Below are 57671 nucleotides of genomic sequence, written 5' to 3' on the forward strand. Positions count from 1 at the left end.
ATTTAAAACGGAATATGCTAGTATAGTCCAAATAGCACCATGAGTATACTGCCCACCATTTTCTCTAACGCCTGGAATATAACCTTTTATATAGCCTGGTTCTAAGTTTGATTTATCAAAAGATGGAGTTAAAAGCATTATTATGCCTTCTTGTTTGTTTATTAAGTACCTGTATAAGTTACTCATAGCTTCCTTTGCTCTTGATGTATCTGCACATTTAGATATTACACTCCAAGATTGACTTATTGAATCAATTCTACATTCATCATTTTCACTAGAACCTAATGGAGTCCCGTCATCAAAATATGCTCTCTTATACCAATTTCCATCCCATCCATTTTTTTCTACAGCCACTTTAAGTTTTTCCATAACACCAGCATATTTTTCATATAGATTTAAATCACCTTTTTCTTTGCATAAATATTTAAAGTTATCTAGTACCGAATATATGAACCATGCAAGCCAAACACTTTCTCCATTACCTTTATTGCCAATGGTGCTCATTCCATCATTCCAATCACCACTTCCCATTAAAGGCAAATCATGTATTCCAAATTTCAATGATTTTTCTATGGCTTTTATACAATGCTCGTATATAGTTCCTTTTCTATGAGATTTTTTTACTTTCCCATAAAATTCATCTATATCATCTTTTAAAGGTTCGCCTTTTATATATCTTACTTCATCATCTAAAATAGAAATATCTCCAGTTCTTTCTATATAATCACAAACTACATATGGTAGCCACAACAAATCATCACTAAACTTAGTTCTTATACCACATTCACTGTATGGGTGCCACCAGTGCATAACATCTCCTTCTTCAAACTGATATGAAGCTGAATAAAGTATTTGATTTTTAGTAATAGACTTATCGAAATATATAATTGACATAACATCTTGTAGCTGATCTCTAAACCCAAAAGCACCTCCACATTGATAAAATGCAGTTCTAGCCCAAATTCTACAACCTAGGCTTTGATATAAAAGCCACCCATTTACCATTATGTCTAAACTTCTATCTTCTGTTTTCACTTGTGTTAGTTCTAATTTATCACTCCAATATTTTTTGGACCTTTCTAATTCAATATCTACATTTTCTAACTTTCTAAAATATTTTATTCGCTTTTCTATATCTAATATAGTTTCTTCTGCCCCTAACATTATTGTTATAAATTTTTCTTCAAATTCATTTAATTCAATAGAAGTAACTCCTGCTAAACATGGATTTAACCCTTTTCCACAAGAACTTTCTAATGTAATATTTCTAAGTCCATCAGGTTCTTTAATGTCACCATTATATCCCAAAAAGTTATCCCTATGACCTGTTAATATAGTGTTTTTTTCACTAAACGCAAGATAACATTTGGTCTCCTTAAAATTCTCATTGTAAAAATTATCTGCTGTAATGTATCCATCTATATTATTTATATTTGTTACTATAGTTCTATATGTTTTATCCCTTACATCACCTAAAACTAATTCACCATAATATCCTAACTTAAAACTTCTTTTCTTATTAGTTGTATTACACAATTTAATTTTTATTATTTTTATATTTTTATCCTGAGGCACAAAAAATGTAGATTCAGTATATATACCTCTATTTTCTTTTACAAATTTTGAAAATCCCATTCCGTGTTTAACAATAACTTCATCATCTTTATCTTCATAAGTTGGTCTAGTAATATTCCAAATCTCATCATTATCACATAAATAAATATTTTCTGCTGATTTGTCTATTACAGAATCATTATTCCATGATGTTAATTTATTTTCTCTACTGTTTTTATACCATGTATAACTAGAACCAACTTCTGATATTATGAACCCAAAATCTTTATTAGCTATAACATTTATCCATGGCATTGGAGTAGGATTACTATTTTTAATGACAATTGTATAGCTTTTTCCATTATCAGAAAAGCCGCCATATCCATTAAAAAATTCTAGGTCTTTTACCATTTTATTTCTAACTAAATTGAATCGTTTAGATTTTTCATATTTTTTTTCGCTTATAATTTTTAATAATATTTGAGGTGTAAGGTCTTTTTTAAATTTACTATGCTTAATTTGTTCAAAAACATCACCATTACCTCCATCAAAATACAATGCAGAAATAAATTTTATTAGATTAAAGTCTTCATCTGATATATTGGATATTATATGAATTCCTCCATCTTTATCTTTTAAATATTCAATTTCATTTTTTACTATTATATTATTTATAGTTTCCATTATAGGCATCTCATAGGAGCTACACTCTCTATTGACTATAACCAAATCTATTTTTAATTTATTTGTAGTAAGATACTTATGACAATCAATTATCTGTCTTAACAAATATAAATGTGATTCTTTATATATCTCTACAACCATTATAGGAATATCACCTGAAATTCCATATTTCCATAAATCTGCTTTTTTGCCTTGTGGTTTTACTATATTTTCAAATTTGTCTTTATTATCTTCTTGCGTTAATACTATATTAGTTAAAAAATCTTGATATAAATTTGCTTGTAAAGTTGTGATATTTAAATTAAAAAGTTGTTGTTGAATATGTTCTTTGCATAGAATTGGTGAACTTTTAATCTTATTAATATCTTTATATTTTTTTATTAAATCCACACATTTAGTTTTATCAAAACTTATAGCACTTATAAAATAGAATTCTATAGTGTCCTTACTACCTATTTCAAATCTTCTTCTTAATGAAATTATAGGATCTAAAACTGCCCCAACCGAACTACTTAACTTTTCATTATCTATTAACGCTATTGGTTCTTTTTTATTTCTACATCTTCCTATAAACTTCTCCCTTGAAGTTTCAAATTCTAAAGCGCCTATATTTTCACTATCTCCAATTAAACATTGAGCTACATAAGGGCTTTTTTCTTTTTTGTTTCTAACTCTTCTATTTGCCACAACAATTTCATCATCTTCATAATAACTTGTTTTTATAAATAAGTTACCAAAAGCAGGATGTGACAAATCCCCTTCATAATTTTGAAGTACAATTTCACAATAACTTGTTAATTCCAATACTTTCTTTTCATTACCCTTATTGTAAATTTTCACAGCTCTTACTTCCATATTTTCATCTTTATGAATAAAAACAGTTGTCTTTACTAGCATATCTTCATCATTTCTAAAAAATTCTGCTCTATCTAAATAAAAACAAGCACTATATCTTTCATAGTCTTCTCTAATTGGTTCATAAGTTGTTGAAACATATCTATCTCTTTTTATTTCTTTTAAATAAAAGAAAACTCCACTACTATTTTCTGGCATAGTGTTTCTATATCTATTTACTAAAATTTCGTCAAACTTAGAGTATCCAAAGCCAGTGCTTGACATAACTAAAGAATAATTTTTATTTGACATAATAGTAAATTTCATTGGATCTTCTAATATATTTTTTACCGTTCTTGGTGGTATTTTATCTATATGACTACTACTATTTAAAATATCAATATTACCTACATTATACTTATTATCATAGATGATTTTTTTACTTCTTTTTTCTTGAAGCAATAATTCATTAGCTTTAATAATAGGATTTTCATGAAAATATTTCTGTAATATATTTTCATTTAATACATTGTCTATAGCCATAATAGACATACCTAAATGATGTATCATATAACTTTTAACTATTTTTCCATTACTATTCTCTGTTTCAGCCCTATTTTTTGTGTAGTCTACAGCTTCATATAAACCATATTTTCCATATACATCATTTTCTATAAGAATATTTAAATTTTCTATTGCACATTTTTTATTTTCCATTAATGATAATATAGTTGCATAAGGTGCTATTACAACTTCTTTATCGTTATAATTTTTTAATGCTATTTTAGGTACACCAAAAGCTTTATACTGATAGTTTAAATCTTTGTCAAATTCATAATATGCACTTTCTGATATTCCAAAGGGTAGTTTTAGTTTTTTACCATAATCAATTTGATTTTTAAGAGCATATTTATAACTTTCGTCTATAAGCGTATTTTCATAATTTTTCATTATTAATCTTGGCATAAAATACTCAAACATTGTTCCTGACCAAGACATCAATCCTTTATTATTACTTTTTCCACCTAATAATCTTCCAAGACTAAACCAGCTTTCCACTGGTATATCTCTTTTACAAATAGCTATAAAATATGCACTTCTCGCTTCTGAAGCTAAAAGATCATAATAATTGTTAGTTAAACTTTCTTTTTCTAAATCAAATCCAATAGATAATAACCCTCTTTTACTATCATATAAAAATGAGAAATCCATATCTTCACACATTGTTATTATTTTTTCATTTAAACAATTGATTCTAGATATTATTTTATCAACACTAAAATTGGTTTTTAATAATATATCTATGCCTTCTTTACTTGATACTTCTTTTAAAGCTTCCTTAACTATATCTTTATAAGCAGTTATAGGAGAATTCACAAATCTCGTCGTAAGATTTGCTATGGTCATATTGTCATATAATTCTAATTCTTTTATAAATGGAAATACTTCATTTATATATTTAAGTTGCATTTTACAATGATTTATTAATTTATTGCACCAGTAGAACTTTCCTTCTTCATTCCTACCTTCATGTTCACTTAAAAGTTCTTCTGTATTGCAAATTATATTAGAAATCATAGTTTTAAATGTCAATAAATCTTTACACCTATTATTTAAATTATCTTTAACCATAAAATAAAAGTAATGATTACATTCTATATCTTTTATTTCCCCTATAGTTAAATTTAAAATATCTCTTAACCCTAAAATTATTTTTTCCATGATAGGTGTATTTAAATTTTCATTCAAACCTTCATAAGTAGTATACAAATAAGTTATTAAATTTCCACTATCAACTGTAGATACATATTTAGGATTTAAAGCTTTTTTATTTGAGCTATCATACCAATTAAATAAATGTCCTTTATATTTTTCTAATGTGTTTATATTTTCTATTGTTTTTTCTATTCTTTCAGTTGCTTGAATTATATTTATATATCCTAAATCTAAGGCTACTATATTGGAAATTATGCACATTCCTATATTAGTAGGTGATGTCCTATAAGCTAACTTTTTACCTGGGTCCTCCTGATAATTATCTACACCTATATAGTTACATCTTTCATCTATAAAATCCTCAAAATAAGCCCATGTTCTTCTTGAAATTGTTCTTATCAAAATTTCATCTTCATTATTTAAAATATATTTTTTTGTTTTCTTAGGAATACTTATTAAATACGCAATTAATGGAGCCATTATCCAAAGAGCTGTTACTAGTATTAATAAAATATTACTCTGATTTAGCAATACATTTATGAGCAAAATTCCTATTCCTATTAAAATTGATTGAAACATTGTATTTAAATATGTAGTAAAATTTCTTTTTGAAGTTCTCTCTACATAGTCAGAGGTTTGCCATTGTAATAAATTTTTATGAGAAAAATTCTTTCTATATATAGTTCTAATTATGGCATCTAAATTTAAATATGCTTCATAAGGTAAAAAAATCAATATTAATAAAGACCTAAAGAAACTTTCTCTCACTAAAATAAACTCTTCTTTTAAAATAGAGCCTTTACTAACGTTTTTTACAAAATTAAATAAATTACTAGGGAATGAAGTAAATGGCCATAAAATAATTAACATTAGCCAATAACCTACATTTCCTGGAAATATTTTAAAAGTTATAAGTATTAAACTTAAAATTAAAAATATTGGAACTAAACTTCTTCTTAAGTTATCTATTATTTTCCATTTAGAAAGTAAGTTTATATCATCACTATATAACCAAGGTGTTAGTTGCCAATCTCCTCTAACCCATCTATGTTTTCTTTTAGAATTTGCGTTATAAAAACTTGGATAATCATCTATAAGTTCTGTATCACTTACAAGCCCACATCTTAAATAACTTCCTTCTAAAAGGTCATGGCTTAAGACGGTATTTTCAGGAATTTTATTGTCTAAAGTTTTGCAAAATATATCTAAATCATATATGCCCTTTCCTGTAAATATACCCTCTTTAAATAAGTCTTGATATACATCTGAAACTGCTGTAGTGTAAATATCAATTCCACATTCTCCTGAAAATAATTTTGAAAAAATAGTTTTATTGCTACTAGCTAAACTGATACTTATTCTTGGTTGAAGTAATCCATATCCTCTTATAACTTTACCATTAGAACCAATGTATCCTTTATTTAAAGGGTGTGCCAATGTACCTATTAATTTTTTAGCTCCATTCATAGGTAATTTAGTATCACTATCTAGTGTTATTACATATTTAACCTTGCTTAGATTTTTTAAATCTCCACTTATTATTCTAAAAGTTGTTTCTTCATTTCCCATTAAAAGTTGATTAAATTCAACTATTTTACCTCTTTTTCTTTCGTACCCTATATATAAATTTTCACCCTCATTAAATACTCTATGTCTACATAAAAAAAAGAACTGTTCTTTTTTATTTTTACAGTATTTTAAATTTAATTTTTTTACTTCCTCTAATGTAAAATTTATTATGTCATCATCATCTTCTAAATTTAATTTTTTACTATCTTTCAAATCTGCTAAAAGAACAAAAAATATGTTTTCATCTTTATTTCCTAAATAATACTGTTCAATATTTTCTAAAAGTTCTTTTGCTCTTTTTTTATTATTTATTATTGTTGGTATTATGACTGATGTTGAATATTCATAGGGTATATTCTCTAAATTCAATTTAGGTAATGTATACGGCTTATTTATTCTCATAATAGTAAAATTCAACCCTCTTATAGCTACATCACTCATAGGTATAATTAAAAATATAGTTGCTAAAATAATTTTATAATTATACTCATTCTTACCTGGTATTGCATAAAGGAAAGTTATTATATTTATTGCTGTAAAAATAAATATAAGTAATAAATAACTTATAACTGCTTTACCTTTTATGATTCTTTTTATTTTTTCAAATCCACTATATTTTATTTGTAATATATTATTTAATTTATCTCTACCCTCATCTATTAAATAATAACCAATATGATTTTTAAATTTTTTCCCTTCGCTTACTTCCTTACATTTCATAGCCTTTTCAGCAATATAACTTTCTCTTATATCATTTTTTAAGGATATTTCAGAAATAACTCTTCTATACTGATCTTTCGATTGAAAATCCATTTGATTATAGAAGTAATCTTTACTCAGTATTTTCTCTACAATAGAAACTCTTTCAAATATATATCTATAGTTTATCTTTGAGATTTCTATTAATGAATTTACTGAATTTGATAATAACATATTTCTTAAATTTTCTTTTTTATAAATATTTATTTCACTAAAAACTGAATTTACTTCTATAGATTTAACTAATTCTTTTAATTCTAATGTTATTTTTTCATCATCTTTACCTGTATCTTTTAAAATTGTTAATAACTTTAGTATAGTTTCTTTATCAACATCTTTATCTTTAATCAATGTATTTATATTCTTTTTTTCTAAGCTTTTATTATATATATCTAAAGCTTTTTCTAAACTGTTAATCTGAGAATAAATTTCTTCTGATAACTTATCTATATATTGTATTATTACTACTTTTATCATAATTGGAAAATACCAAATTTCATCCATTGTTAATTGATTTTCTTTTTCATACTCTTCAATAAACTCTGTGATTGTATTTTCATCAATATACGCTAATCTATCATTTATAAAATTTAAGGCTAAAACATACACTCTTGGAAATCCACTAAATATGCCATCTTTTATTCTTGGTAATTTTTTTAGGTTTTTTCTTTTTAAGCTTTGTTTTAAATTTTTATATTCTTTATGTATTATATATATATTATCAATAATCCATTGGCTTCCACTAATAACAGACGCTCTAGGATTATTTTTTATTTTTTCATATACTTTTTTAATATTTTTATAGTTTCTGTCCACAGTGACAGTTTTTATTTTTGAATTTAAAGAATAATCCACTACTGAAGTCTCCAATGCTATCTCTTGAGCAATAATTGTAGCACTCTTACTACTTTTATTTATTTTTATACAATCTTTTAAAAATTTGTATTTATATACTAATTTATTATTAAAATATAAAATTATAAAGGTCAACACTACCAATAATGAAAAAAATATATATATCATAAACTCACTCCTTTATAAACACTATCTTTAAAAAATTATTGACATGTTACAAAGTAATTAATCATTTTCATACTATTCTCATTCAAACCAACTTCTTAATTCACATATTTATAATAAATTCAACTTGAAATCCTATATTAAAATTAAAATTTGATTGTAATATGAATTAAGTTTATAATTATAATAAAATTTAATATGAAATAGGAGGTAAATAATGTCAAACGTACTTGTTATAATTTTACTCTTATTAGCAGGACTACAATTTTTCTTTGCATTTTTCATGCCTTGGAAAAAACTAGCTGATACATTTGAATCTAGTGGAGCTAAAATAAAAAATAAAAATAAATTTATTATGACTCAAAAAATACTTCATTTTTTAGTAGGGGCTTGCGTTTTATTAATAACATATGTTTCCTATAAAAATGATTTTCAACTTAATAAAGTAACAATAACACTTATTATTTCTCTTATGATTTTAGCAATTCTTCCAACTTTAAATAAAAAAATCAATATAAAATTTTAAAAACAAAAAAACTATCCAATAAGTTATATTTTACCTATTGGATAGTTTTCTATTTTACTAATTATAAATTATAAAACTCTAAAAATGATTTCATAACATAAGTGTGATCATCCACTCCAGCTAACTCTCTTATAGAGTGCATTGCTAAAGTAGGGTTTCCAATATCAACTGAACGTATATTTATATGAGTTGAATTTATTGGTCCTATTGTTGATCCACCTCTCAAGTCTGAGCGATTAACAAATTTTTGAACTGGAACTCCGGCTTTTTTACAAACCATTTCATATACTGCATCTGAATCTGCATCAGTTGTATATGCTTGATTTGCATTTACTTTTATAACTGGTCCTTTATTTATAAGTGGTCTACTTGTTGGGTCATGCTTTCCTGGATCAGCTGGATGAATAGCATGAGCATTATCTGCTGATATTATAAATGATTTCGCTAATGCTCTAAAAAATTCTTCTCTTTCTTTTCCTAATGATAAAACTATTCTCTCTAAGATATTTGAAAGCATATCAGAGTCTGCACCTTGTTTTGTTGAACTACCTATTTCTTCATTATCATAACAAACCATCACATTTGTTCCATTAGTTGTTTTAGCATTTATTAATGCTTCTATTCCTGCATGAACCATTTGTAAGTCGTCTAATCTTCCCATAGATATAAACTCGTCATTCAATCCAATTATACTTCCTTTTTCATACTCATATAAATATAAGTCAAAATCTATAATTTCTTCTTTATTAACGTTTAACTCATTAGCTAATACATTTAATAAATAATTTCCTTTTTCAAGTTCTTCATTTACTAATGAAAGTATTGGTAATGTATGCTGTTGAGCATTAATATCAAAACCTTTGTTTACATCCCTGTTCATATGTATTGCCATATTAGGAATTATTAATATAGGTTTTTTCACATTAACTAATTCTGATTTAGGAAAAAGTATATTATCGCTTTTTAAAATTACCCTTCCTGCTATAGATAACGGTCTATCAAACCAAGTACTTAATATTGGTCCACCATAAACCTCAGTATTTAATCTAATATAAGAATCTTCAACTGTCATTTCACAGTTTGGTTTTATTCTAAATGTTGGAGAGTCAGTATGTGCTGGTTCTAAAAACATGTACAAATGTACTTAAATTAGATAATTCGCACTTATTCTATCTTATGATAGTTTTAAGCCTTGGATGTACCAGTTCAAAAGCTTGTTATAACTAATTTCTAGTTACAACTTACTAAATTATCCTACAACCGTATTTTAAAATTTTATAATTTAAAGATTTATTTAACCCCTAGCTTTTCTAGTAAAATATATGCTTCATTTCTGAGGTACATATATTTGTGATTAAATCATCTTTTTTATATTTTATTAGCTTACTTTTATTCTTTTTTCTAAAATATCTTTAACTTTTTTATAGTTAGTATATAAAGTAATATCATTATCATATTTTCTATTTAATATATTTTTACTTGCATTAATATCAGCGTGAAATTTATTACATTTAGGACAAATAAATATATCACCATCTCTTTTACCAAAACTTCCACAAACACTACATACTTTACTTGTATAGGCTGGATTTATATAAGTATATTTAATACTATAAAAATCACATTTATACTCTACCCGTTCTCTTATATAACCTTTAATCCATCTTGATAACTTACATTTTACAATTTTAGGATACTTGTCATTCCAATTAACAAAATCTAAATTTTCCATAACTATTTCTTTTGGTTTTTCTTCTTTTATTAATTGATTTAACGAATAGTTTATATAAGATTTTACTGTTTGGTCATGTTTTAATTTATTATGATTATATTTTACTTTTCCTAAATTGTTTTCTTTTATTTTATTAGCTTTCTTAATATAGCCTTTATCTAAATATTGATTGTATAAAGCCCAAAATCTATTTCTTTGAGCATTAACTTTATTTAGCCTTTCAGTTTCTTTACTAAGATAATTATTAAGGTTTTCTCCATAAAATTTATCACTTGATACTGCAAATAAATATCTATATCCCTTATCTATTCCTATGATATTAGTATTTTTATTCTTTCTAGTTTTTATTTTCAAAGGACAATTAACTACTATTTTATTATCTATAATTTTAACAATCATTGTTCTATTGTATTTATTACTATCGGTTAATTTTATAGATAATCTTTTGCCTTTTTTTGTAGAAGTTATATTAATACAGTTATTTTTGTAAGAATATAATCCAGTATCTATAGAAAATGTTTTTCCTATTTTAGAATATGGTATATGTCCTTTATATTTTCTTGTATATCTTCTAATAAGATTATTTAGATATTTAAAATTTAAGTTTTTCTTCTTAAATATCTTAGGAATATCAAAGCCTATATAATTTAATACTTTATGATAGTAACTATTAAATTTAACAATGTAATTTATATAATGTTTATCTTCATCTGACAAATTCTCATTAACTTTAACTTGCTCTTTAATTTTACTTTTAATATTAAACCATTTAGATTTAATATTTCCCATAGCTTCAGTTAATGCTAACTTCCAATAACGAGCAGGTAACTTCCATTGCTTTGCAAATTCTGATTTTACCCATTCATTTCTTATTTGTCTTTCTTTACTTAATAATGGGATACTATTAATTCCACTATATCTTGAATAAATATAATTCTTTACATTCTTATATTGGTTAGCTATAAATTTTAATTCATTTAACATTTCTGTATCTAATATATAAGAATATTGTTTAACGTTTTTAATAATAGTTCCCATTATCTTTCACCTCACTTTTTTCTAGTATCTTATATAGCTTATTTATAAGTATTCCCACATTATTAACACTTATTATTTATAACGCTATATTGATAAGGTGAATAAAATGACTATTAGTAATTACGTTTAATTTAATAGTTAAAGATTTAGAAAAATAATTTTAGATTTACTATAAAGTAGACCTATTTTTATAAAATTTTAAAATACGGTTGCTTAATTATCTAATTCACATTTGTATATATTTTTAGATTGTTCAATACGGTTCGTTACTCCATACCAGTTCTCTTATGAACTTCTCATACTTTCATATGAGCACAGACTATATCACTATCCTAATATAAAATATTATAATTTTAATATTAGGACACTCCCCATTTCCCCACACTTGCAGGTACGAGATTTCTCTCTAGTCGTTGAGCCTTCCCCTATTCGGGGCTTGGTTGCTGATTACCCATTATTACGGTGTTTAGGATTTAACCATGCACTATCTAACTAATTTTTTCTACTTTCGTAACCTTCACGTTTAGGCTTATTTCATCCTTACGTTGTAGTTTAGTTAGCTTTAGGGACTTCCAGCAGTTAAAGGAGTTTTGGATGATTTTAAATCACCACTCTACACTCTTTACGAATGTAGGGAGCTTTTGTTTTTAAAATATACTTTTGTCTATATTTATCTATATTTGAGTATATTTTTAACAACTAATTAGTTGCTCCAACTAATTTAAATCCATGTTCTTCAATTTCACCATTACCTACAGTAAAAGCTACTAATGCGGAATCATTTTTAGTTGTATAATACTTTCCACCTTTTTTTAAATCCCATTTAGAACTTTCTGACAATTCAATAAAACCTGATTTTTCTAATTTCCCTTTTACTGATTTAACTGCATGAAAAGCTGTTGGGCTTTCATATAAGAAATCTATAAGTTCTTTTGCAAATTTTATCGCCATAACACGAACACCTCCAAATTCAAATTCCAATTCTAGTATAACATATTAAAAATACCTAAGCATATGAAAAAAGTAATAGTTTAAAATTTAACTATATACGATTCTTATACAGTTATTAAATGAGAAAATTTAAGGCTTAGTTTAGTTAATAGTTAAGAGATAATAGTTATTCCTTTAATATATCTAATATGTTATAATTTAGTATTGAAATTTTATGGGTATACTAATTTGGGAGGTGTTTTTTTTGTTTTCAAATTTTTTAATTAAAAAATTCGTAAAAAATTATGATGATGTAAAAAATAAAGAAGTAAGAGAAAGTTTTGGTTATCTAGGTGGTTTTATAGGTATCTTAGTAAATTTATTTCTATTTGTAATTAAACTATCTGTTGGACTTATAAGTAATAGTATAGCTGTTATCGCAGATGCCTTTAATAATTTATCTGATGTAGGCTCTTCTGTAATAACTATTTTTGGATTTAAACTTTCTAGTAAACCAGCAGATAAAGAGCATCCATTTGGACATGGACGTATAGAATATATTTCTGCTTTAATTGTAGCTTTTTTAGTTATGTTAGTAGGATTTCAATTTATTTTATCCTCTATAGATAGAATAAAAAACCCAACTACTATAACTTTTGCTTGGATGCCTTTTATATTAATACTAGTTTCTATTTTATTTAAATTATGGCTTAGCATATTTTATAAAAACCTTGGAAATAAAATTAATTCTTCTGCTTTAAAAGCAAGTTCCGTTGATGCTATAAGTGATGCAATTTCGTCTAGTACAGTTGCCTTATCTTTATTTTTATCTAAATTTATTTCTTTTCCTATAGATGGTTATATGGGAATTATAGTTTCTTTAATAATTCTTTATGCAGGATTTAATTTAGTAAAAGATACCTTAGATCCACTCCTTGGCTCTGCCCCTGATGCTGAGTTGGTTGAGAATATACAAAAAGAAGTTTTAAAATATAATGAAATTCATGGTGTTCATGATCTACTAGTGCATAACTACGGGCCAGGAAGGATAATGGCTTCAATCCATGCTGAAGTTCCTTGTGATATCTCTATTATCAAAATACATGAAATAATTGACGCAGCTGAAAAAGAAATTTCAGATAAATTGAATATATTTTTAGTTATACATATGGATCCAATTAACACCAATGATGAGGAAGTTTTAAAGGATAAACTTTTAGTTGAAAACTTATTATTAAAATTTCCTATAATTAAATCCATTCATGATTTTAGAGTGGTAGGTGAAGGCAATATTAAAAATATTATATTTGATGCTGTAATAAACTCTCATGAAAATTTTTCTAAAGATGATGAAAATAATTTAATTGAAAATCTTAATTATGAAATAAAAAAAACTCACTCACATTATAATCTATTAATAACAATTGATAGAGACTATTTGGGAATTTGATTTATTTCTTCATTACAGTCAAATTTATAAGTTTAAATGATAATATATTATAAAGTCATATAACAGTTACTATAACTATTTACTTTCATAATTTTTTTATATGAAAACTTCTCACTTAATAAAGATATAAGGTATATGAAAAGAAATCAGAAGTTTAAATATTAATTTTAAAAATCTGTAGATTTATAGAAATAACAGAAATTATATTTTAGTTTCTGTTATTTTTTTACCTAAAATTAATAATAGTTGTATTTATTTTACAATTAATGCATAAATTAATATAAGAAGAACAATTTAACTATTTTGGGTTAACTTATATATATTTAGTGAATATTATATATATAGATAACAAATTTGGAGTGTGGTTTTATGTCAAAGAAACAAAAACATTACTTTTTAGGGGGAAATACCTCAGTAGGCTTTTACTCTCATTATGATTATATTCTTCCTCAAAATGAAGCTAGAAGAATAATATGTATAAAAGGTGGCCCTGGAACTGGTAAATCATCTTTAATGAAAAAAGTAGGAAACTTATTTATAGATAAAGGTTATACTGTAGAGTTTCACCACTGCTCCTCTGATAGCAATTCTTTAGACGGTGTTGTTATTAAAGGCTTAAATATAGCTTTACTAGATGGAACTTCTCCTCATGTTGTTGATCCGAAAAATCCTGGAGCAATTGATGAAATATTAAACATGGGACAGTGTTGGAATGAAGATGGTTTTAAAGAATATCGTGAGAATATATTGGATGTTCAAGATAAAATAAGTAAAAAATTTAAAAGAGCATATAGATTTTTAGCTGCAGCTAGAAATGTATATGAAGATTGGTATACTTTTAATAGAGAAACACTAGATTTTAATAAAGTTAATCATTTAAAGGAGAGCCTTAAAAATGAAATATTTTCAGATGAAATTTCTTCAGTAGGCTTTGATAGACACTTATTTTCAACTGCTTTTACTCCTGGTGGTGTTATAAGCTTTATTCCTAATCTAATAGAAGATGTGGAAAATGTTTATATATTAAAAGGTGCTCCTGGCGTTGGTAAAACTGAAGTATTAGCTTATTTAGCTGATGAAGCGGTAAAACGTGGTCACTATGTAGAAGTACTTCACACCCCATTAATGCCTGAAAAAATTGAGCACATCTTAATTCCTGATCTTAATATAGCTGTAGTTACATCTAATGAAATTAACAAATTAGCTACTCAAGGTATTGTATATGATATGAATAAATTTTTAGATGAAGCATTAATAAAAGCTAATAAAGATGAGATAGAATATGTAAAAAACACTTTCTATATTCTTCTTAACAAAGCATTATCTTGTATCCAACAAGCTAAACACCTTCATGATGATTTAGAAAGCTATTATATTCCTAATATGAATTTTGATAAGATAGATGCTGTATCTAATGAAATAATACAACGTCTACTTCAATATGAAAAAGAATATTTAACTGAAAAAGAATAAAAAAGTTGGTATACATATGGATTTTAAAACTTGAATTTTAATCCATATATTTACCAACGAAGATTTTTATAATAATTTAATATTATTAAGTTAGTGAACAGTGGTTTATAACTTAGGAAATTGACTTTCTGTTTCCTATAAAGCTCTCCACTGTTCACTTTTATTTTTCATGTTAAAATAATATTACCCACTTTAATTTAAAGCTTTTTCTGATTCCATAGTTGCATTATCGGTTATAACTTTAGGATACCCTAAGTATTTTAAAAGTTTTATAGCATTACCTGATTTACATACTCCATTTTTAAGCTTATAATCAAACACTAACCCTTCTTGCTCATCTACATCTTCACAGAAATAGTAACACTCATATTTTTCTTTAGATACTTCTGTTAGTTCAATATCATGGGTTGCTACTAATGGTATTGCATTTTTATCAATAATATATTTTATTATCTCTCTTGCTGATGCAATTCTTTCTATTGGGTTAGTTCCTCTAAATATTTCATCTACCATGCATAATCCAGTTATATCCTCATTTATACTATTTAAGATTCTAAGCAATGCTTCACATTCACCTAGATAATAACTTGTTCCAGTATTAACATCGTCAGATACGCTTAAAGATGTTATAACCCTTAATAAACTAGCACTATATTCTTTTGCAACAACTGTATATATAGTTTGTGCAAAAAGCGCATTTATACCTAGCATTCTTAAGAATGTAGATTTACCTGCCATATTAGAACCAGTCAATATAACACCTTTTTTATCTAAAGAAAGCCCATTTGAAACAGCATCTTCTATTAAAGGATGTACACCCTCTACTATCGAAAGTTTCTTCTTTTCATCTACAAAATTAGGTTTGCAATAATACTCTAATCTTTCTCTATAACTGGCTATAGAAATAAGAGCATCTATTTCTCCAACTGTTTTATAAACTTCTATCAATTTGTCTCTATTTTGTTGTATTGTATCTATTATATCGTAATATCCTCTTATTTTTGTTAAAAATAAGACATTTATATACTCTATAAATACATCTGCCCCTTCACTAGCCATTAAATATGTTGCCTTACGTTCTATAACATTAAAATACTTTATATTTTCTTTTAATATATTTTGATGTTCTAATAATGCGCCATTACTCTTAACCTTATTTAACCCCTTTGCACAAGTTATAAGACTTGCAGCATAAGCTATTGAGCTTACTTCATCTTCTATTTGTTTTTCAGATTTATAGTTTATAGAAGAGTTTAATGCAAAGCTTCCAAATAAAAACAGCAATGCTTTAGCTCCTATAAAAAAGAACATAATTAATGCTACTATTGGAAGTAATGCTGCCAATTTATAAATATATTTCTTTGCTTGAACAATATTAGTTTTACTATTAAATAAACTTATAATGTTTCCTTTTCTTTGTTTTCCAAGTGATAATAATGCTACCTGACTTTCCTCTCTCAACGTATCATTTTCTCTAAATTCTTCAATAATTTTATCACGCTTTAAAAGTTCTTGTACTTTTGTTTTAGGTGTTCTTAATATGTAATACAGAATTTGTTGCCCTGCTGTTGTAATTGCAACATCAATTTTTGAAAATACATCTTTTAAGTCTAAATCACTAGCACTCTGATCATCTAATATGTAGTAATCTTTTTCTTTTAATTCTTCTGGGTGAAATTTTTCAAAGAAATTCTCAATTCTCTTAAAATCCCTTTTTTCATTCTCTCCATAAGGCCATTCTTCTTTTAGTTTTATCATTTTTTCTATTTTTTTATGTTTTCTATAAAAATACATAGTAATCGCTATAAATATAAGAATAACTATAAATCCTATACCATAATACATAGGAGACTTTTCTCTGCCTAAATAAAACGTTCCTACAACGGATCCAAAAGTTATTCCTAAAAAAAACATAAAAATGGTTTTAGCCATCATTAACTTACTATCCATTAACTCTCTCCCCTTCATTTTTTTATTTCCATGTTCAAGTAAACTTCTATCTTAAACTGCATATAAATTTAAAAGCTCTTTAAACATCCTATATATCAAAATTAGTTTATACTCTAATTCTAAATTTTTCAAGAAAAAATTATATAAAGCTATTAGTAACTAATACTTTTTACAACAATCAAATTTTCAAATCATATATTTTAAATTATTCAAACTGATTTCTTTGCTTTTTTGTAAAAATATAGATATATAAACTAAATTTTAAACTTGTGTCCCTATGGGTTGCAAATTAAATTTTGAACTTATTCATTTATAAAATGAGAAAACTCAAATTAATATTTTATTAATAACTAACAGATTATTTTATTTAAAAGTTAAGAGTGAATAGTGAACAGTTGTAGTTATTACTACTCACTTCGTTCCTAGTAATTCTCAACGTATCTTTTTATAAATTTGCAAAGCAAATTGTATTGATAGATTTTTTAAAATCATTTTCAGAAAGTGGTCGCCACTTTCATCCTAAATTCTTAATTCATAATTCTTAACTAACTATATTTGTATTTATTTTTCTCAACTGATAACAAAAATTTGATGAATAAATTTAAATGGGAGCTTGTTTCCCTATATATCATAGTGTATAATAATTTTTTTAATTAAGAAAACTATATATTCACAACCATATTTATAGTGAAATAATATTAACTTAGGCATATGAAAATAAATAAGAGACCAAATGTTCTAAGCATATTAGTCTATCATTTATTTGATTATGACTTATATTAAAGGAGATTTTTTATGTTTGAAATAATTGAAAGAGATTTAGAGGATATTTTAAAAGAAAAAATTAAAAGTTGCAATTTTGCAATTGAAAATATTGATTCTTTAGAAAGTATAAAACATATGGATAAAGTATATTTATCTAGAGCACAATTTAGACTTACTCTAATTAAGGAATTTAATCATGATGATACCTATGAAGAAGTATTAAAAGATGTTGAGGAAGCCTTAAAGATAAACCCAAACAACTTAAATGGACAAAAGCTAAAAGTAGAAGTTGAAGAATTACTTAAAAATAGTTAAATAAAATTTATATGTTATATTAAACAAAACAATAGGACAAAGATTGCTAAGCATTTTTTATGTTTTATAAAAAGTTACAGCTTACTCATATCCGTCTATTAGTAGATTCTATTACTTATATTTAATGCTAAATTTATAATATAAATTTTTTCATAATAATTTTTTCCTCACACATTATCTAAAAATAGCTAGTAAAATTTTTATTATTTTACTAGCTAAAATTTAATCAATATTTATTTTTTTATATCAAAACGATCTGCATTCATTACTTTATTCCATGCTGTTACAAAATCTTGTATGAACTTTTCTTTATTATCATCAGATGCATAAACCTCTGCAACTGCACGCAACTGTGAGTTTGAACCAAATATAAGGTCAACCCTTGTTGCCGTCCACTTCACATTTCCTGTTTTCCTATCATACCCTACAAACTTTTCTTTAACATTCGGTAAAGCCTTCCACATGGTATTAATATCAAGAAGATTTACAAAGAAATCATTTGTAAGACATTCTTCTCTATCTGTAAACACCCCCTCCTGTGACTGCTTATAATTAGTGTTCAACACACGCATACCACCAATTAATACTGTCATTTCTGGAATAGTTAATGATAATAGTTGTGCTTTATCTATTAACATTTCATCTGCTGTTACTTCATAGTTATCTTTCATATAGTTTCTAAATCCATCGGCCTTAGGTTCAAGTACATTAAATGACTTTATATCTGTTTCCTCTTGAGTTGCATCCGTACGTCCTGGAATAAAAGGAACAGTTATGTTATACCCTGCATTTTTTGCAGCTTTTTCTATGCCAACACATCCACCTAATACAATAATATCAGCTAGGGAAACCTTTTTATCCTTTGAATGTGCATTATTAAAACTACTTTGAATTTTTTCTAGTACTTTTAATATTTTGTTAAGCCTTTCTGGCTCATTAACTTCCCATTCTCTTTGTGGCTTCAATCGTATTCTTGCCCCATTTGCCCCTCCACGTTTATCTGACCCACGAAATGTTGATGCAGATTCCCATGCCGTTGTTACAAGGTCTGATATTGATAAGCCTGAATCTAAAATCTTTTTCTTAAGCTCTGAAATATTCTTTTTATTAATCAATCTATAGTTAGCTTTTGGGATTGGATCTTGCCAAATAAAGCTTTCTTTGGGAACTTCTGGTCCAAGATATCTTGATATGGGTCCCATGTCTCTATGAGTTAATTTAAACCAAGCACGAGCAAAATCTTCTTGAAACTTTTTAGGATTTTCTAAATAGTCCTTTGCTATTCCTCTATAAATAGGATCATAAATAAGGGCTAAATCCGCCGTGGTCATCATAGGCCTATGCTTTTTTAAAGGATCATAAGCATCAACTACCATATCCTCTTCTTCAACATTTTTTGCTAACCATTGATAGGCTCCTGCTGGACTTTTAACTAATTCCCACTGATATTTAAATAATGTTTTTAAGTAGCCCATTGTCCACTTTGTTGGCTCAGCCTTCCATGCTCCTTCAAGCCCACTACCTATTGTATCTGGACCTTTACCAGTTTTATAGCTATTTTTCCATCCTAAACCTTGCTGTTCTATAGGTGCAGCTTCTGGTTCTGGTCCAACATAAGTAGGTGATGCAGCACCATGACATTTACCAAAAGTATGTCCACCTGCTATAAGTGCAACAGTTTCTTCATCATTCATTGCCATACGAGTGAAGGTTTCCCTTACTTCTTTTACTGATGCCTTAGGACTTGGATCTCCATTGGGACCCTCTGGATTTACATAAATTAAGCCCATCTGCACAGCCGCTAAAGGATTTTCAAGTTCTTTATCTTCCTTATCCTCTTTATCCTGTTCATCACGTTCATTTCCAAGCCACTTTTTTTCACTTCCCCAGTAAATATCCTCCTGCGGTTCCCAAACATCCTCTCTTCCCCCACCAAAACCAATTGTCTTTAGTCCCATAGATTCAAATGCACAATTACCTGTTAATATCATAAGGTCAGCCCAAGATATTTTATTTCCATACTTCTTTTTAATTGGCCAAAGTAAACGACGTGCTTTATCTAAATTTATATTATCTGGCCAGCTATTAAGTGGTGGAAAACGTTGAAGCCCTTGTCCTCCCCCTCCTCTACCATCACCAATTCTATAGGTTCCTGCACTGTGCCAAGCCATACGAATAAAGAATGGTCCATAATGACCATAATCAGCTGGCCACCATTCTTGTGAGTCTGTCATCAACTTATATAAATCATTTTTTAGTTCGTAATAATCTAGCTTTTCAAATTCCTCAACATAGTTAAAATCATTAGACATAGGATTACTTTTCTCACAATTTTGACGAAGAACATTAAGCTTAAGCTGGTTTGGCCACCAATACTCATTAGTGGTTCCTTCTCCTGCTACTGCTTTATTTCTTCTTCCTGTCATAGGGCATCTTATTTCTGACATAACATTATCCTTTCTTATATAAATACTATTACAGTAAATTATATAAATATTTAACTATTACTATGCCTTAATTTGTAGATAGTAAATATTAAAATTTTTAGTTGTATCAATATTTATACAAAACAATAAGCAAAATCTAAAAAGTAGATAATTACTTAAAAATTACTAATATCAAGTTAATTTATTTCCATGAAAATAAAAACCTTGAATCTACAAATATGTATTTTCAAGGTCTAGTTATATTTTTATAGTTAATAAGACTAATTTATTAATTATAAATATTTATGTACACACTAATATAAAAAATTCTCTGATTATAATTAATTTTAAATCCTTAATTTTTTATTATATTAGGTTTTATATAATATAACATCTCATTTGTCTTTAAAATTATTTTTTCTTAAATTCCTTATTATCTAGAATAATAACCTCTGACTTATCTTCCTTTGCCTCTTTTTTTGTATTATTTACAAGTTTTATAATATCTTTATAAGATTTTTTTGCTCCCTTTATAAGCAAAGGTACTCCTATAAAATCAATTTTTAACATCCTAGAAAATAATCCACCAAAAGTCATTGGTAATGGCACCGTTGGCGACGTATTAGAAAATATAATTTTCTCATTTAATAGATCTTGTTTATGGAGCATAGAAGCTAAATTATATAATCCTGGAATTAAAACTTTTGAACGTCCTCTACCTACAACATAAACTTCATTTCCATCTTTATCACTACCATAATAAAAAAGTTCTCCACGATTTCCATATACTAACTTATTAAAGTTAGGTAAATTCAAGATTTCATCCTTAGTCGGTTCTCTAGTTTCATCCAGCATTTCTAAGTGATAAGCCATTGCTAGAATAGATGAGTGGGTTCCTCCATAACAGTTATATATATATATATCATTAAATCACCTAATTTCTTATTTTTAATTTCTTCTAATCATTGTAGTATATACATTAACTATTGTAATTAAACAGTCTTTAAACAAGTTTTATCCACAGTCTTCAATTTTTGTATAATTCATTACCACTATCAAACCTAATTTCTTAATAGTTTATGTGTGTTTAATTCCAGCAGCATACTAATATCCCCATCTGCAATACCTATCTTAACTAGTATATTATATGATTTACCCCAATCCCCTATATCTTTAAATTTTTGCACATAACTTTTCTGCAATGATTTCAAGAAAATAACATAATGATTTTTATTACATTCAAAGATAACTATAATCCACTTTCTTTTAATCTTTTCTATTTCGTCATAAACCAAATTTTCAACAAAAAATTCTGATAAAAAAGCTCTAACATAAACTGCTGGAGCTTTTAATCTATGATAAGATTATTCACCATATGCCTGATTTCGAGTTAGATGTAAAAAAGATAAGCTTATCACATGCTAATCAATTATATGTTTATTATCCTTAAAAAACTTCATTATTTATGATTCAGTTCTCCGTAACTACGTAGGATTATACTATGGATTCTTTCATTATCCAATTATAGGACTATATTTTTTTTAATTTGCCTTATTAAGTTTCCCTTATTTTCTTTCAGTTGAGTAATTCTATTTACATTAGCTCCAGATGGATGTGGAAATCCTTTAAGAATCTGTTTTTCACAAATAATTTTTTCTTCTGATAACTTACATAGTACCTCTTCAACTGCTCTGCCTAAGGGTATTATTAATATATTTTTAAAATTTTCAATGTCATTAAGTTCTTTAATAAAATTATTATATACATATTTCATTAAGAACTTACTTTTTAATAATTTAGGTGTATGTCCTGAATAATTCTGTTTCTTTACAAACACAGGATAAGGTATAAGTGATACAGTATGTAGTAAGTAATCTTTATCTTCAAATAAGGCAGAACAACTATTTATACTTAACGCCTCATTAAGTTTTATATCATCTAACATACTAATTATATTTTTTCTTAAGCTTCCACTAAATCTACCAGCCACCTTACATTTATATTGAATTCCTTCAATATCAGTTTCTAACTCTAGTTCTTTTCGAGCAGTGGAAATAGCTGTGCTCATTTGTTGGAAACCTGGTGTTATTCCAATAATGAATATCTTGGCTTTTGAGTTTAAATAATCATTGTGTGGAGCATAATATATTTCTATATTTCCGTTTTTTTCTATAAGCAAATCATCTATTAATAATTCACTTTTTTCATATTTATCTTTTCTAGGAAGCTGTTTTATAACTTCTTCATATTCATATAATGTTTTTTTCATACGTCCCTCGCTATCTTAGTTTTTATTATTTATAATATCCTTTTTATTGTACTTCTAAAAACTGATTATATTCTGCTGACAATTATATTTTTATTATCTCCTATATTTTATATTTTCTACTTTTATCGTTTTTCATTTCAAGAACTCAATATAGTATCTGTGTCAAAGTGTTGGAACTTGATTATAGAAATTAAAAGAACCCATAAAAATCTAAACTTTAGATTTTTATGGATTCATAATGGAGATAAACTGCAGGAATAATATCCAGAATTAAATCTATTATTTATATTTAAATAACTTGCTTTACTACTCTTTTTGCATTTTAAGAGCTTCACCTAAAGATGTTTTATCAATTTTTCTTGCACACATAAGTTTAGATACTTCAAATGTAAGAGCTATTATAACAAAACCTATTAGTACGTAAGATATATTAAGTCTTGCTTCTAACACTATATCTAGAGCTTCAAAGATTTTAAATATTGCTTTTACTATAGCGTATCCAATAGAAACTCCCATAATGTATCCAAGTACTACATAAATTCTTGCTCCATTTAACATCATTGAGTTTATTTCTTTCTTTTTATATCCAAACACCTTCATAAGAGATATATGATTTTTATTTTCATCTATACTTATAGATGTCACTACATATACGATAATTACTCCTATCCTAACCAGGTCAAATGCTGTTATACGTTACACTCCGACAGTTCGGAACAGTGCAGTTGTTTCATACAATCTAAGGGATTACTTCTTGTAATTATATAATTTTATAATATTTCAACATACTTTCTGAGTTCTTAAACATTACTTTTATTATGCACCACGACATATATTTTATAAATTTTTCCACCAACAAACATAAATTTAAATGTATAATGACCTTTTATTTCAGTAAGACTAGCATCAAATGTATTTACATAATTCGTTTTAGTTTTGTTAAATTAAATACTTATAGATTCAAATTTTATCGTTGGATATTTATCATTTGTATCAATTATAAAATCTTCAAGGTATTTATACATATCATTTAAATTATATTCCTTTATTCCTCTAGGGTGTGTCTGAAAACTAATTAATGCAAACGATTTAAACTTTAGATATAATAATATCAAAAAAACTATAAAATTATGACACAAAAGCGTTACGAAATATAAGATGAACAATGGAATCAAATAAAAAATTTATTTCCTGTGGCAAGGACATGAAGACCAGCAAAAAATAATAGAGTCATGTTCAATGCCATACTATGGATTGCAAGAAGCGATGCCGCATGGCGTGATGCCGGTACTTTATTGGTGATTTTTAAAGAGCTAAGCTCAGATTCAGATTATGAAAATTTAAGTATCGACTCAACATGTATTAAAGCTCACCAGTATAGTGATGGGGCTAAAAAAGGACTATAAATAGCGAAATAAAACAACATATTGGATTAAGCCATGAAAGACATACGACAAAAATTCATGCAGTTGTCGATGCCCTTGGTAATCCTGTACACTTACAATTGTCATCTGGTAATCTACATGACATCACACAGGCTGTAGATGTTCTTTCAAATTTACAAATACAAGGCAGCAATATTTTAGCTGATAAAGCATATGGTATAAATGAATTTAGAGAATATATAATGGTCACAAGAAACGTCCTATACTATTCCATCTAAATCTAATGCAAAGAATCCTTGGCATTGTGATTGGTGGATATATAAAGAACGCCATCTAGTTGAATGCTTTTTCAATAAAGTAAAGCATTTTAGAAGAATTGCTACTCGATATGATAAACTTTCTTCTTCTTTTCTTGCATTTGTTTATATTACTGCTATTTTTATTTTATCAATATTAGAAGTTTCAATTAATTGTTTAGATGTTTTAGCTATTTCAGTTGATTTTTCTTTTAAATATTCCAAATGGATTTCAGAAAATACTGCCCCTTCTTCCTTTATTATGAGATTATTGTGATAATCTATTATAAGAATATGCCTCAGCATAATCATTAATTAAATTTATAGGTATTTTTTCAATAATCAAAATCATACCACTTCCTTTGAGCTAAATACATTTTTTTATAGTTAGATTCAAAAGCCATTAGTTCGGAATGTGATCCTTCTTCAATTATCTTACCATCATTTAACACAACTATTCTATCAACATATGCAGTTATTCCTAACCTATGAGTAATTATTATTGACGTTTTGTTAAAAGATATTTTTTTAATACTTTTATATATACTTGTTTCCATTTCAGGATCAATTGCAGCCGTTGGCTCATCTAAAACTAAAACATTATTATTCTTATATAAAGCTCTACACATAGCTAATCTTTGCCATTGTCCACCTGATAAATCTATACCTGAAAATTCTGTTGACAAAATAGTTTCTAAACCTTTATCAAACTCATTTACTTTTACCTCACAAGTTTCTAAAGAATCCATTATCTTTTTTCTATCTATATCTTTACTCATATCTGCAATTGCAATATTATCTTCTAAAGAAAATTTATATCTATTAAAATTCTGCATAACTCCTGAAGTGTTGTAACAAATATCATCCAAACTTTTGTCTTTAATTGATATTGAATCATATTTAACTTCGCCTTTTTCAGGCTTATAAAACCCAAGAATAAGCTTTGCAAATGTTGATTTTCCAGCACCATTCATTCCTACTATTGCTAATGTCTCACCTTTTTTTATATTGAATTTTATATTGTTTAATGTCATTTTATTTTGATTTGGATATGAAAAACTGATATTATCTAAACTAATTTTAGATTTCATATTAATAGGTGCGTAACTTTTATAATTATCTTCAGTAAGTGTCATATATTTAACATAATTATTAACGTAACCAATATTATTTGAAATTGTTTCTATATGATAAAAAATTAATTCTTCCAAAGTACTAAACATAAATCCCACTGTCGAAAGCACAGCTGCAAAACTTCCTTGACTAATGTTGTTATTAATTAGCAAATAAGTTAATAATAATATTACTAAAATATATGCTATCAGAGATATTAATCTTAATACCCCTTCTTTTATTGCAACTTTCTTTTCAGATCTCCACTTTAAATTTAATACCTGATTCAAACATAAGCTATACTTTCTATATAAATAAGGAAATACACCTAATAGCCTTGTTTCTTTATAATAATCCTTTCCTACGATAGAATCTTCCAAACTTTTAAGTTCTCTAAGTTTAGGTCCTGATTTATCAGCTAATTCACTAAAAATTTTTATTCTAAACATCTGATTTATTATAGTAGGAATAAAAATTATAGGTAATGTTAATGCTAACAATGGGTGTATATTTAAAAAAAATATTGTTAGATAAGCTAAACTTGGAATATAAAAAGTAAATATAAGTATAATAACAAATAATAAATTTGTAGATGCATCTGCTCCTTCTCTTGCTTTCTGCAAGCTATCTAATATATTAGTATCCTCAAATGAAAATGGAGTAAGCTTCTTAGATTTATTATGCAAATTTAAAAGTGCAGTTTCTTTAATTCTTCCCTCGACAAGATTATGGAATGCATTATTTAACCCATTAATAAACATAGCAAATGCAATAATCCCTATTAAAATTATTAAAGCGTTTATTGTATCACTTAATATATCTCCCTTATTTATATTTATATTTATACTTACAGAATCAAAAAATATCTTAAGACGTTTTGCTATCATCCCATACGATAATCCTTGTATCAAACTAAAACACATACTTAATATTAATATTATTGGATTTGCTTTTAAGTTACTAAAAAAAATATATATAATTGTTTTGGATATTGGTAAAATCCCATTAAACTTCGACTTCATTTTTATACCAACTCCTTTGATCTGAATATAACTCGTAATATAATCCTTTTTTCTTCATTAATTCATAATGAGAGCCACTATCAACTATTTCTCCCTTGTCTAATACAAGTATTATATCTGCTAATTTTATAGATCCTAATCTATGACTAATAAAAATACTTGTAACATCTTTACTTAATTTTCCAAAATTTTCATAAAGCTCAGATTCTGCAATAGGATCCATAGCAGCTGTTGGCTCATCCAAAATCCTTATCTTTGAAGGATTATATAGTGCTCTTGCCATAGCAAGTTTTTGCCATTCACCACCGGATAAATCTATTGATCCTTTTTTTACCTTTCCAATAAGTGTATTTTCTTTATTAGGCAGTTTACTTATAAGTTTGTTTATGCTTACTATAGAAATACATTCATTAAATTTATCTTTATTAAATTTATCAGATATATTACCAAAAAGAATATTACTTTTAATATCTATAGGATATTTTGAAAAATCTTGGAATACTACAGAATATATATTTCTTATAAAATTCATATCTAGATTTCTTAATTCAACATTATCAATTAGTATTTGTCCATCATAGTTGTCATATAGGCCCGTTAGTAGCTTAACTAATGTTGTTTTACCTGATCCATTTTTACCCACTATTGCATAATGTTTACCTTTTTCAAATTCAAAGTTTATATTATGTAATATTTCTTTATCAGATGACGGATATTTGAAAGAAACATTTACCAATTTAATTGTTTTAGGATCAATTTCTTTTAAGTTTCGTGCTGTTGTAGCATCAAATTTTTCATTAAAATTCATAAATTCATCCAAGTCATTAAAATATTCTTTATCTTCTGATAATATAGATATATTATCCATCATTCCCCAACGCAACTGCTCAGACAAATCCTTAAGAAGATTAGTTAATGCTATTATTACACCTAATGTAACAACTCCTGAAACTGCTTTTAATATAAAAAAATATATTATTATTCCTGATAATGAAATCATTAAAATCGCACTAATATCCATCCTAAAAAATAATCTTGAAATAAGTAAGTATATTGTCATTGTTTTTTTTCTACTTATTTTTTTCCATTTTTCATTTAATGAATCAGAATAATTAAATAGAGCTCTTTCTTCACAATAATTTTTATCTGTTAATACTAAAGATAAATAGTCCATAAATCTAGTGTCATTAGTAAAATTTTTAGTATTTTTATATGTGACTTTTCCATTATATCCAGATAAAATCAATATAGGTATAGCTAAGATAATAAAATTTAAACTTTTAACACCAAGATATTTAAACATAACAACTATAGAAATTATAAATTTAACTAAAATTACCATTATGTTTAAAAAAGCATTTAATCCATTTAGAATTCTTTTTTCTGCTTTATCTGATAATCGATTTGCCTTATCATACATATCTTTATTTTCTATATATATGTATTCAAGCTTAGCTTTTTTTTGCAAAAAAAGCTTTTTAAGATATCGATCAATTTCAAGATCTAATTTATATGTTGATAATTTAAAAATTTGTTCAGATAAATGCTTAAAACCAATTACTATTATTAATAAAATCATTGGAAATATTATTTTATCAAATGATTTACTTGTAATCACATCAGTACTAATATTAATAAAATAACTAATTATATAAAATTCAAATAATGGTAATATAGCGTATACCAAATATTCTAAAATTTTAATTAAAAATAATATTGAATTTGCATTATATGATATCTTAAATATATCAAACAATCCATATCTTTTTTTCAATACCTTCTCCCTCCTAAACCTTATGGTAGAGTTATTTACAAAAATATAAAGATGATATTCACTTGTTTACACCACTACCTAAAAATTCCAATATTCGGAAAATGACTATAAAAAAGCCCCCCTCTGGATGAACAAATAAGAAACTATTCAAAAATTATTGCATAGAATCTAACTAATGTCATAGCAAAATATATAGGACATGATGAATTTTAATTCATAGTATAAACATTAATCTTGGAGCTCGAATTTCTATATCAAAATTTGATATATTGAATTTCTTAACTTTAGTATAAATTGCTGAAATTAATTTAATATTTATTTTAAAAAATTTGATATTAATAATTCATTTATGCACTATTATAGTATACTATATTTTATATACATTTTTAGGAAAATAAAGTCGAGATAGTATGTACTTTTTATTTATATTTTTTTAATTTTATGTATATTTTGTTAACAATTAAATAATTTTCTTTTTTTATTTATTTTAATTTGAAACAACAAAAATCAAAGCATCTTAATACAATCATTTCAATCAAAAATATAACAAAAATAAATTAAGTTAAATATAAAATTATTCTGATTTAAATGAACAGTCATGTCCACCCGTAAAGCAGATGAATTGCTCAAGCCATTGTAAACTGATTATTTAACTATACCCTTAAAAAGGTTATCTAACTCTTTTGTTGTAATCTTATCCATAATTTGATCATATTTTTCTTGTTCCCTTATATATTTTGCTATTGTTTTTTCATTTAAACCTACAGTGCTCACACAATATACATCTGCCCCAAAGTTCATATTTTCAAATTTATATTTTAAATTTGAATGTCTATCAAATATCATAATTGCACTTTTTCCTTTAATATATTCCATAAAACTTGATATATTTATCTTTGGTGGAATTGATACTAATATATGTATATGATCTTGCATCATGTGTCCTTCTAATATTTCTATGTCTTTCCATTTACATAAATCTTTTATTATTTCCTTTGCAATTCATTATTCTGTTCTTCTTTATCCATATATATTTTTCAAATTATGTTATAATTAGTTAAGTTATTACTTGAAATATAACATTCGCCACTAAATAATTTCAAGTGGTTTTCAAAGGAGATTAGATATGGAACTTTGTAATAAAAAAAGTGTGCCTTCATTAGAAGATGCTCAATCAATTTTAAAAGAAGCTGAAAAGTTGAACCCAGGTCCATGGGTAAATCATTCTATATATGTAGCAAAAGCAGCAAGATTAATAGCAGAGAAAACAGATAATCTAGATCCGAACTTAGCATATGTTTTAGGTTTGCTTCATGATATAGGTCGAAGAGAAGGCATATATGCTATGAGACATGGAATAGATGGATACAATTATGCAATTAATAAAGGCTATGATTTAGTAGCAAGAACTTGTTTAAGCCATACAGCATTTAAATATAATAATGAAGTTGTTATTGTAGGAAAATGGGACGGTACAACTGAAGAATATAACTTTGTAAAGAAGTACTTATCAAATACAGAGGAAACAGATTATGATAAATTAATAAAATTATGTGATTACTTATCTCTTCCAAGTGGATTCGTTTTGATAGAAAAAAGAATTGTGGATATGGCATTAAGAGCAGGATTTAATGAATATACAATTCCAAGATGGAAGTCGACCTTTGAAATTTTAAAATACTTTGAAGAAAAAATAGGAACATCTTTTACCGAATGTAAAAGAAAATACTTTTAATTCTTAAAATAAGCAAACTCTATGTCATAAGTTAATGACAATTTTATTATAGAATTAGAATGTAAAATTATTCAATAAATCAAACGCTTTATTAAATAGCAAAATTCATAAAAAGCCTTAGAATAATTAATTAGTTATTCTAAGGCTTTCTTCTATTATATTTCTAAAGTTAGATACATATACTGTCCATCTGAAGTAATATCTCCCTCTTTAACTTTTATTTCTTCTTTAAAAAGTGGCCCTGCTATAACTGCAGTATGAAATTCCCCACCTTCTCCACAAGGATCAATCCCTCTTTCTTCAAGTTCTTTCATATAATCAAAAGTAAGTACTTTTCCAAGGTCTTCTTTCTTCATTCCTTTTTTTGTATCAATTGTTATAACCTTAGTTATAAATCCTAAAGAGATAAATTCCTTAACTACTTCTTTGTGATCCATTTTCCAAAGAGGTATTCCAAGCTCAAGTCCCACACTATGAGCAACCCTTTCATGCCAACACTCATTCTCTGGAATATCAATATCCCCTGTTATAAGAACTTGAGCTCCTTGTCCTTTTGCTTCTTTTAATATTTCTACAAATACTTTTTCATAGTTATCCCAATTTGCTGCTCCTATAAAAAGAGGTATTCCTATTGCTTTTGCTTGTGCTTTAAGTACATCTGTAAATAAACTATGAGCTCTTGACCTTTCCCCGTCTTCTTCCATCATTACAATAATCCCTAAAGCTGTCCCCTGTTCCATAGCTTTGTATAAAGCTAACGTACTGTCTTTGCCACCACTATATGAAGCTATAAATTTTTTATTCTTAGCACCATCAATCCAATTCTTCATTACTATACCTCTACTCCTAAATTCATATGTTTTTCTATAATTTTTCTTGTGTGTTAAATACATTATTAATCAACTTCTATAATTCATTTATAATTAAATTTTCTCCATTTATCTAAAAAAATGAATTATATTTTAAATTATACTATAAAAAATTTAAAATCATATTAAAAATCTTCATTATTCATGGTACCCTTCCCCATATTAGTAACAAGTAATGTTTTATTTATAATTACATCTTTTTTATATTTACTTATTTGTACTTTGATATTTTTTCAACTTATTATTTAAATCATTTGTATCTACTAAATTCATAACATAAATACTATATCTCATGGCTATAATTGCACATTGAAGTATAATAAATAGTAGCACTCCTAACCAAGGCTCTATTATAGGAAACCATTTAAATATTATTGCTGCTCCAACTATTAATATATTAGTTACTACAGTCCATAAAATTGTATTTTTTCTTTTCTTTTCTTTTGAAAGAATATCATAATTTTTAAAAGAAAAATGTTCTATTAATGCAACTATAAAGGCTACAATACAAGTTTCCAGTAGAGTAAATATACTAATTGTAGTTACTCCTTTAATTAAATTTACTACTGAAATAAAAAATACTATACCTAACGAATATAAAGCCATTTTGGGTTTTACTTGTGATCCAAATTTATAAAATTTATTAAAAGCATTCATTATTAACTACCTCACTTAAATTATTTTCTTTCAAGTTTTTGTCTTAAAATAGGTGCATAATGTCTTGATACAATTACTTTTTCATTACTTTTCAAATAAACTTCAATTCTTCCTGAAGTGTAACTTTTAAGACTTTTTATTTTATGAAGATTTATTATAATAGATTTACTTATCCTTAAAAATCCAACATCTGAATAGCTACTTTCTATTTCAGCTAAATTTAATCCAGTTTGAAATACATCTTCCTTTGTATATACAAATACTTTTTCATCTACAGATTCACAATAAAAAACTGAATCTGGTGATAATAGTATTAATTCACTTTTTTCTTTAAACACACATAACTTTTGTGTTCGTGATTTTAATAAAGATAATATATGAAGCATTTCTTCATCTATGCTTTTGCATCTTAGTATAATTTCATTTTCTTCTACATCTGTATGCTCAACAGTGATTTTCATTATTACCTCCCAAAACTTTAATAAGAATTCTTATATTTTTAGTATATAGATATTAATTTTAATCGGCAATTTTATGTTTCTAAGTTGTATTAAATACCCGGTAAGATACATTTCTACTATGAATTATTACTTTCTTAAGAATAAGAAAAACTACTAGAATTTAATATATCCTAGTAATTTTTTATACTGTTTATTAATAACTTGTAACAATATCAAATCCACTTTATTTATTGTGTACTGCTATTCTAAATTGTTATTATAATAATTACTATTGTTCGTAATTATATAAACTTTAATAGTTCAAAGTAAAAAAAAGAGCTATTGCTCCTCTACCCTTTAGTCAGTTTTGCAATATCCCCTTCTTAATGTACCATTATATTAATTTTAATTTTTTAATTAAATTATATAATTATAGTTGAATCCAGTATCTTTGTTTAACTTTTCCATCATCAATAACTTCATTTTCTAAGATTCCACCATTTTTGATAATGGTATGAGCTGATGCATAATTATTTTTAAAACAAGTAATTAAAACCTTTTGCATTTTTCTTTTTTTGCACTCTTCTAACGCCAAAGCTAACATTTCTGTTGCGTATCCTTTTTGACGTTCACTTGGTCTTATTCCATAACCAATATTGCCACCATATTGTAATAAGTATTCATTTAAATAATGTCTAATATCTATTGCACCTAACAAATATTTTGAATTATTATCAACTAAGAAATAAACATCTGAAGGAACAAACCCATATGGCAACTTTATACCTTTTGAGTTGTTATCAGATTCAATTAAAAATTCCTCAAAAGTATTAGAATTCCCTTTCATAGCTAGTGGAGTTAACTTTTCCTCATTATCTTTAAATTCCTTAATCAAATCCTCCCATTCACATTTATACTCTTTCGTTAATTTAATAAGCTTCATTTTCTTCACCCCTTGTGCCTATACTCTGCTTTATAAATTTCTATTTATTTGTCTTTTATTTCAAACCTATTTTCTTTTTATTGTAACATATTTTGTAAATATCTACTTCTAAACTTATTGTATTTTATTACTTATGATACGATATTTTCACTTACTAAAATAACCTTAACCAATTAATATCAATGGTTAAGGCTATAACCCTCACTTATTTATGATACGGTTCATCTTTTATTATCCTAAACATTAGCTTTTAAATACTGTAGCTATATTCCTATAAAGAAATTTGAATCTATAATTTTAAATTCAACTTCTTAAATTTGAAAAGTTATTTTATAATTAATATAAAAAAGAATCTAATTCTAAATATTTAATAACACTAAATACTTGAAAATAGATTCTTTTACACATTTTTATTCTAAATTAATGACTATATATGAACCATATCATCCATAATAAATTCACCTATACACCACAAAATACGGTCACTTCTAACCTAAAATAACTATTTTTGTATATCATCTACTTTATTCACCTATGGAATTTAATTCATTGCATATATCATCTATTTCGTTATAACTACTTGTTACATCTGTTATGCTACTATTAAGCTCATCAATAGCCGCAAAAATTTCTTCCATAGCAGTTGCAGTGGATTCTACAGCTTCGCTAATATCATTTACTAAACTTAATGTATTTTTCATAGTACTTTCAAGCAGTATAGATTGTGATCCAACATTTCCTGAATAACTTAATACATTAGAAGTATTCTTATTAACATCTTTAAATAGTTTTTTAACATCATTTGTATGCTCATTACATAATTCGATTGACTTTTCTTCTTTTAATATTTCTTGTGCAACTACCTTTGTTTTATTAGATATATTATTCAATATTACTTCTATTTGATTTGTAGATATTTTCGAATCCTCAGCAAGTTTTCTTACTTCTTCTGCAACCACAGCAAAACCTTTTCCATACTCTCCAGCTCTAGCTGCTTCTATTGATGCATTAAGCGCTAATAGATTCGTTTGCTCTGATATTTCTGTAATACTGTTAATAATATTAACTATTTTTGTATTTTCATCACTTAACTCATTTATCATGGATACAACACTTAAAACATTTGTATTTACCTTATTCATTTCCGAAGATAATATATCTACTTTATTATTACCTTCTAATACAACATTTTCAGTTGATTTAGATAACTCCTCCATAGTTTTAATAGCATTCGTAACTTCTTCTACTTTTTCTACTCCACCCTCTATTGAGGATTTCATTCCAATCATTACATCCACTTCTTTGGTTGCACTATTAGCAACGTCACTTGTAGAGCTAGTTATTTCTTCTGCTATTTGTCCTGCTACAGAAATTCCACTTTTTATTTTTTCATTAGTTGTTGTTAAAACTTTTATAGCACTATATATTTTTTCTAATAACAACTCTGCTTTAGATTTAGCTTCTTTAGTAGCTTTATGAGTTTCTTCTAAATCTTTATAAATACTTTTGGTAGTAATGGCATTAATTGATAATATAGCCGATCCTGCTATTATGTATGCTATATAAAATACTAATTCATGGTATTCCACTGAAGCAAATAAGGTTGTCTTATAACCTAAGAAGAAATATACCACAAGTATTATAGCCAAAACTGCTTCAATAATTAATATTCTTAAATCTTGATATACACTCATTAATATAACACCATAATATATCAAAATAAAGTTAGCCCAATTTGGATCTGATATAAACATTACACATATAACAGCAGTGTACATCATTACTGTATAATACATTGTTTGAATAATGCATTTCTTTTTTATTAATATGAAATCGATTATAACTAAAGGTATAGATATTCCAACTAATATTAGTATGACATTCCTATCTACATTTAAAATTTTATCAACAATTGCTCTCAATACTACAGATGCTATAAATCCCACCAGCATAATTTTATTCTTTAATTCTGCGTTTTTTTTATAATCCACTAATACGCCTCCTTACTAAATATACCCTTATTATTATTCGTAATATTGTTATATAGCTTTACCTTATTCAACACTTTTCTGCATAATTTTGTTAATTTACAGAAATATTCTTCGATAATTATAAGTAAACATATTTAACAATAAAGATAAGGCGGAGATAAAATGAATATAAAAATTAAAAACATAGAATATTATCATCCTAAAACAAGTTATTCTAATGAATACTTTTTAAATCATTTTTCAAAACAGGATGTTGATATTTCTGGATTATTAAATGTTACTGGAAGAAATCAGAGATATGTTTCTGAAGATTTTCACGAAAATTCTTTAACTATGGCTATAGAAGCTTGCAGTAAAGTAATAAGTACTGTGAATATAGATGTACAAGATATAGGTTTAGTTGTATTTGTATCCTCTACGCCAGAATATCTATCTCCTACAAATGCTGTTAAAATTCATGAAGCTTTAGGTTTATCTAGAAGTTCAAATGCATATGATATGAATGGTAATTGTTGCGGAATGATTATTGCAATGGATCAAGTCTGTAGAACAATGAAGAGCAATAATAGAATTAAATATAGCCTACTTGTAGGCTCTGACTTAGTAATTAGATATTCAAGAAAATCAGAACCTATTACTTATGCTAATTTTGGAGAATCTGCATGTGCTGTATTACTAGAAAACATAGAAGATAGCATATCAGATTTCATAGATAGTTCATCTTACGTAGACAGCTCATTAAGCTGCTATATAAAATTTCCTCCTGTTGGCTTTTCCAATATATTGCCAGTAGATGGAAATATATCAAAAGATAATAGAATAATAGAATGGGCAGATTTTAATACAGATGAGGCCTTTGCAAGTTCTGTTGACTCAATAAATGAAATATTAAATCGAAATAATTTAACTAAAGATGATGTGAAATTATATTGTCTATCTCAATTTTCAAAGAAAAATATTGATATAATAAGAAATACTTTAGAAGAGCCAGAGAAAAAATTTCCATTCGTAGGTGACAGATTTGGATATACAGGTGTTACAAGCCCATTTATGGCCTTATCCGACTCTGTTTCAAATGGTAACATTAAACCTGGAGATCATGTTATTTTATGGACAGTTGGAGCTGGTGTAGTTGCTTCATGCATACTACTTAGATATTAATATGGAGAAACAAGATGCAATTTAAATTTATTCATCAAATTTTTGTTATCAGTTGAGAAAAATAAGTGCAAATATATTTAGTTAAAAATTATGAATTAAGAATTTAGGATTAAAGTAATAACCACAACTGGTCACTATTCACTCTTAACTTTTAACTAAAATAATCTGTTAGTTATATACTAGCCATCTATAAACTAAAAAAGCTGTAGTTTTATCTACAGCTTTTTAACATCTATTATTTAAATACTATTTATGTAAATCCCTATAGTATTTAGGATATTTATCACTCTTATTTTTATTACAAATACTTATTGATTTTTCCTTATTAAGTGGAAGTATACCTTCTGATTGCTTAAATACTTCTTTATTTACCTTCTGAGCAAAGCATCCTATTTTAGGCTTACCAATATAATTCTTCATTTCAATCCAAAGATTTTTTATAGATTCTTCTTTTACATTTCCAAACCTCATAGGTACAAAATCACAAGGATACAATTCTCCTGAAGCACTTATATAGGAATGTTGATTTCCTGCACCACAACCAAATTTTGCTTCGCTTTCTGTATACACAAAAGTTGTTATCTTAGGTAAATCACTTCTTTTATTTGCCTTATGTTGTATCTTTATAAGTTTTTCCCTATCACTTTTATTATAAAATACATTTTCTAATTGCTTTTCAGTTAAAAGGTTTCCACTTAGTATAGGTTCCAATATTTTCACTTCATGAGCACCATTATCTTTTGCAAGTTTAAACAATCTAAACAGTTTTTCTTCATCAAGGTTTTCCTTTAATATAACTGTTTGTGCCATTGTATATAATCCTGCCTTATTTGAATTTCTAAGTGCCTCAAGTGCATAATCAAAAGCAATTTTACTGTTTCTATTGTTATTATGTTTCTCTTTATCATAAGAATCTAAACTTATTCCTACACCAAATAGTCCACTATTTTTTAATTTTTTTGCTTTCTCATAGCTTAAATTAAAACCACTCGTAAATAAAATTGATGTGCTTCTATTATCTATAGCTCTTATAATATCAAATATATCCTCACGTACTAATGGCTCTCCTCCTGTTATTCCAATAATAGGCACATTTATATTTTGAAGTTCTCTAATAACCTTAATCCATTCTTCCTTTGTTAATTCCTCTTCTGCTGCTCTATTTTTTGCACTGCAATAGAGACAATTATTAGGGCATTTATTTGTTACACATAAATACATAGATATTGGTGCAGTTCTTTCAGCATACATTTGCTTTGTAAATATATTTATAGGTTCATCTACCGCTAGGATATTCTGTATAAATGATTTAGTTGGAAAAGGTGGAAAAAAAGTGCTCAATATGTATTTATCCTCATGCTTCACTATCTTCTCTCCCTTTAAAATACCACTCATCATTTTTATGTATTTTAACAGGTTAAAATTCTCATCTTCTTTTAAAATATTATAAATTTCTAATATGTCCTTCAGAACATTTTTATCTATAGCCATTTTTGTCATGATTTTTAAATTATTAATGCTCATTCATTTCTATTCCTTTCTAAAGATACCATATGCAAATTTATGATTTATCTCATACATTCCATTTTTATATTTTTCTTTTTTTATTTTTTCAATTATTAAAGGTTTAACTTCATTATAGTTGTTAAAAATTTTCCTAGTTCCTGCTGCTGCCCCAGTTATATTTAACCACTGTAAAAGTTCTTCTGGCTCTTTAAAACTAAAGAATACCTCACCTTCTTCTACCTTTAAAGCTTTAAATCCATATTGATTGCACCATTTAACTAATCCCATCTTTCCCTTAGGTAAATTCAATTTTATATCCATAGGTTTGATTACTTCCTTTTGCTTCTCACTCATAACCTTCAAAAAAATATTTTCTATTTTATCTAAGGTTCCTTCAACATTTGTGATTATTGCTAATATACCTTCTTGTTTTAAAACCTTATTAAAAAGTTTTAATAGTTCATTATGATCAAAATAAGAAAGTGCCCAACCAAAAAATATAACATCATATTTTTCATTAGTATTTTTTAAAAATTCAATACCATCACTCTGAATAGCTGTCATCCTAGGATTATTGGTTTTCAAAAGCTTTTCAAGCATTTTATTTGACTGATCTACAGAAGTAATTTTATATTTTATAGATTTATTTAATAAGCTTTTTGTTATGTAGCCTGTCCCACAAGCAAAATCAAGTATTTTTAATTCTTTATCTGTTTCTATGTGCTTTGAATGAATAATATTGTCCGTATATCTACTCATCTCTTTAAGCCAAAAATGATATGTATCTGAAACTTTATCATACTCATCCTTATAATCATCCCTGCTTACAACTTCCTTTTTTATAAGTTTATATCCAATCTTTGAGTAGAACCATATTTTATTTATCATCTTTTCTCTCCTACAAATATAAAATAATACCCCTTATCATAAACCCTTTGTATGTAAAAACATTCTTCTAGTAAACTCCTAACTTCATCTTTAGTTCTAAAAAACAATCGTCCAAATAGAGTAAATTCAAATGCTCTCAATAATTTTGTTTTTATGTGCTTTCTATTAAAGTCCATCATAACTATCTTTCCGCCATACTTTAATATTCTATTTATTTCAACTATAAGATCTTTTTGTTCTTTAATATGATGGAAAACATCACTTAATATTACTATATCAATAGAATTGTCCTCAAATGGAGTTTTCAAAGCATTTCCCCTTATGCATACCAAATTCCCCCCTTGATTTACCATTGAAAGCATCTTCTCACTTTCATCAAGTACGTATACAGTCTTACAACTATTACAAATATACTTAGCTAACCTTCCAGTTCCTCCGCCTATATCTACAACTACTTCATGTTCATCAATATTTGCAACAGACTTTATTTCTTCATGTTTATATAGATTAAACATAACCATAAATTTATCATAATACTTGTAAACCTTATCAAAATCTTTTATTTCTTTCATAAACACCTTTCCTTAGTAATTAATACTATAAATCATTATCAGTGAATCTTTTAGACTTCTATTTCATACCTGCATTTTAGGTAAATTATTTAAATATTTTTCTACTTTTTTTCATTTTAATAACTTTAGGCTGTGCCAAAGATATAGTATTTTTATATGTACTATAACTATTTTTAGATTTAAATATATTTTTAACCCTTCTACAACATCATTAAGTTCTCTAGAAAAGATTATATCAATAATTTGATGTGTATCTATATCAACCATCATAGTTCCATATCTTGTCTCCTTTTTACAGCAAAATCATAGATGCAAGGTTTCATTATATTTTCTTTATTTATAATTATTTCTTTTTTCAAAAAATTATAAATAGTACTTTTGCATACATTTGCAATAATCCTTTTTAAATATCATCAATAATCACATAACTAATAAATTCAAAATTTTCATCTAAAAATTTAATAGATTTATAAATCATAAAATCTACTTTCAAAATATAGAATATCTATAATAATATATTAAAATAAGTCTAAGTTCAACCAACTATGGAAAAAACAAGAAAATATTTACATTATTAACTACTACTAATTCTTGTTAATGACTTTTCCCCTTAAGATTACATCCATACTTGAGAAACAAAAAAAAGAAGTACCATCTAAAGGCACTCCTTATTCTTTACTTTCACAATAACTAAAGCATATTAAATTAGACTATACTAAGCAAACATTACTCTGTCTGAAAGTTCTTCTTTAAAAGTAATTTTATTAAATTCTTCTATAAGATCGTTTTTAGTTAAATTACTTTTTTCTATTTTCCCTATATCAAGGATTGTTTCTCCTCTATGCATCATAAGTAACCTATTTCCAAATTCTATAGCATGATTTAAATTATGAGTTATCATAATTGTGGTAATGTTTTTCTCTTTAACTATATTATTTGTAAGGTTTATAATTGTCTCTGATGTTTTTGGATCTAAGGCTGCTGTATGCTCATCTAAAAGCAAAATCTTTGGTGTATTTAGAGTTGCCATTAGTAACGAAAGGGCCTGCCTTTGTCCTCCTGATAACATTCCTACCTTTGTATTTATCTTATCTTCGAGCCCTAAATTTAATATAGAAAGATGATTTTTAAATTCCTCTATCTTTTTTTTATTAACGCCTAAAGAAAGTCCAAATTTTTTCCCCTTATTATCTGCCAAAGATAAATTTTCTAAGATAGTCATAGATGGTGACGTTCCTTTAGTTGGGTCTTGAAACACTCTACTTATAATTTTTGATTTTTTATGTTCTTTTAAATTAGTAATATCTCTTTCTTCTAAAAATATATTACCTGAATCTAATTCTAAAGAACCAGATATTATATTTAAAAGAGTAGATTTTCCTGCTCCATTACTTCCAACAATAGTTATATATTCACCTTTATTTATTTCTAAATTAAAGTTATTAAAAATACTAGTTTCATTTATTGTTCCTTTATTAAAACCTTTATTTATAGATTTTAGCTTAAGCATTTAAATCACCCCTTTTTCTTAAAGAAAATTTATTTAGCATATTACTATTATTCATAACTATAGCAATAACCACTATTATTGATGTTATTAATTTCAAATCTGTTGGTGGCAAACCTAAATTTAAAGCAATTCCTACACTTAATTTGTACAAAAACGCTCCGATTATAACTATTGTAGTTCCTTTTATAAATTTACAATTATTAAAAACAGATTGACCAAGTATAATAGAAGCTAAAGCAATAACTATAAACCCAGTTCCCATAGATATATCCGAAAACCTTTGATACTGTGCCATTATAGCTCCACTTAAAGCTACAAAACCATTAGATAACATAAGTCCAATTATTTTCATTGTTCCTTTATTTACTCCTAGTGAAGTAACTAATGTATCATTATCTCCTGTGGCCCTTAATATAAAACCAAACTTAGTTTTGAATAAAACATCCATTAAGAATTTAGAAACTAAAACTATTAATACTAAAATCATTACCATTGGTATATCACTAGAAAATATATTATCTTTATTCATCATGGGAAGATTTGCCTTACCCATTACCCTTAAATTTATAGAATATAATCCTATCATAACTAGAATCCCTGATAAAAGATTAGTTATTTTTAATTTTACATGAAGTATTCCTGTAACTAGACCTCCTATAGCACCTCCTATAAATGCTACTACTAATGCCAAAATAGGATTAGTTCCTTTTAATATAAGTGATGCGGTAATTGCAGCACCCAAACTAAATGTTCCATCTACAGATAAGTCTGGAAAGTCTAATATTGTATAAGTTATATATACACCTAATGCTCCTATAGCAAAAATAAGTCCTTGCTCTAAAGTTCCCATAAAGAAGGTCATGTTATTCCCCTCCTTTTATAAGTTTAGCTTTTTTCATTATATCTTCATCAATATTTATAGAAAGCTTTTTTAGTGTATCTTCATTTATAACAAGTTCTGTATCTTCCAAGGTTTTCATAGGTAACTCTTTTATATCTTTTCCTTCCAATACTTCAGCTGCCATAATTCCAGCTTCAAATCCAAGTTTTTTGTAATTAATTCCTTCTGTAATTAATGCTCCACCTTTAACATGAGCTTCTTCTGCTCCTACTATTGGTATTTTTTTATCTATTGCTTTAGAAGATATTATTGGCATAGACGAAGCTATCATATTATCTGCTGGTGTGTATAAAACATCAATTTTATCTAATATAGAATCTAAACCTTGACTTATATCATTTACACTATTTACACCTTTTACAATTACATCTATATTATTTTTCTTAGCTATCTCTTTCAAATTATTTATTTGAATTTCCGAGTTTACTTCACTAGTATTGTATAAAACTCCTATTGTTTTTACATCCTTAACTATTTGTTGTATAAGCTTTAATTGTTTTTCTATAGGTATTGCATCACTTGTTCCTGCAACATTTGTTCCTGACTTGTCCTTTGATTTTACAAGTCCTGCACTTACAGCATCTGTTACCGCTGTAGTTATAATTGGGATATCTTGTGTTGAATTAAAGGCTGATTGGGCTGCGGGGGTTCCAATAGCAAATATTAAATCTTTACTACTTGAAACAAAATTATTAGCTATCATATTAGATGTTGCAATATCGCCTTCTGCATTTTGTAACTCTAAATTAAGATTCTCTTTGTCTTTAAATCCCTTAGAATCTAAGGCTTCTATAAATCCTTCTCTAGCTAAATCTAAAGCTGGGTGAGATGCTATTTGAGATATACCTATATTCACATTTTTTTCTTGTGATAAAGAATCTCCCGCACCATTTGAACATGCTGAAAATAAAAATATGCTTGTTAAAACTGAACTTAATAAAACTAATTTTTTTCCTACCATACTACCGTCCTCCTAATATTTTGTTTTGTATTTGTGTATGATTATAGGGTTCCAAATTAAATCTTAAACTTATTCATTTATCAATTGAGAAAACTCAAATTAATATTTCTATCAATAACTGACAGATTATTTTAGTTAAAAGTTAAGAGTGAATAGTGAACAGTTGTGGTTATTACTACTCACTTTGCTCCTAGTAATTCTCAACGTATCTTTTTATAAATTTGCAAAGCAAATTACATTAATAGATTTTTAAAAATCATTTTCAGAAAGTGGTTTCCACTTTTATCCTAAATTCTTAATTCATAATTCATAATTCTTAACTAACTATATTTGTACTTGTTTTTCCAACTTATAACAAAAATTTAATGAATAAATTTAAAATATTTTCATACAAGATGTAGTGTTAAATTCTAAATGATTCAGAGTATGTCTCACTACTTTAGGTATCCAAGTTTTGGAATGAATAAATTTAAGAGTCAATTTGGAACCCCATGTGAGTAAAGCTAAGCCACTTTATTCCAATAAAATATTTTTCTTTTAAGCTTTTACTACATTATGTAATAATAAAGAATTTAAATAAGCTATTCATTGAAAATTGATTTAGAAACTCTTATAGATTTTCATTTGATTTTTTTGACCTAATCCAAGGACGGATTAGCCGGTGCACCAGACAAGGACGTCGCTTCTCCGGGTAGTCATAAAAATCAGATAAACATATATTTAGAGTTTCTTTGAAATTTTCACAGACTAGCATTTTAAATTTTTTCATTATTACTTTTTAATACTATAAATTAGGAATTTTTAGGCTTAACTTTACGCCTATGTTTGGAACCCTATAAATACAAAAATCCTCTCCATAAAAGTATATGGAGAGGACTATTAAAATTCCTAATTAACTCACTATTAATCTATATCTCCTACTTATTCTACCATGCTACTATTTAATATTTATGTATTACAAATATAAAAAACTATATTTTTAATATCTATACTTCTATCCTTCTATAATGTTAGTGAATTTATGTTTTCCATTCTACATTTATTTACTATACTTCTAATTCACTACAACATCTCTACTACTGTTCTACCATTCTACATACTACTGTTCTACTATTCTACCTACCAAGATAATCTAAATCTTCCATCCTAGATTATCGCTACTTTCCTGTTAAAAGGAATTATATATAGATTTTTCATTTATGTCAACTATACAAATTATATATTTGCTATAGATCTATGTCCAAGTCCTATTACTACTTCATTTAAATGAAGTACACCTATGCTAAGGAAAATACATACACTTACATGCTCTCCTTGCCTTGCAACTCCAATTTTACCACCTACATTAAGACCATTTGCCTTATCTGAAACCTGCATTATTGCCTCTCTAGTAGCTCCTGCAATTGCACCTTCATGAATATGACAATCTTTAATTATTCCAGTTCTCTTAGACGCAACTAAAGCCCTTTCTATAATTTTTAGAATAGATGTATTTAAATTTCCACCAATATCTACTGCTACAGCTAAAACATTATCTTTTTTAAACTCCTCTATAAGTCTTTCCTCTTCTGCTCTTGAGGATATTGCCATTTTTACAGAAGCTTTTGCTATATCTACACTATTTTTTTCTTTCATCAACAAACCTCCTAAATAAGTTATTATATTACATACTTTTATTTTAATAATTCTACAACTCAAAAATAAACTTTTATATTTTACAACCTATTATATCACTAATCTTATATTCTCAATTAAAAAAATATGTAATTATAATAGCTAATATTAAGAAAAAATACTTCTTCTATAAAGAATAATGTGATTTTCTATTACTTTTATAAATGATATTAAAATTTCTTTGATATTATATATAGTATTAAGCCTATAAAAAATAACCCATATATTATAAAAAATATTTTAGAAAACTTATTTGCAATTTTCTCCATATCTTTATGTTCTTCTCTATTTAATTTTTTCTTCGGATAAAGTCCTATAATTAATGAAATAGTTATAAAATTAATCATCATTAATAAAGTGTCCAATCTAATTAAACTTGACTCATTTGTAAAAATTTTAACTTTTAAAAATCCTGTAATAATAAAAATAATACTTGCTGCTGTTGATAAATAACATATACCATTTAAAATTTTGATATTTTTAACCTTTAATTGTATTCTCATACCTTTCATATAAAGAAAATATAATATTAAATATAATATACAAAGAATGTTAATAAAAATCATTACTACATGTAAATTTAAATTAATACTTCCTACTGTAGCCTTATAATATATATATGCCATTAGCAATACAATAATTGATATATTTGAACCTTTCAAAGCATAACTTTGGGCTTCTTGCTCCAATTCATCCTTATCCATAACCATACAAATAATATAAATAGCTACAAACATTGTAGATAAAAGCACATGCAGTTGAAAATAAATCAGTTGTAATTTATCCATTATTATCTCCCCCTAAAAACTCAAAAACTTCATCAACTGTTTTATCAAAATAATTAGCGATTGAAAAAGCAAGTTTTAATGAAGGATTAAAAGTACCCCTTTCAATTTCTGATATTGTACTTCTATTAACCCCTAAATCAATAGCTAAATCTTCTTGTGTAATGTTACGCTCAATTCTTAATAATTTTATTTTTGTATTAAAGATTTTTCCTCTTCTAACCATAAAACCCCTCCTTCAATTGGTATTATATACTATTTGTTGTATATATACAACATTATTGTGTTTATACACGTTATTTTTCAGTATATATACAACATTTTTCTCAATATATTTAACTTTTAATAATAACTTTCTACAAATTTTTATATCTGTTTTACAAAAATATATACATACTTACTGCTTTGATATACGTGAAAAATAAAGAAATATTATTTTTTATAAAAAGTATAGGAATAGGTAATGGCAATAAAATATTTTATTGCCATTACCTATTCCTCAAATATAAAAATTATTTTTATTGGTATTCTTATTAATTTTTATGCATTATTCTCATCACATTTCTTGCGATAGGTGATACAATAAGTAGTTCCAAAAATAGAACTACACAAAAATTACGTGGCCAGCAAATTGGAAACTCTTTAATCACTTCTACATTAAACCCTAATGCTAAAATTCCACCTACAATAGTCATAATAATAGACATTCCAATTACAGTAAAAAATGTTCTAAATAAAATGTTAGCATTTAAACTATCTGTTGGAGAAGCAAAAATCTTCACTAATTTATCAGCTATATTTCCAACTATAAAATTTTCAAACATCATAGCAATTATGAAAACTACTGGAAATATTTTCAACGATGTAGCTACAGATGTTACAGATACTCCACCCATGCTGATAGAAATATTCATAGTTGCCATAAAAAATGCTGTCAATGCACATATAATACCTCCATAAATTAATCCTTCTTTCCCATTCCTAGGCATACATTGATTCATAATATCCTCCTTTGTTTTTTAATAAAAAATGCATTGTACGACGACAAGTGGTATGACCGTCGGTACAACGCATTGACTTTTATAAGTATAACATAATTATTTTTTCTGATGTAATACCCTAATTTCATTTTTTTTATTTATTTATTTTTTATACATTTAACAAGCAACAATTTCTTTAATCATAAATTCTCTTCCACATAGCAAATCCCAATCATTTTCTCCACAGTATGAACATTTCCCTTTGCTTTGAAGGATATTAAAAACTTTATTACATTTTTTACAAATCCCATTACCAGGTAGTATCTCAATTTCTAATTTTGTATCTTGTAATAAAGTTCCATCTACTGCTGCTGGGTAACACGCTTTAACATATCTTGGAATCATTGATGAAAGTTCACCAATTTGAATAACTAATTTATCTATTTTGGTTAATCCATTTTTTTGTGCAAAATTTTCAACAGTCTTAACTACTTGTAGTAAAACTCCAACTTCATGCAAATTACCCCACCACCCCTATGTCAACGTTTATCGGGAGCATTTTCACTAAGGAAAATAGATTTTAATTTTCTTACTGGTTTTTTCACAGCAATTCTTACCTTACGTTTAAGTGCATGTTTAATAATTATAGGCTTAAGCTCTGAAAGATCTACACTAGCACTATCATAAACTCTTTCCAACTTAATTGCATCATATTTGCATTTTGTAGTACAAACACCACAGCCTACACATTGATATTCATCTACAACTGTAGCACCACAACCAAGACAACGTTCAGTTTCTTTTTTCAATTGCTCTTCTGTAAAAGTACCACGTAAATCCTTAAATGTTTCTTTTGATCTATTTTCACCTATATGCTCTGCTCTTTGTCTTGGCATCCTATCATATCCTCCAAGATCAAGATTATTTTTATCTAAAGGACGATAATCTCTCTTTGTACGTCCTAAAATTAGACTTTGTCCAGGATGAACATAACGATGAATTGAAATTGCACCTTCTTTACCTAAAGCAATTGCATCTATAGCAAATCTAGGTCCTGTGACAGAATCTCCACCAGCAAATATATCTGCTTCATCTGTTTGTAAAGTAACTTGATCTACTTTTATTGTATTATTAGGATTTAATTGTACTTTAGTATCTTCTAATAATTCGCCCCAATCTATTCCTTGACCTACTGAAATTATTACATTTTCTGCTTCAACTACTTTTGTTTCATTTTCATCGAATTTTGGGCTAAATCTTCTGTTCTCATCAAATACTGAAATACATTTTTTAAATTCTACGCCAACTACTTTTCCATTTTCCTGAAGAACTCGTTTTGGTCCCCATGAATTATTAATGGAAATTCCCTCTGACAATGCTTCTTCAATTTCTTCTTCAAGTGCCGGCATTTCATCTCTACTTTCTAAACAATACATACTTATATCAGAAGTATCAATTCTTGTGGCAGTTCTTGCAACATCAATAGCAACATTACCTCCACCAATCACAATAACTTTTCCTTCCATTTTTAAATCTTCACCTAAATTTATTTCTCGTAAAAATTCTACTCCGGTTATTACACCTTCAGCCTCTTCTCCTTCAATACCTAAACTTCTTCCCTTTTGAGCACCAATTGCAAAATAAAATGCTTCAAATCCTTCATTTCTTAAATCATTAAGTGTTACATCCTTTCCCACTTCAATATTAGTCTTAAATTCAACACCTAATTCTTTTAAAATATCAATTTCTGCATTAACTACATCTTTTTCTAATCTAAAAGATGGAATTCCAAATTTCAACATACCACCAAGTGATTTTTGTCTTTCAAATACAGTTACTTTATAGCCATCAATAGCCAAATAAAAAGCACATGAAAGCCCTGAAGGACCTGCACCTATTATAGCAATTTTATTTTTATATTGATTTTTAACCTCTGGTACATATCGAAACTCTTTATTCAAATCTTGTTGTGCAATAAATTTCTTAATATCATCTATAGCTATAGGATCATCCACATCTCCCCTTGTGCAAGCAGATTCACATTTTCTTGGACATATACGACCACACACTGCTGGGAAAGGATTTTCATGCTTTATAAGTTCTAGTGCCTCTGTATATCTACCTTGAGAAGCCAATTTTATATATCCTTGAATACCAATATGTGCAGGACATTCTGCTTTACAAGGGCTTGTGCCAGTATCTACAACTACTTTTCTATTAATACGATAGTCTATATTCCACTTATCTGGTCCCCATTCTGTATCATAAGGTAATTCACGTTTTTTTTCTAAAATAGGAGTTTTCATGCACAGCTTTTGTCCTAATTTTAATGCATTCACTTGGCAATTTTCAACACATTCTCCACAAGCTACACATTTATCTTTATCTACTTTTGCAACGTAATTTGAACGTATCATATCTGTATTTAAAAACATTTCTGCAGTTCTTAAGGACAAACAGGAACATCCACAACAATTACAAATAGCATGAGTTTTTCCTGGTCCTTCTGTATTTGGTATTTGATGCACTAACCCATTAGCTTCTGCCTTTTTTATAATTTCAAAAGCTTCTTCACGAGAAATTTTTCTTCCTCTACCTGTGCGAATATAATATTCTGCTGCATGTCCCATTTGAATGCACATGTCTTCCTTTAAATGTCCACAGCCTTCCCCCATAACTTCTCTTGCTGTACGACAAGCGCAGTCAGAAACAGAAAAAATTTCATTTTCATTAAGATATTTAGATACTTCCTCATATGATGCTCTTCTTGTTTCTGCTTCAATAGATTGTTCAATAGGAATAACTCTCATAAGACCTTTACCTACTGGAAAATTCCCTGCTGTTTTTGGCCCTCTTACTCTTCCATATGCCTCAAAAGCTTCAGCAATTTGAGGATGTTTTTTTACATTTTCCTTATTATTGACCATCATTTCCATAACACCAGGAATCCAAGTTTCAAGCCAATATTTATCAACACCATCTATTTCATTAACAAAGCATACCCCAACAACTGCTAAGTCCCATAAAAGTTTTGATATTTCCTCTACAGATTTTCCACATAATTTAGCCACTTCTTCTGCACTTTTAGGTTTTCGTAATTCTAAATAAATTCCTACCTCGGCCATTTCATCTGAAACAACAGGTTCTAAAATAATATATTCAGGATCTTTAGGCTTAATTTCTGATTTTGAACCACGTTTTGATCTGTTTATGTGATTTGCAAGATCCAATACCTTTTCCTTTACCATATATATCCCCCTATCTCAAAGCTCAATATATTCTTATTTTTCTTTCCAATTTTTCACTTCAGTACGTATCCAATCAACCCACTTATCAATTCCTTCTCCTGTTTTAGCAGATATAGGAATAATTTTTATATTTGGATTTAATTTCAATGCACATTTTTTAACTTTTTCTAAATCAAAATCAAAATAATCCATAGCATCAATTTTATTGATTAACAAAACATCAACAATTGAAAACATAAGTGGATATTTTAATGGTTTATCATCACCTTCAGGAATACTTAAAATCATAGCGTTTTTTGATGCACCAGTATCAAATTCTGCTGGACATACTAAATTTCCTACATTCTCTAATATTGCAAAATCAATATCTTCAGTTCCTAATCCTTCTAATCCTTGTTTAGTCATATCTGCATCTAAATGGCACATTCCACCAGTGTGTAATTGAATCACTTTTGCGCCAGTCTTAGATACTGTGTTAGCATCTACATCTGAATCAATATCTGCTTCCAAAATACCAATTTTCATCTCATCTTTTAAAGCATCAATAGTCTTTACAACAGTTGTAGTTTTTCCTGAACCTGGTGATGACATTAAATTTAATAAGAAAGTTTTATCTTTTTTTAATTCCTTTCTAAGTAACTCGGCCTGTTTGTCATTGTCTTCAAAAACACTTTGTTTAATTTCAATAATCTTATAAGTATCCATAATTCTTTTTACCCCCAATTTTATACCATTTTTACTTGTTATTTTTTATATTTAAGTAATAAATAAACATTACTGTATAAAAATTGTACCATTAAATACATATTAACGAAACAAGCTTTATATACTTTTAATTTATAATAAAAACACAGAATAGAAGTATTCTGTGTTTTGCTTATTTATATTAGGATTTATAAATCACTATAAATATTACTAATAAAATTAGTATTTTAAATAAAACTCCTATAAACTCAATTCTGACTTAAATGTAATAACAGCATTTCCTGAAATTTTAACTTCTACTGGATTTTTATCTTCTATTTTTACTTCAACCTCTATAACGCCAGGTCGACCTATTGCTTCACCCTGCTTTGCTTTAAATTTAAATACCTTATTATTATGTTTAACAAAATTATTATAAACAAGATATGCTCCTAATGGACCATTTGCATTTCCTGTTACTGGATCCTCGTTAATTCCTATTGCTGGCGCAAACATCCTACCATGTATCAAAATATCTTTTTCTTCAGGATTAATTGTAAAAACATAATATCCATTACATTTTATAATGTTACTTAATTTAACTAACTCATTATAATTAGGTTTCATGTTATTTAATGTGTAAATACTTTTTATGCCAATCATAACTTTTGAATGTCCTGTTGAAACAATTTGTATTGGATAAGATTCTATTAAATCATAATTATTAATATTAAGTGCTTTTATAAGCTTTTTCTTATTTTCTCCATTAATAATATCCCCAAATTCAATCTTTCCTTGTGTCATAATAACTTTATAATCATCATTTTCACTTACTATATCAACTGGTAAAATCCCAGCACCAGTTTTTTGATAAACCCTTGAAGAAACAAGTTTATTTTCAATAGCACGTGCATAATGGGCTGCTACAGTTGCATGTCCACATATTGGAACTTCATTTGTTGGCGTAAAAAATCTTATGTGAACATCAAAATCATTATTACTTGAAGAAAATATAAATGCTGTCTCAGAATTGTTAAGTTCCCTAGCTATTTTTTTCATATCATTTTCTGTTAATCCATCAGCATTGGTTATGACTCCAGCTGGATTTCCTGCAAACTTTTCTTTTGTAAATGAATCAATTTGATATAAATTATATTTTTTATCCATAAACTTCCCTCCAATTGTAACTACTATTAAAACCACTGTATTCTATTTTTTATTTTTCTTTAAAATTGATATATCATTTTTAATTCTAAATGGATTGATAAAAATCCATGTAAAACTTAAACCAAGCAACAATGAACTTTCAAAATCACTTAATATTAGAAAAGATACTATTGCTATTCCTAATATTAGAAGTATTATATTTAATATTAACCTCTTTTTTATATTTCCCACATTTACCATATTATTCATATTTTATACCTATTTTCCCCATATTTATACTTAAATTATGACTTGCTTTATAATTTAAATCAATACAATAGGTTTATTATATATACTTTCACTGTTTTAAACTAAAAATAAAAAGACTATATTAAAAAATATTTTTTAATATAGTCTTAATTGAATTTCTACATTATTAATTTACTTGTTTAATCCATCTATGGTATTAATTAAAGTTTCTGTGTTAGCTGCAAAAACATTATTAATAAATAGTACTTGATTTATACCATTATCCTTAACTAACTGATTTAAACTTCCATCATAATAACGAGAATCTATAACTATTACTTCTTTATAATCTGGAACCAAAAATGGTACAAATGCATTACCATAAGACTCTTTTACTACTACTATTTTTTTATCACTTTTTGCATTCTTATTTTCAATTTTTATTTCTGGAAAATCACCATGCAAAAATACTGAATATGCATTTACTCCTTCTGCATAATCTGCATATAGACTACTTTTTAACGGGTTGTCCATATCATTTTCTTCATATCTATAAACTTGATAATCATAAGGTATTTTATAATAATCTACAGTATCTGGATTATTTTTTAGTTTATTATCTTTAGTTTGAGTGTATAACGTTCCTAAAAATCCACCTACTGTGAATTTTTCATATTCTTTCAGGTTTATTGGAGTAAATCCTGCTTCCTTAGCAAAGGCTGTATACGCATAATATGCTCCTAAAGATGTCCAATGATGATCTGTGTTAAAATATATGTACTCATCTTTATGTTTTTCTAATTCACTATAAGCGTCTATAGTTTTTACATTTTTGTCCATGCCCTTATAAATATTATCTATAGACTCTTTTTCAGAATTACTCATATCCTTATATTTACTTGGAAGTGCAAACTCAACATGAGTTGGAACAACCATATTATATACTTGTACATCATTTCCTAAATTTTTAGCATGTTTTGAAATTGTATTTATATATTTTTCACTTTCTTCCTTACTACCACCAAAAATCTCTAAGGCCATGTCACCTAAAGTCACAATTGAACCAGATTTTTCTGCAATTTCATCTCCTTTTTGTGAATCATCCTTTGAAGTATTTTTTGTATCTTCCTTTTTTGAATCTGCTATTTTATTACTTTGTCCTGTTTTTTCTACCTTTTCTTTATTTCCACAAGCTACTAATGAAGTAACTGATATAGCCACCAATGTAACAGCTATTATTTTTCTTATGTTTTTACTCATAATTTATTCTCCTATCTTTTTCATTTTTATTTATATAATTTTATTTCTTCGTCTCCTTCTCTAAGTCCCTTTAAACCATCAACATAGGAATCAATTGATAATAACTTATCCCTAAACGGAAAAGTATCATTATAAAAACTCTCTATCTGTGAAAAATATTTTCCTTTCATAATTTCCTCTAAAGAAAACTTTGGGTATTTTGTTAAAGCTCTTTTTTCATCTTCTGATATAGTTTTTTTAGGCATTATTATTGAACATAAGGATAACGTTAATATTATTAATGCAAATACAAAAATATTTATTAATTGCATCTTTTTTATTATTTTATTTTTTCTTTCATTTTCTTTTTCACAATCAAATTTCATTTTTTCCTCCTTAAAACCTAAAATATAAGAAAGGATTATAACTATCTCCAATTAGCATAGCTGTTGATAAAATTAGTATCATTACATTAATTATTACAACTAATATTGTTAGGATATATTCTCTATCTTTTTCTAATATTTTTCTTTTTATATAGGGAAGTATAGGAGTTGTGCCTATTAACGCTAATATAATCCAAAATATATTATTAACAATTTCTAGTTTTGTCTCAGTATTAATAATTGAATTATTGCTTAATCCAAACATTATTTTTAAATATTTAATGCTATCTGTTAAGTTTGTAAAATAAAATATTGTCCAACCAATAACAACAACTGTCAAAAGATATATGTGACTAACTATTTTAGGTATTCTATTTAGTATTTTTAATATAAGTTTTTTCTCAAAATATATCATTATTCCAAAATATAATCCCCAAACGATAAAATTCCAACTTGCGCCATGCCATATACCTGTTAAAAGCCAAACAATAAATAAATTAGTAACCATATTTTTCTTGTTTCCACCTAAGGGAATATAAACATAATCCCTAAAAAACTACCTAAAGAAATATGCCATCTTCGCCAAAATTCTGTTGCTGACTTTGATATATATGGATAATTAAAATTTTCTAAATATTTAAATCCAAATATTTTTCCAAGACCTATTGCCATATCTGAATATCCTGAAAAATCAAAGTACATTTGAATAGTAAACATTACAATTCCAAGCCAAGCCCCTACTACTGTTAAATCATATAAATTTGAATTCATATATTGCTCTACTAACTTACCTGCTACATTTGCAATCAAAACTTTTTTTCCAAGTCCTACTATAAATCTATTTATACCATCATTTATGTTGTCTATAGAGCTTTCTCTGTAGTCTATTTCATCCTCTACCTGAGAATATCTAACTATTGGACCTGCTACTAATTGAGGATATAATGATATATATAATAAAAATTTATAGTAACTTCTTTGAGCCTTTACATGACCTTTGTACACATCTACTGTATAGGAAATAACATGAAATGTATAAAAAGATATTCCTAAAGGAAAGGGTATGTCAGGTATCTTTATTGCAAGATTAAATAATTCATTTATATTTTCAAAAATAAATGCAGTATATTTAAAAATTAATAATGAACATAAGTTTATTATTATAGAGTATATTAACCATTTTTTAGATTTCTTTGTATCCTTATTGTTTTCAATAAAAATTCCTGCGTAATAATTTATTATAGATGTGAATAAAAGTAATATTATCCATTTAGGTTCACCCCACGAATAAAAAATAAGAGAAAATACTAATAGTGTTATATTTTTAGCTTTTATATCCTTTACCAAAAAATAAATTAATAGATTTAGTGGTAAAAATAGATAAATGAATAATGTATTTGAAAATACCATGTTTCACCTCCTGATTTTATGTAACAAAATATTTTTATCATTGTTTTGTTACATAAATATTACGTAAATATAATTTTTTATATTTTTAAGCAATGTTTATAAAAATAAAAAACCCTTACCTGCATATTTAATACAAGTAAGAGTTTTGTTAAATTTAAAAATTAATGCTTAATATCTTTATTGATTTAAAACTGCTTTTATAAAACCTATTAAATCATTTTAAAGAATTCTTATCTTATTGACTGTGGAAAATTAAATATATTACAAGGATCATATTTTCTTTTTACAACCCTTAATTCACATGCATTTCCACCATAATATTCTTTTTCATAATTTTTTAATGGACTATATGGGAAATTAACAAAAAAACCTTCCGTTATAGTTTTTATATAACTTAATCTAGAGGCAACCCATATTTTATTTTCTTCTGCATAAATTGGATTCTCCCAGACTGACTGTATTCCCATAATATAATTAGCATCTCTATAATAAAAAGCTGTCTCATGCTTTCCTTTATCTTTAACAGCTCCTCCTAACCCATAAAAAGTAATTGCAGCATAAACTGAACCTTTTGCTCTTTCTTGAAGAGATAATGCTAATTTTAATAATTCTTCTTTTGAATATAACCTGTTTACAAATCTACCTGTAGATTTAAATTTCTCACTGTCAGGATAATTGTCCTGGACTTTTCTTATAGCCTCTATGAATGTTGTATACTCAAAATTAGCTATAGCTTTTGGTAAAACTAGAAATGGCTTTAATATTATTTTTAATTCTTCCTCTGTTCCATAGAACAATCCAAAGAAATATGATGCTATTCCTTCTTCAGAAGAATTATAAAAACTAGCCCTCATGTTTACTCTCCTATCTAAATTTTGATATACTTTTTGAAACACATACATAATATTTGCCTGTTCTAATGCCGTATTTTTGGGATAATATATTGTAAATAACGTAACCTTATTTATCTTAGGTGTTAATTTAAAGGTTAATGATGTTACTATCCCAAAATTTCCATCACCGGCACCTCTTAATGCCCAAAATAAATCCCTATTGCAATTCTTGTTAGCAATAATTACTTTTCCTTTATAGTCTACAAGTTGCACTTCCACTAAACTATCAGTACCTAATCCAAATAATCTACATGATAATCCCCATCCTCCACCTAATGCATAACCAGCTACCCCAACAGTGGGACAGGTTCCTCCTGGAAATGGGTAACCCCTTAATCCTAAGAATTCATAAAGCTCTCTATTTTGTACACCTGCTTCTATTGTCACAGTATTATCGTATTCATTTATACTTATTTTTTTCATTCTACTAATATCAATTACTATTGCACAATCACCAATTGAAAATCCTTCATAATTGTGTCCACCAGATCTAATTCTAAATTTAAAATTATTTTTAACACAAAATTTTAAAGCAAATATAACATCATTTCTATTTATACAATATAATATAGCTATTGGATATCTTTGTATTGCTCTATTCCAAACTTGTCTATCTTCATTATAATTAATATTGTTTGGAGTTACTATTTCACCATTAAAGTATAAATCCTTAGCTAAATTCATTATACCCATCCTTTATAGTAGAACATTTTGATTTAGACATATGAAAAGAAATAAAAGACCAAAGATTCTAAGCATATTTGGTCTATTATTTATTTGATTATGCCTTATATATAAATCCATCTACTACTATTATAATATATGATTATTTTTTAAATTAGTTTCAAAATCAACATACATGGTATTTAACATATTATTTTTTATAATTTCCTTATTTAAATTAATCCAACTATTACACTTATCTAAAATAATAGCATCACTAGTTATAACACAATCTGATGATTCTAATACAGTATCTACATTATTGATTGTTTTTGCTTCAACCTGAAAATTATAATCCTTTAGTAATTCTAATATTTTAAGTTTTAATCTTCCTGAATTTGAAACTGGTGAGTCTAAATAGAAAATAGCTTTTTTTATTTTATAATTCTCTAATATATTTCCAATAAGTTTAATTGCTAATTCACTTTTATCTATAATTTTATATGTACCACGAAGCCCAGCTAAATCTCTTATTGTGCCATCCATACAATTTAATATTACTGAATTAGATAATGCTACCTCTAGCGTAATTATTGTATTAAAACCATCAATATTTACAGTTTGATTTTCTAATTTATTAATAGCTATTTCTTTTGCTTTTCTATTTTCTACTGATTTATCTGAAGAAATTCCCCTAACTATTGAAAGTCTTTGCCTTTCAGATAACAAATAATGATTTCCTATAAAAGTAGAGCTTCCTTTTATATTGTAACTTCTATTAAGAAGATATCTTAAGTCCTCACCTGCTTTATATAATTTATTAATACTCTTTTTACTAAATTCTTCTTCATCTTTTAGCACATATCCTCTTCTAACACTTTTACTCATAACTTATAATGCTCCATCCTATAAATAATTTATTTCTTATTAAATATTATAGGAAAAAAATTTTATATAATACGTACTTAATTTAAAGAAATGTAAATATGGATTTCTTGATTTTCCATATCGTTGCTATTATTTTGATATTCCTCAAAATCACAAGAATATCTTCTATCTAGATTCATTTGCCACAGTTCACTCCAAAATTCCTGTACTGATTTTTTAACATCACCTTTTATAACAAATTTAGCATATTTCCCACCTGGAATTTTTCTACTTACTAATGGGGATTCTAAATTATCACTTTTAATAACTTCAGAACAAATTAAAAAATTATAAGGGTTTGTAAAATCTCCTTGGTAATCTGTATATACTGCAATAAATTTTTTATTATTTCTATTTTTTATTTTTTCATAATATGCTTTTGCTAAAAATTTTTCCCACATTTCCCCTATATCTTTAATGGCTTTACCATTTTCATTAGTGGTTTCCTTTATTAAACCTACTACCTGTTTTTCAACTAAATTAACAATTTCATAATTCATAAATAATTCTCCTTAACTACTTTTTATTAGAGTATAATCTATGAAATATGACACCATTATGTCATATTCAAAATAAAAATACTCCATAATATAGATTTTTTAATCATCTATCTTATAGAGTATTTTTTCTTTTTAAATATAAGCTATTTATTC

General features: G+C 26.6%; 45 protein-coding genes and 4 pseudogenes (2 of these 49 cut by a window edge). 7 read left to right on the forward strand and 42 right to left on the reverse strand.

Annotation, left to right across the window (positions count from 1 at the left end):
- Positions 1–8139 carry the 5' portion of a glucoamylase family protein gene (locus tag AZI32_RS01440; RefSeq protein ID WP_061994145.1) on the reverse strand. Its footprint begins 432 nt before the window's first position, so only the first 8139 of its 8571 coding nucleotides appear in the window; the start codon lies at positions 8137–8139; the stop codon falls past the left edge of the window.
- A 214-nt stretch (positions 8140–8353) separates the two neighbouring features.
- Between AZI32_RS01440 and AZI32_RS01445 the strand changes: the two genes are divergently transcribed.
- Positions 8354–8662, forward strand: a complete 309-nt coding sequence (locus tag AZI32_RS01445; protein WP_061994146.1) for a hypothetical protein — start codon at positions 8354–8356, stop codon at positions 8660–8662.
- A 61-nt stretch (positions 8663–8723) separates the two neighbouring features.
- On the opposite strand, the pseudogene AZI32_RS01450 reads toward AZI32_RS01445, so the two are convergent.
- From AZI32_RS01450 to AZI32_RS01460, 3 genes and pseudogenes are all read right to left on the reverse strand, one after another.
- A pseudogene (locus tag AZI32_RS01450) lies at positions 8724–9776 on the reverse strand (M18 family aminopeptidase); the annotation flags it as partial.
- 264 nt (positions 9777–10040) lie between these two features.
- Positions 10041–11432: an RNA-guided endonuclease TnpB family protein gene (locus AZI32_RS01455; protein ID WP_061994147.1), complete on the reverse strand. Its 1392-nt coding sequence runs from the start codon at positions 11430–11432 to the stop codon at positions 10041–10043.
- Positions 11433–12140: 708 nt separating this feature from the next.
- Positions 12141–12383: pseudogene (locus AZI32_RS01460) on the reverse strand (M18 family aminopeptidase); the annotation flags it as partial.
- 244 nt (positions 12384–12627) lie between these two features.
- Here AZI32_RS01460 and AZI32_RS01465 point away from each other — a divergent pair.
- Both AZI32_RS01465 and AZI32_RS01470 read left to right on the forward strand, forming a co-directional pair.
- Positions 12628–13812: a cation diffusion facilitator family transporter gene (locus AZI32_RS01465; RefSeq protein ID WP_061994149.1), complete on the forward strand. Its 1185-nt coding sequence runs from the start codon at positions 12628–12630 to the stop codon at positions 13810–13812.
- A gap of 369 nt (positions 13813–14181) precedes the next feature.
- Complete coding sequence (locus AZI32_RS01470; RefSeq protein ID WP_061994150.1) at positions 14182–15285, forward strand: PRK06851 family protein; 1104 nt, start codon at positions 14182–14184, stop codon at positions 15283–15285.
- 192 nt (positions 15286–15477) lie between these two features.
- Here the strand turns inward: AZI32_RS01470 and AZI32_RS01475 are convergent, their stop codons facing one another.
- Positions 15478–17235: a hypothetical protein gene (locus tag AZI32_RS01475; protein WP_061994151.1), complete on the reverse strand. Its 1758-nt coding sequence runs from the start codon at positions 17233–17235 to the stop codon at positions 15478–15480.
- A gap of 795 nt (positions 17236–18030) precedes the next feature.
- Here AZI32_RS01475 and AZI32_RS01480 point away from each other — a divergent pair.
- Positions 18031–18315: a hypothetical protein gene (locus tag AZI32_RS01480; protein WP_061994152.1), complete on the forward strand. Its 285-nt coding sequence runs from the start codon at positions 18031–18033 to the stop codon at positions 18313–18315.
- 233 nt (positions 18316–18548) lie between these two features.
- Here the strand turns inward: AZI32_RS01480 and katG are convergent, their stop codons facing one another.
- From katG to AZI32_RS01505, 4 genes are all read right to left on the reverse strand, one after another.
- Positions 18549–20762, reverse strand: coding sequence for a catalase/peroxidase HPI (katG, locus tag AZI32_RS01485; protein WP_061994153.1), 2214 nt, complete (start codon positions 20760–20762; stop codon positions 18549–18551).
- Positions 20763–21152: 390 nt separating this feature from the next.
- Positions 21153–21662, reverse strand: coding sequence for a DUF3189 family protein (locus tag AZI32_RS01490; RefSeq protein WP_275934966.1), 510 nt, complete (start codon positions 21660–21662; stop codon positions 21153–21155).
- A 601-nt stretch (positions 21663–22263) separates the two neighbouring features.
- A complete protein-coding gene (locus AZI32_RS01500; protein ID WP_061994156.1) occupies positions 22264–23010 on the reverse strand; it encodes a hypothetical protein in 747 nt (248 codons plus the stop codon).
- Between the two features lie 306 nt (positions 23011–23316).
- On the reverse strand, positions 23317–23703 hold the full coding sequence (locus tag AZI32_RS01505) for an FtsX-like permease family protein (RefSeq protein WP_082761096.1): 387 nt from the start codon (positions 23701–23703) through the stop codon (positions 23317–23319).
- Positions 23704–24185: 482 nt separating this feature from the next.
- On the opposite strand from AZI32_RS01505, the pseudogene AZI32_RS17810 reads away from it, so the two are divergent.
- Positions 24186–24842, forward strand: a pseudogene (locus tag AZI32_RS17810) (IS5 family transposase); the annotation flags it as partial.
- On the opposite strand, the gene AZI32_RS18605 reads toward AZI32_RS17810, so the two are convergent.
- From AZI32_RS18605 to tnpA, 4 genes and pseudogenes are all read right to left on the reverse strand, one after another.
- On the reverse strand, positions 24818–24997 hold the full coding sequence (locus AZI32_RS18605) for a hypothetical protein (protein ID WP_162266729.1): 180 nt from the start codon (positions 24995–24997) through the stop codon (positions 24818–24820). The pseudogene AZI32_RS17810 and the gene AZI32_RS18605 overlap by 25 nt on opposite strands.
- Before the next feature lie 29 nt (positions 24998–25026).
- Complete coding sequence (locus AZI32_RS01510) at positions 25027–26826, reverse strand: ABC transporter ATP-binding protein (protein ID WP_061994158.1); 1800 nt, start codon at positions 26824–26826, stop codon at positions 25027–25029.
- On the reverse strand, positions 26810–28600 hold the full coding sequence (locus AZI32_RS01515; protein ID WP_061994159.1) for an ABC transporter ATP-binding protein: 1791 nt from the start codon (positions 28598–28600) through the stop codon (positions 26810–26812). The genes AZI32_RS01510 and AZI32_RS01515 overlap by 17 nt, the downstream gene beginning before the upstream one ends.
- A 645-nt stretch (positions 28601–29245) precedes the next feature.
- A pseudogene (gene tnpA / locus AZI32_RS01520) lies at positions 29246–29593 on the reverse strand (IS200/IS605 family transposase); the annotation flags it as partial.
- 133 nt (positions 29594–29726) lie between these two features.
- On the opposite strand from tnpA, the gene AZI32_RS01525 reads away from it, so the two are divergent.
- The gene (locus tag AZI32_RS01525) at positions 29727–30335 is read left to right on the forward strand and encodes an HD domain-containing protein (protein ID WP_157450819.1); all 609 of its coding nucleotides are present in this window, start codon (positions 29727–29729) and stop codon (positions 30333–30335) included.
- 155 nt (positions 30336–30490) lie between these two features.
- On the opposite strand, the gene AZI32_RS01530 is transcribed toward AZI32_RS01525, so the two are convergent.
- The 5 genes from AZI32_RS01530 to AZI32_RS01550 form a co-directional block, all read right to left on the reverse strand.
- Positions 30491–31165, reverse strand: a complete 675-nt coding sequence (locus AZI32_RS01530; RefSeq protein WP_061994160.1) for a diphthine--ammonia ligase — start codon at positions 31163–31165, stop codon at positions 30491–30493.
- Positions 31166–31411: 246 nt separating this feature from the next.
- The gene (locus AZI32_RS01535; protein WP_061994161.1) at positions 31412–31861 is read right to left on the reverse strand and encodes a hypothetical protein; all 450 of its coding nucleotides are present in this window, start codon (positions 31859–31861) and stop codon (positions 31412–31414) included.
- Positions 31862–31881: 20 nt separating this feature from the next.
- Positions 31882–32322 (reverse strand): LytTR family DNA-binding domain-containing protein, encoded by a 441-nt coding sequence (locus AZI32_RS01540; RefSeq protein ID WP_061994162.1) that lies wholly within the window; start codon positions 32320–32322, stop codon positions 31882–31884.
- Positions 32323–32731: 409 nt separating this feature from the next.
- Positions 32732–33244 carry a GNAT family N-acetyltransferase gene (locus tag AZI32_RS01545; RefSeq protein WP_061994163.1) on the reverse strand — a complete coding sequence of 171 codons (513 nt, stop codon included), beginning with the start codon at positions 33242–33244 and terminating at the stop codon, positions 32732–32734.
- Between the two features lie 524 nt (positions 33245–33768).
- Positions 33769–35235: a methyl-accepting chemotaxis protein gene (locus tag AZI32_RS01550; RefSeq protein ID WP_061994164.1), complete on the reverse strand. Its 1467-nt coding sequence runs from the start codon at positions 35233–35235 to the stop codon at positions 33769–33771.
- A gap of 162 nt (positions 35236–35397) precedes the next feature.
- Here AZI32_RS01550 and AZI32_RS01555 point away from each other — a divergent pair, with 162 nt between their 5' ends.
- On the forward strand, positions 35398–36396 hold the full coding sequence (locus AZI32_RS01555; protein WP_061994165.1) for a 3-oxoacyl-[acyl-carrier-protein] synthase III C-terminal domain-containing protein: 999 nt from the start codon (positions 35398–35400) through the stop codon (positions 36394–36396).
- Positions 36397–36642: 246 nt separating this feature from the next.
- On the opposite strand, the gene AZI32_RS01560 is transcribed toward AZI32_RS01555, so the two are convergent.
- The 24 genes from AZI32_RS01560 to AZI32_RS01665 form a co-directional block, all read right to left on the reverse strand.
- Complete coding sequence (locus AZI32_RS01560) at positions 36643–37920, reverse strand: radical SAM protein (protein ID WP_061994166.1); 1278 nt, start codon at positions 37918–37920, stop codon at positions 36643–36645.
- A gap of 6 nt (positions 37921–37926) precedes the next feature.
- On the reverse strand, positions 37927–38790 hold the full coding sequence (locus tag AZI32_RS01565; RefSeq protein WP_061994167.1) for a class I SAM-dependent methyltransferase: 864 nt from the start codon (positions 38788–38790) through the stop codon (positions 37927–37929).
- Positions 38787–39362 carry a class I SAM-dependent methyltransferase gene (locus AZI32_RS01570; protein WP_061994168.1) on the reverse strand — a complete coding sequence of 192 codons (576 nt, stop codon included), beginning with the start codon at positions 39360–39362 and terminating at the stop codon, positions 38787–38789. Before AZI32_RS01570 ends, AZI32_RS01565 begins: the two co-directional genes overlap by 4 nt.
- Positions 39363–39473: 111 nt before the next feature.
- Positions 39474–39632 (reverse strand): hypothetical protein, encoded by a 159-nt coding sequence (locus AZI32_RS18210; RefSeq protein ID WP_157450820.1) that lies wholly within the window; start codon positions 39630–39632, stop codon positions 39474–39476.
- Positions 39633–40077: 445 nt separating this feature from the next.
- On the reverse strand, positions 40078–40872 hold the full coding sequence (locus tag AZI32_RS01575) for an ATP-binding cassette domain-containing protein (RefSeq protein ID WP_061994169.1): 795 nt from the start codon (positions 40870–40872) through the stop codon (positions 40078–40080).
- Positions 40865–41734 (reverse strand): ABC transporter, encoded by an 870-nt coding sequence (locus AZI32_RS01580; RefSeq protein ID WP_061994170.1) that lies wholly within the window; start codon positions 41732–41734, stop codon positions 40865–40867. The genes AZI32_RS01575 and AZI32_RS01580 overlap by 8 nt, the downstream gene beginning before the upstream one ends.
- A gap of 1 nt (position 41735) precedes the next feature.
- On the reverse strand, positions 41736–42734 hold the full coding sequence (locus tag AZI32_RS01585) for an ABC transporter substrate-binding protein (protein WP_061994171.1): 999 nt from the start codon (positions 42732–42734) through the stop codon (positions 41736–41738).
- A gap of 1215 nt (positions 42735–43949) precedes the next feature.
- Entirely contained in the window at positions 43950–44369 is a 420-nt protein-coding gene (locus tag AZI32_RS01590) for a HutP family protein (protein WP_061994172.1), read from the reverse strand.
- 209 nt (positions 44370–44578) lie between these two features.
- Positions 44579–45196 carry a hypothetical protein gene (locus tag AZI32_RS01595; RefSeq protein WP_061994173.1) on the reverse strand — a complete coding sequence of 206 codons (618 nt, stop codon included), beginning with the start codon at positions 45194–45196 and terminating at the stop codon, positions 44579–44581.
- On the reverse strand, positions 45189–45419 hold the full coding sequence (locus AZI32_RS01600; RefSeq protein WP_061994174.1) for a helix-turn-helix transcriptional regulator: 231 nt from the start codon (positions 45417–45419) through the stop codon (positions 45189–45191). Before AZI32_RS01600 ends, AZI32_RS01595 begins: the two co-directional genes overlap by 8 nt.
- Positions 45420–45726: 307 nt before the next feature.
- The gene (locus AZI32_RS01605) at positions 45727–46194 is read right to left on the reverse strand and encodes a hypothetical protein (RefSeq protein WP_061994175.1); all 468 of its coding nucleotides are present in this window, start codon (positions 46192–46194) and stop codon (positions 45727–45729) included.
- 156 nt (positions 46195–46350) lie between these two features.
- Positions 46351–46692: a hydrogenase maturation nickel metallochaperone HypA gene (locus AZI32_RS01610; RefSeq protein ID WP_061994176.1), complete on the reverse strand. Its 342-nt coding sequence runs from the start codon at positions 46690–46692 to the stop codon at positions 46351–46353.
- 20 nt (positions 46693–46712) lie between these two features.
- Positions 46713–49421 (reverse strand): FAD-dependent oxidoreductase, encoded by a 2709-nt coding sequence (locus AZI32_RS01615; protein WP_061994177.1) that lies wholly within the window; start codon positions 49419–49421, stop codon positions 46713–46715.
- A gap of 33 nt (positions 49422–49454) precedes the next feature.
- Positions 49455–50126, reverse strand: a complete 672-nt coding sequence (hypB, locus tag AZI32_RS01620) for a hydrogenase nickel incorporation protein HypB (protein WP_061994178.1) — start codon at positions 50124–50126, stop codon at positions 49455–49457.
- A gap of 240 nt (positions 50127–50366) precedes the next feature.
- Entirely contained in the window at positions 50367–51272 is a 906-nt protein-coding gene (locus AZI32_RS01625; protein ID WP_061994179.1) for a PhzF family isomerase, read from the reverse strand.
- Between the two features lie 42 nt (positions 51273–51314).
- Entirely contained in the window at positions 51315–51521 is a 207-nt protein-coding gene (locus AZI32_RS01630; protein ID WP_061994180.1) for a hypothetical protein, read from the reverse strand.
- 171 nt (positions 51522–51692) lie between these two features.
- A complete protein-coding gene (locus tag AZI32_RS01635; protein ID WP_061994181.1) occupies positions 51693–52760 on the reverse strand; it encodes a DHHW family protein in 1068 nt (355 codons plus the stop codon).
- 26 nt (positions 52761–52786) lie between these two features.
- Positions 52787–53125: a DHHW family protein gene (locus AZI32_RS19000; RefSeq protein ID WP_061994182.1), complete on the reverse strand. Its 339-nt coding sequence runs from the start codon at positions 53123–53125 to the stop codon at positions 52787–52789.
- A 10-nt stretch (positions 53126–53135) separates the two neighbouring features.
- Entirely contained in the window at positions 53136–53633 is a 498-nt protein-coding gene (locus tag AZI32_RS19085) for a hypothetical protein (protein ID WP_345968945.1), read from the reverse strand.
- A 17-nt stretch (positions 53634–53650) separates the two neighbouring features.
- The gene (locus AZI32_RS19090) at positions 53651–54535 is read right to left on the reverse strand and encodes an MBOAT family O-acyltransferase (protein WP_345968946.1); all 885 of its coding nucleotides are present in this window, start codon (positions 54533–54535) and stop codon (positions 53651–53653) included.
- Positions 54536–54765: 230 nt separating this feature from the next.
- Complete coding sequence (locus AZI32_RS01650; protein WP_061994183.1) at positions 54766–56112, reverse strand: FAD-binding oxidoreductase; 1347 nt, start codon at positions 56110–56112, stop codon at positions 54766–54768.
- 129 nt (positions 56113–56241) lie between these two features.
- Positions 56242–56979 (reverse strand): DUF434 domain-containing protein, encoded by a 738-nt coding sequence (locus tag AZI32_RS01655; protein ID WP_061994184.1) that lies wholly within the window; start codon positions 56977–56979, stop codon positions 56242–56244.
- Positions 56980–57056: 77 nt separating this feature from the next.
- The gene (locus tag AZI32_RS01660) at positions 57057–57518 is read right to left on the reverse strand and encodes a GyrI-like domain-containing protein (RefSeq protein WP_061994185.1); all 462 of its coding nucleotides are present in this window, start codon (positions 57516–57518) and stop codon (positions 57057–57059) included.
- A gap of 143 nt (positions 57519–57661) precedes the next feature.
- Positions 57662–57671: the 3' portion of a hypothetical protein gene (locus tag AZI32_RS01665; RefSeq protein WP_061994186.1), read on the reverse strand. It continues 419 nt past the right edge of the window; the window shows 10 of its 429 coding nt (coding positions 420–429); its start codon lies off the right edge, out of view; the stop codon is at positions 57662–57664.

This window comes from Clostridium sp. ATCC 25772, assembly GCF_001573875.1.
Lineage (GTDB): Bacteria > Bacillota > Clostridia > Clostridiales > Clostridiaceae > Clostridium_J > Clostridium_J senegalense.

Bases quoted from the DNA above. Each gene is read 5' to 3' on its own strand.
- AZI32_RS01445 (WP_061994146.1), top strand. From the start codon at position 8,354: ATGTCAAACGTACTTGTTATAATTTTACTCTTATTAGCAGGACTACAA.
- AZI32_RS01455 (WP_061994147.1), bottom strand. From the start codon at position 11,432: ATGGGAACTATTATTAAAAACGTTAAACAATATTCTTATATATTAGAT.
- AZI32_RS01470 (WP_061994150.1), top strand. From the start codon at position 14,182: ATGTCAAAGAAACAAAAACATTACTTTTTAGGGGGAAATACCTCAGTA.
- AZI32_RS01475 (WP_061994151.1), bottom strand. From the start codon at position 17,235: ATGGATAGTAAGTTAATGATGGCTAAAACCATTTTTATGTTTTTTTTA.
- AZI32_RS01480 (WP_061994152.1), top strand. From the start codon at position 18,031: ATGTTTGAAATAATTGAAAGAGATTTAGAGGATATTTTAAAAGAAAAA.
- katG (WP_061994153.1), bottom strand. From the start codon at position 20,762: ATGTCAGAAATAAGATGCCCTATGACAGGAAGAAGAAATAAAGCAGTA.
- AZI32_RS01500 (WP_061994156.1), bottom strand. From the start codon at position 23,010: ATGAAAAAAACATTATATGAATATGAAGAAGTTATAAAACAGCTTCCT.
- AZI32_RS18605 (WP_162266729.1), bottom strand. From the start codon at position 24,997: ATGCTGAGGCATATTCTTATAATAGATTATCACAATAATCTCATAATA.
- AZI32_RS01510 (WP_061994158.1), bottom strand. From the start codon at position 26,826: ATGAAGTCGAAGTTTAATGGGATTTTACCAATATCCAAAACAATTATA.
- AZI32_RS01525 (WP_157450819.1), top strand. From the start codon at position 29,727: ATGGAACTTTGTAATAAAAAAAGTGTGCCTTCATTAGAAGATGCTCAA.
- AZI32_RS01530 (WP_061994160.1), bottom strand. From the start codon at position 31,165: ATGAAGAATTGGATTGATGGTGCTAAGAATAAAAAATTTATAGCTTCA.
- AZI32_RS01535 (WP_061994161.1), bottom strand. From the start codon at position 31,861: ATGAATGCTTTTAATAAATTTTATAAATTTGGATCACAAGTAAAACCC.
- AZI32_RS01540 (WP_061994162.1), bottom strand. From the start codon at position 32,322: ATGAAAATCACTGTTGAGCATACAGATGTAGAAGAAAATGAAATTATA.
- AZI32_RS01545 (WP_061994163.1), bottom strand. From the start codon at position 33,244: ATGAAGCTTATTAAATTAACGAAAGAGTATAAATGTGAATGGGAGGAT.
- AZI32_RS01555 (WP_061994165.1), top strand. From the start codon at position 35,398: ATGAATATAAAAATTAAAAACATAGAATATTATCATCCTAAAACAAGT.
- AZI32_RS01560 (WP_061994166.1), bottom strand. From the start codon at position 37,920: ATGAGCATTAATAATTTAAAAATCATGACAAAAATGGCTATAGATAAA.
- AZI32_RS01565 (WP_061994167.1), bottom strand. From the start codon at position 38,790: ATGATAAATAAAATATGGTTCTACTCAAAGATTGGATATAAACTTATA.
- AZI32_RS01570 (WP_061994168.1), bottom strand. From the start codon at position 39,362: ATGAAAGAAATAAAAGATTTTGATAAGGTTTACAAGTATTATGATAAA.
- AZI32_RS18210 (WP_157450820.1), bottom strand. From the start codon at position 39,632: ATGATGGTTGATATAGATACACATCAAATTATTGATATAATCTTTTCT.
- AZI32_RS01575 (WP_061994169.1), bottom strand. From the start codon at position 40,872: ATGCTTAAGCTAAAATCTATAAATAAAGGTTTTAATAAAGGAACAATA.
- AZI32_RS01580 (WP_061994170.1), bottom strand. From the start codon at position 41,734: ATGACCTTCTTTATGGGAACTTTAGAGCAAGGACTTATTTTTGCTATA.
- AZI32_RS01585 (WP_061994171.1), bottom strand. From the start codon at position 42,734: ATGGTAGGAAAAAAATTAGTTTTATTAAGTTCAGTTTTAACAAGCATA.
- AZI32_RS01590 (WP_061994172.1), bottom strand. From the start codon at position 44,369: ATGAAAGAAAAAAATAGTGTAGATATAGCAAAAGCTTCTGTAAAAATG.
- AZI32_RS01595 (WP_061994173.1), bottom strand. From the start codon at position 45,196: ATGGATAAATTACAACTGATTTATTTTCAACTGCATGTGCTTTTATCT.
- AZI32_RS01600 (WP_061994174.1), bottom strand. From the start codon at position 45,419: ATGGTTAGAAGAGGAAAAATCTTTAATACAAAAATAAAATTATTAAGA.
- AZI32_RS01605 (WP_061994175.1), bottom strand. From the start codon at position 46,194: ATGAATCAATGTATGCCTAGGAATGGGAAAGAAGGATTAATTTATGGA.
- AZI32_RS01615 (WP_061994177.1), bottom strand. From the start codon at position 49,421: ATGGTAAAGGAAAAGGTATTGGATCTTGCAAATCACATAAACAGATCA.
- hypB (WP_061994178.1), bottom strand. From the start codon at position 50,126: ATGGATACTTATAAGATTATTGAAATTAAACAAAGTGTTTTTGAAGAC.
- AZI32_RS01625 (WP_061994179.1), bottom strand. From the start codon at position 51,272: ATGGATAAAAAATATAATTTATATCAAATTGATTCATTTACAAAAGAA.
- AZI32_RS01630 (WP_061994180.1), bottom strand. From the start codon at position 51,521: ATGAATAATATGGTAAATGTGGGAAATATAAAAAAGAGGTTAATATTA.
- AZI32_RS01635 (WP_061994181.1), bottom strand. From the start codon at position 52,760: ATGAGTAAAAACATAAGAAAAATAATAGCTGTTACATTGGTGGCTATA.
- AZI32_RS19000 (WP_061994182.1), bottom strand. From the start codon at position 53,125: ATGAAATTTGATTGTGAAAAAGAAAATGAAAGAAAAAATAAAATAATA.
- AZI32_RS19085 (WP_345968945.1), bottom strand. From the start codon at position 53,633: ATGGTTACTAATTTATTTATTGTTTGGCTTTTAACAGGTATATGGCAT.
- AZI32_RS19090 (WP_345968946.1), bottom strand. From the start codon at position 54,535: ATGGTATTTTCAAATACATTATTCATTTATCTATTTTTACCACTAAAT.
- AZI32_RS01650 (WP_061994183.1), bottom strand. From the start codon at position 56,112: ATGAATTTAGCTAAGGATTTATACTTTAATGGTGAAATAGTAACTCCA.
- AZI32_RS01655 (WP_061994184.1), bottom strand. From the start codon at position 56,979: ATGAGTAAAAGTGTTAGAAGAGGATATGTGCTAAAAGATGAAGAAGAA.
- AZI32_RS01660 (WP_061994185.1), bottom strand. From the start codon at position 57,518: ATGAATTATGAAATTGTTAATTTAGTTGAAAAACAGGTAGTAGGTTTA.